General features: G+C 60.5%; 54 protein-coding genes (2 of these 54 only partly in view). 38 read left to right on the top strand and 16 right to left on the bottom strand.

All coding sequences use genetic code 11. The features are described 5' to 3' along the window. The 4 genes from HY36_RS01375 to HY36_RS01360 all read left to right on the top strand — a co-directional run. Nucleotides 1-348, top strand: partial view of a DUF1285 domain-containing protein gene (locus HY36_RS01375; RefSeq protein ID WP_081805970.1) — the 3' portion only. It extends 255 nt beyond the left edge of the window; only the last 348 of its 603 coding nucleotides appear in the window; its start codon lies beyond the left edge, outside the window; it ends in the stop codon at nt 346-348. 6 nt (nt 349-354) lie between these two features. After that, a complete protein-coding gene (locus HY36_RS01370) occupies nt 355-975 on the top strand; it encodes a CoA pyrophosphatase (protein WP_035547261.1) in 621 nt (206 codons plus the stop codon). Between the two features lie 75 nt (nt 976-1,050). Further along, on the top strand, nt 1,051-1,536 hold the full coding sequence (locus tag HY36_RS01365) for a DUF6111 family protein (protein ID WP_035547259.1): 486 nt from the start codon (nt 1,051-1,053) through the stop codon (nt 1,534-1,536). Beyond that, complete coding sequence (locus tag HY36_RS01360) at nt 1,520-2,743, top strand: CCA tRNA nucleotidyltransferase (protein ID WP_241764113.1); 1,224 nt, start codon at nt 1,520-1,522, stop codon at nt 2,741-2,743. Before HY36_RS01365 ends, HY36_RS01360 begins: the two co-directional genes overlap by 17 nt. Here the strand turns inward: HY36_RS01360 and HY36_RS01355 are convergent. From HY36_RS01355 to HY36_RS01345, 3 genes are all read right to left on the bottom strand, one after another. Further along, entirely contained in the window at nt 2,724-3,128 is a 405-nt protein-coding gene (locus HY36_RS01355) for a TspO/MBR family protein (protein ID WP_162175927.1), read from the bottom strand. The genes HY36_RS01360 and HY36_RS01355 overlap by 20 nt on opposite strands. Nucleotides 3,129-3,335: 207 nt before the next feature. Further along, complete coding sequence (locus HY36_RS01350; RefSeq protein ID WP_035547254.1) at nt 3,336-3,542, bottom strand: helix-turn-helix domain-containing protein; 207 nt, start codon at nt 3,540-3,542, stop codon at nt 3,336-3,338. Further along, a complete protein-coding gene (locus HY36_RS01345; RefSeq protein WP_035547252.1) occupies nt 3,542-4,090 on the bottom strand; it encodes a DUF2975 domain-containing protein in 549 nt (182 codons plus the stop codon). Before HY36_RS01345 ends, HY36_RS01350 begins: the two co-directional genes overlap by 1 nt. A gap of 65 nt (nt 4,091-4,155) precedes the next feature. On the opposite strand from HY36_RS01345, the gene HY36_RS17530 reads away from it, so the two are divergent. Then, a complete protein-coding gene (locus HY36_RS17530; RefSeq protein WP_051602379.1) occupies nt 4,156-4,740 on the top strand; it encodes a hypothetical protein in 585 nt (194 codons plus the stop codon). Between the two features lie 4 nt (nt 4,741-4,744). On the opposite strand, the gene hemF is transcribed toward HY36_RS17530, so the two are convergent. Then, the gene (gene hemF, locus HY36_RS01335; protein WP_035547249.1) at nt 4,745-5,629 is read right to left on the bottom strand and encodes an oxygen-dependent coproporphyrinogen oxidase; all 885 of its coding nucleotides are present in this window, start codon (nt 5,627-5,629) and stop codon (nt 4,745-4,747) included. Between the two features lie 188 nt (nt 5,630-5,817). On the opposite strand from hemF, the gene petA reads away from it, so the two are divergent. The 5 genes from petA to HY36_RS01310 all read left to right on the top strand — a co-directional run bounded on the left by petA (nt 5,818) and on the right by HY36_RS01310 (nt 10,789). After that, nucleotides 5,818-6,390 carry a ubiquinol-cytochrome c reductase iron-sulfur subunit gene (gene petA, locus HY36_RS01330; protein WP_051602378.1) on the top strand — a complete coding sequence of 191 codons (573 nt, stop codon included), beginning with the start codon at nt 5,818-5,820 and terminating at the stop codon, nt 6,388-6,390. 16 nt (nt 6,391-6,406) lie between these two features. Then, nucleotides 6,407-7,864 (top strand): cytochrome b, encoded by a 1,458-nt coding sequence (locus tag HY36_RS01325; RefSeq protein WP_035547246.1) that lies wholly within the window; start codon nt 6,407-6,409, stop codon nt 7,862-7,864. Between the two features lie 18 nt (nt 7,865-7,882). Then, entirely contained in the window at nt 7,883-8,851 is a 969-nt protein-coding gene (locus HY36_RS01320) for a cytochrome c1 (RefSeq protein ID WP_035547243.1), read from the top strand. Nucleotides 8,852-8,929: 78 nt separating this feature from the next. Next, nucleotides 8,930-9,808 (top strand): S-methyl-5'-thioadenosine phosphorylase, encoded by an 879-nt coding sequence (locus tag HY36_RS01315; protein ID WP_035547240.1) that lies wholly within the window; start codon nt 8,930-8,932, stop codon nt 9,806-9,808. Nucleotides 9,809-9,880: 72 nt separating this feature from the next. After that, nucleotides 9,881-10,789 (top strand): hypothetical protein, encoded by a 909-nt coding sequence (locus HY36_RS01310; protein WP_035547238.1) that lies wholly within the window; start codon nt 9,881-9,883, stop codon nt 10,787-10,789. 36 nt (nt 10,790-10,825) lie between these two features. On the opposite strand, the gene HY36_RS01305 is transcribed toward HY36_RS01310, so the two are convergent. Continuing rightward, complete coding sequence (locus tag HY36_RS01305; protein WP_035547236.1) at nt 10,826-12,343, bottom strand: helicase HerA-like domain-containing protein; 1,518 nt, start codon at nt 12,341-12,343, stop codon at nt 10,826-10,828. A gap of 78 nt (nt 12,344-12,421) precedes the next feature. Between HY36_RS01305 and HY36_RS01300 the strand changes: the two genes are divergently transcribed. Together HY36_RS01300 and HY36_RS01295 are read left to right on the top strand one after the other, a co-directional pair. Further along, nucleotides 12,422-13,573 (top strand): AI-2E family transporter, encoded by a 1,152-nt coding sequence (locus HY36_RS01300; RefSeq protein ID WP_241764112.1) that lies wholly within the window; start codon nt 12,422-12,424, stop codon nt 13,571-13,573. A 383-nt stretch (nt 13,574-13,956) separates the two neighbouring features. Beyond that, a complete protein-coding gene (locus tag HY36_RS01295) occupies nt 13,957-18,684 on the top strand; it encodes an NAD-glutamate dehydrogenase (RefSeq protein ID WP_035547233.1) in 4,728 nt (1,575 codons plus the stop codon). Nucleotides 18,685-18,977: 293 nt separating this feature from the next. Here the strand turns inward: HY36_RS01295 and HY36_RS01290 are convergent, their stop codons facing one another. Continuing rightward, nucleotides 18,978-21,698: a M1 family metallopeptidase gene (locus HY36_RS01290; RefSeq protein ID WP_051602377.1), complete on the bottom strand. Its 2,721-nt coding sequence runs from the start codon at nt 21,696-21,698 to the stop codon at nt 18,978-18,980. A 125-nt stretch (nt 21,699-21,823) separates the two neighbouring features. Between HY36_RS01290 and HY36_RS01285 the strand changes: the two genes are divergently transcribed. The 3 genes from HY36_RS01285 to mtgA are packed head-to-tail and all read left to right on the top strand — an operon-like array spanning nt 21,824 to nt 24,648. Next, entirely contained in the window at nt 21,824-22,498 is a 675-nt protein-coding gene (locus tag HY36_RS01285) for a glutathione S-transferase family protein (RefSeq protein ID WP_035547230.1), read from the top strand. A 3-nt stretch (nt 22,499-22,501) separates the two neighbouring features. Further along, nucleotides 22,502-23,614, top strand: coding sequence for a tRNA epoxyqueuosine(34) reductase QueG (gene queG / locus HY36_RS01280; protein ID WP_035547227.1), 1,113 nt, complete (start codon nt 22,502-22,504; stop codon nt 23,612-23,614). Beyond that, the gene (gene mtgA, locus HY36_RS18045) at nt 23,614-24,648 is read left to right on the top strand and encodes a monofunctional biosynthetic peptidoglycan transglycosylase (protein WP_155841606.1); all 1,035 of its coding nucleotides are present in this window, start codon (nt 23,614-23,616) and stop codon (nt 24,646-24,648) included. Before queG ends, mtgA begins: the two co-directional genes overlap by 1 nt. On the opposite strand, the gene HY36_RS01270 is transcribed toward mtgA, so the two are convergent. Together HY36_RS01270 and HY36_RS01265 are read right to left on the bottom strand one after the other, a co-directional pair. Next, nucleotides 24,645-26,198: a mechanosensitive ion channel family protein gene (locus HY36_RS01270; protein ID WP_051602376.1), complete on the bottom strand. Its 1,554-nt coding sequence runs from the start codon at nt 26,196-26,198 to the stop codon at nt 24,645-24,647. The two genes, mtgA and HY36_RS01270, sit on opposite strands and share 4 nt — an antisense overlap. Before the next feature lie 12 nt (nt 26,199-26,210). After that, complete coding sequence (locus tag HY36_RS01265) at nt 26,211-27,128, bottom strand: SDR family NAD(P)-dependent oxidoreductase (protein WP_035547224.1); 918 nt, start codon at nt 27,126-27,128, stop codon at nt 26,211-26,213. 102 nt (nt 27,129-27,230) lie between these two features. On the opposite strand from HY36_RS01265, the gene HY36_RS01260 reads away from it, so the two are divergent. The 6 genes from HY36_RS01260 to HY36_RS01235 all read left to right on the top strand — a co-directional run bounded on the left by HY36_RS01260 (nt 27,231) and on the right by HY36_RS01235 (nt 30,848). After that, nucleotides 27,231-27,881 (top strand): HAD-IA family hydrolase, encoded by a 651-nt coding sequence (locus HY36_RS01260; protein WP_035547221.1) that lies wholly within the window; start codon nt 27,231-27,233, stop codon nt 27,879-27,881. Further along, a complete protein-coding gene (locus tag HY36_RS01255; RefSeq protein ID WP_035547219.1) occupies nt 27,868-28,452 on the top strand; it encodes a hypothetical protein in 585 nt (194 codons plus the stop codon). The genes HY36_RS01260 and HY36_RS01255 overlap by 14 nt, the downstream gene beginning before the upstream one ends. A 3-nt stretch (nt 28,453-28,455) precedes the next feature. Continuing rightward, a complete protein-coding gene (locus HY36_RS01250; protein ID WP_035547215.1) occupies nt 28,456-28,749 on the top strand; it encodes a 4a-hydroxytetrahydrobiopterin dehydratase in 294 nt (97 codons plus the stop codon). Between the two features lie 99 nt (nt 28,750-28,848). Continuing rightward, complete coding sequence (locus HY36_RS01245) at nt 28,849-29,625, top strand: SDR family oxidoreductase (RefSeq protein ID WP_035547212.1); 777 nt, start codon at nt 28,849-28,851, stop codon at nt 29,623-29,625. Between the two features lie 31 nt (nt 29,626-29,656). Beyond that, complete coding sequence (locus HY36_RS01240; RefSeq protein WP_035547210.1) at nt 29,657-30,403, top strand: hypothetical protein; 747 nt, start codon at nt 29,657-29,659, stop codon at nt 30,401-30,403. Nucleotides 30,404-30,476: 73 nt separating this feature from the next. Further along, nucleotides 30,477-30,848: a VOC family protein gene (locus tag HY36_RS01235; protein WP_035547207.1), complete on the top strand. Its 372-nt coding sequence runs from the start codon at nt 30,477-30,479 to the stop codon at nt 30,846-30,848. Here the strand turns inward: HY36_RS01235 and HY36_RS01230 are convergent. Next, the gene (locus tag HY36_RS01230) at nt 30,835-32,079 is read right to left on the bottom strand and encodes an MFS transporter (RefSeq protein WP_241764111.1); all 1,245 of its coding nucleotides are present in this window, start codon (nt 32,077-32,079) and stop codon (nt 30,835-30,837) included. The two genes, HY36_RS01235 and HY36_RS01230, sit on opposite strands and share 14 nt — an antisense overlap. Before the next feature lie 160 nt (nt 32,080-32,239). Here HY36_RS01230 and HY36_RS01225 point away from each other — a divergent pair, with 160 nt between their 5' ends. From HY36_RS01225 to HY36_RS18850, 4 genes are all read left to right on the top strand, one after another. Further along, nucleotides 32,240-32,533, top strand: coding sequence for a YggT family protein (locus tag HY36_RS01225; protein ID WP_035547204.1), 294 nt, complete (start codon nt 32,240-32,242; stop codon nt 32,531-32,533). A 4-nt stretch (nt 32,534-32,537) separates the two neighbouring features. Beyond that, complete coding sequence (locus tag HY36_RS01220) at nt 32,538-32,834, top strand: DUF167 family protein (RefSeq protein WP_241764110.1); 297 nt, start codon at nt 32,538-32,540, stop codon at nt 32,832-32,834. Then, on the top strand, nt 32,815-33,702 hold the full coding sequence (gene folD, locus HY36_RS01215) for a bifunctional methylenetetrahydrofolate dehydrogenase/methenyltetrahydrofolate cyclohydrolase FolD (protein WP_035547199.1): 888 nt from the start codon (nt 32,815-32,817) through the stop codon (nt 33,700-33,702). The genes HY36_RS01220 and folD overlap by 20 nt, the downstream gene beginning before the upstream one ends. Nucleotides 33,703-33,788: 86 nt before the next feature. Next, the gene (locus tag HY36_RS18850; RefSeq protein WP_241764135.1) at nt 33,789-33,953 is read left to right on the top strand and encodes an HNH endonuclease; all 165 of its coding nucleotides are present in this window, start codon (nt 33,789-33,791) and stop codon (nt 33,951-33,953) included. 16 nt (nt 33,954-33,969) lie between these two features. Here the strand turns inward: HY36_RS18850 and HY36_RS17525 are convergent, their stop codons facing one another. After that, nucleotides 33,970-34,710: a LytTR family DNA-binding domain-containing protein gene (locus tag HY36_RS17525; protein WP_162175925.1), complete on the bottom strand. Its 741-nt coding sequence runs from the start codon at nt 34,708-34,710 to the stop codon at nt 33,970-33,972. 167 nt (nt 34,711-34,877) lie between these two features. Here HY36_RS17525 and HY36_RS01200 point away from each other — a divergent pair, with 167 nt between their 5' ends. The 8 genes from HY36_RS01200 (at nt 34,878) to odhB (ending at nt 45,357) form a co-directional block, all read left to right on the top strand. After that, on the top strand, nt 34,878-35,300 hold the full coding sequence (locus tag HY36_RS01200) for a DUF2141 domain-containing protein (protein ID WP_035547192.1): 423 nt from the start codon (nt 34,878-34,880) through the stop codon (nt 35,298-35,300). Between the two features lie 24 nt (nt 35,301-35,324). Next, nucleotides 35,325-35,876 (top strand): DUF2306 domain-containing protein, encoded by a 552-nt coding sequence (locus HY36_RS01195; protein ID WP_241764109.1) that lies wholly within the window; start codon nt 35,325-35,327, stop codon nt 35,874-35,876. A 75-nt stretch (nt 35,877-35,951) separates the two neighbouring features. Next, nucleotides 35,952-37,124, top strand: coding sequence for an alkaline phosphatase D family protein (locus HY36_RS01190; protein WP_035547189.1), 1,173 nt, complete (start codon nt 35,952-35,954; stop codon nt 37,122-37,124). A 36-nt stretch (nt 37,125-37,160) separates the two neighbouring features. Further along, the gene (locus tag HY36_RS01185; protein WP_035547186.1) at nt 37,161-38,411 is read left to right on the top strand and encodes an MFS transporter; all 1,251 of its coding nucleotides are present in this window, start codon (nt 37,161-37,163) and stop codon (nt 38,409-38,411) included. A 124-nt stretch (nt 38,412-38,535) separates the two neighbouring features. Continuing rightward, the gene (gene sucC / locus HY36_RS01180; protein WP_035547185.1) at nt 38,536-39,732 is read left to right on the top strand and encodes an ADP-forming succinate--CoA ligase subunit beta; all 1,197 of its coding nucleotides are present in this window, start codon (nt 38,536-38,538) and stop codon (nt 39,730-39,732) included. A gap of 6 nt (nt 39,733-39,738) precedes the next feature. After that, on the top strand, nt 39,739-40,641 hold the full coding sequence (gene sucD, locus HY36_RS01175; protein WP_035547183.1) for a succinate--CoA ligase subunit alpha: 903 nt from the start codon (nt 39,739-39,741) through the stop codon (nt 40,639-40,641). Between the two features lie 164 nt (nt 40,642-40,805). Continuing rightward, the gene (locus HY36_RS01170) at nt 40,806-43,814 is read left to right on the top strand and encodes a 2-oxoglutarate dehydrogenase E1 component (RefSeq protein WP_035547181.1); all 3,009 of its coding nucleotides are present in this window, start codon (nt 40,806-40,808) and stop codon (nt 43,812-43,814) included. 28 nt (nt 43,815-43,842) lie between these two features. Continuing rightward, nucleotides 43,843-45,357, top strand: a complete 1,515-nt coding sequence (odhB, locus tag HY36_RS01165; protein ID WP_035548168.1) for a 2-oxoglutarate dehydrogenase complex dihydrolipoyllysine-residue succinyltransferase — start codon at nt 43,843-43,845, stop codon at nt 45,355-45,357. Here the strand turns inward: odhB and HY36_RS01160 are convergent. Then, complete coding sequence (locus HY36_RS01160) at nt 45,354-46,052, bottom strand: class I SAM-dependent methyltransferase (protein ID WP_051602374.1); 699 nt, start codon at nt 46,050-46,052, stop codon at nt 45,354-45,356. The genes odhB and HY36_RS01160 overlap by 4 nt on opposite strands. Before the next feature lie 500 nt (nt 46,053-46,552). Here HY36_RS01160 and HY36_RS01155 point away from each other — a divergent pair, with 500 nt between their 5' ends. Together HY36_RS01155 and HY36_RS01150 are read left to right on the top strand one after the other, a co-directional pair. After that, nucleotides 46,553-47,740 carry a mechanosensitive ion channel gene (locus HY36_RS01155; RefSeq protein ID WP_035547178.1) on the top strand — a complete coding sequence of 396 codons (1,188 nt, stop codon included), beginning with the start codon at nt 46,553-46,555 and terminating at the stop codon, nt 47,738-47,740. A gap of 155 nt (nt 47,741-47,895) precedes the next feature. After that, entirely contained in the window at nt 47,896-48,231 is a 336-nt protein-coding gene (locus HY36_RS01150; RefSeq protein ID WP_051602373.1) for a chorismate mutase, read from the top strand. On the opposite strand, the gene HY36_RS01145 is transcribed toward HY36_RS01150, so the two are convergent. Then, nucleotides 48,201-48,578, bottom strand: a complete 378-nt coding sequence (locus tag HY36_RS01145) for an Hpt domain-containing protein (protein ID WP_035547172.1) — start codon at nt 48,576-48,578, stop codon at nt 48,201-48,203. The genes HY36_RS01150 and HY36_RS01145 overlap by 31 nt on opposite strands. A 181-nt stretch (nt 48,579-48,759) precedes the next feature. Between HY36_RS01145 and HY36_RS18300 the strand changes: the two genes are divergently transcribed. Both HY36_RS18300 and HY36_RS01140 read left to right on the top strand, forming a co-directional pair. Then, entirely contained in the window at nt 48,760-48,903 is a 144-nt protein-coding gene (locus HY36_RS18300; protein WP_155841604.1) for a hypothetical protein, read from the top strand. A 55-nt stretch (nt 48,904-48,958) separates the two neighbouring features. After that, a complete protein-coding gene (locus tag HY36_RS01140; RefSeq protein WP_162175924.1) occupies nt 48,959-51,118 on the top strand; it encodes a hypothetical protein in 2,160 nt (719 codons plus the stop codon). On the opposite strand, the gene HY36_RS01135 is transcribed toward HY36_RS01140, so the two are convergent. The 3 genes from HY36_RS01135 to HY36_RS01125 all read right to left on the bottom strand — a co-directional run bounded on the left by HY36_RS01135 (nt 51,119) and on the right by HY36_RS01125 (nt 54,487). After that, on the bottom strand, nt 51,119-52,012 hold the full coding sequence (locus HY36_RS01135; RefSeq protein ID WP_035547167.1) for a DMT family transporter: 894 nt from the start codon (nt 52,010-52,012) through the stop codon (nt 51,119-51,121). 34 nt (nt 52,013-52,046) lie between these two features. Continuing rightward, nucleotides 52,047-53,588, bottom strand: coding sequence for a 2-isopropylmalate synthase (locus HY36_RS01130; RefSeq protein WP_035547164.1), 1,542 nt, complete (start codon nt 53,586-53,588; stop codon nt 52,047-52,049). 155 nt (nt 53,589-53,743) lie between these two features. Next, on the bottom strand, nt 53,744-54,487 hold the full coding sequence (locus HY36_RS01125) for a TVP38/TMEM64 family protein (protein ID WP_051602372.1): 744 nt from the start codon (nt 54,485-54,487) through the stop codon (nt 53,744-53,746). A gap of 138 nt (nt 54,488-54,625) precedes the next feature. On the opposite strand from HY36_RS01125, the gene bioB reads away from it, so the two are divergent. Further along, a complete protein-coding gene (gene bioB, locus HY36_RS01120; RefSeq protein WP_035547163.1) occupies nt 54,626-55,627 on the top strand; it encodes a biotin synthase BioB in 1,002 nt (333 codons plus the stop codon). Between the two features lie 4 nt (nt 55,628-55,631). Here bioB and HY36_RS01115 read toward each other — a convergent pair whose 3' ends face one another. After that, on the bottom strand, nt 55,632-55,713 hold the final stretch of the coding sequence (locus HY36_RS01115; protein ID WP_035547161.1) for an SDR family NAD(P)-dependent oxidoreductase. It continues 692 nt past the right edge of the window; 82 of the gene's 774 nt are visible here — the last part of the coding sequence; its start codon lies off the right edge, out of view — the gene reads right to left on this strand; its stop codon occupies nt 55,632-55,634.

The following is a 55,713-nucleotide window of genomic DNA, read 5'->3' as shown; positions in this document are numbered from 1 at the left end:
TGGCTCGTCACGCCCTACGAAAAAGTGATCGTCCATGTCGAAGACGCGCCGTTCACCGCTGTGCGGGTCGAACGGGCAGGGGAGCCCGGACCGCAACAGACGCTGGCCTTCGTGACCAATCTGGGCGATGTCACCCTGGCAGGGCCGGATGCGCCGCTGCGGATTGAAACCGACCCGGAAACCGGAGAGCCTTCGCCCTATGTCCTCGTGCGCGGACAGCTTGAAGCCAAACTCACGCGACCGGTCTTCTACGAACTCGCCGAACTGGCAGAGCCCGCGCCGGATGGCAGCGATACCTTCGGCGTGTGGAGTCAGGGCAGCTTCTTTCCACTTGGATCAGCAGGCTGACGCGGCATGAGCTGGAACGGGCTCGACGATTTCCTGACGCGCGTCAGTGACCGGCTGGACCCGCCGCGCGGGGAAGCGCAGCTCACCGAATATGGCGATATGGAGTTCCTGACGCCTGAGGATCTGGGCCTCATCCGGCCTGCGGCTGTGCTGATCGGGGTTATCCCGCGCAAATCCGGCCCGACCGCCTTGCTGACCCTGCGCCCGGATACGATGGCTACGCATGCCGGTCAGGTGGCCTTTCCGGGCGGCAAGATCGATCCGGTCGATGTGGATGAGGTCGCTGCGGCGCTGCGCGAAGCCGAGGAAGAGGTGGGTGTGCGCCCGTCAGATGTGGACGTGCTCGGCCGCGGCGCGCCCTATGTCACCGGGACGCGCTTTCGTATCACGCCGGTCGTGGGCCTGCTGCCATCCGACTTCGAGCCGACACCAGACCCGACAGAAGTGGCAGACGTGTTTGAAACTCCGCTCGATTTCCTGATGAACATTGCCAATCATCAGGTCGGCAGAGCGGTTTATCGGGGCAAGGAACGCCAGTTCTACGAGATGCCGCATGGCGGGTTTCGCATCTGGGGCGTGACGGCAGGAATCATCCGCAAGCTCTACCATACCGTCTATGATGATTGATCGGTGCGGCATTTAGGGTTTTGCTCGGTCCGGCAACGCCTTATCTAGAATAAACAAACCGGAGGGCAGTCTACATTGGCCGGACGCATCGTCTTTGAGCTTTTCATCTTTTCGATCCCGTTCATCGTGTTCGGGCTGTATCTGCTGGCAACGTCCAATGCCCAGCAGGAGGGCAAGCGGAAATGGCCGATTAATATCCTGTTCCTGTGCGGTATCGGTTTGGCGACGGTTGCGTGGTTCGTGCTGATCCTGCTGGAGCCCAAGGAGCGCGACATCTGCCATGAGCCTGCACGGCTGGAGAATGGCAAACTGATTCCTGCGCGCGATTACCCTTGCGAACACGACGTGCGGAATGTCGGCATTCCGCTGGAGCGCGATGGCGTGAGATCTGCGCGCGGGGCAACCGGCCCCGGAACCGAGATCCATGATGCCGGGGAAATCCGCGCGACGGCCCCGAACACCGAAGATGCGACGCGCCCCGACGAGGAGCCTACCATTATCGCGCCGGATCCGGACGCCGAGACGCCGGATATTGTGCGGCCGGATGATGACGCAAACTGAGCGCCTGTCTGCGGAATGGCTGGACTGGCCGGGCACGCGCGCGGTCATGGCGGCGCTGGAAGCGGCGAAACCGGGCGGATCTCGCTTTGTGGGTGGATGCGTCCGCAATCAGCTGCGCGGCGCGAAAGTTGACGACATCGACATCGCCACACAGTTGGAACCGGGCGCGACAAAGGCTGCACTGGAAGCGGCAGGGATTCGCGCCATCCCGACGGGGATCGAGCACGGCACCATTACCGCGATACATGACGGCCGCCCCTTCGAGATCACCAGTCTGCGTCGGGATGTCGAGACCGATGGCCGCCGTGCGGTGGTCGCCTTCACACAGGACTGGGCCGAGGATGCCGAGCGCCGCGACTTCCGGCTGAATGCGATCTATGCCAGCCCCGATGGCCAGCTTCATGAAGTTGTGCCGGGCTCGATTGCCGACGCTATAAAGGGCCGCGTGATCTTCATTGGTGATGCCGACCAGCGCCTGCGTGAAGACTATCTGCGCATCTTGCGCTTCTTCCGCTTCAATGCCTGGTATGGGGCCGGGATGGATGCAGACGGCCTCGCGGCCTGTGAGCGCCAGAAAGAGGGCCTCACGAGAATTGCGGCCGAACGGATCTGGAAAGAGCTGAAGCGCTTGATGGAAGCGCCGGGCCCGTCAGAGGCCCTGCTCGCAATGGATGAGACCGGCATTCTGGATATTGTATTGCCGGGCGCGACAGCGTCTGAAACGCCATCACTCGTCGCGGTAGAGCAGGGGGCCAGGCTGGAGCCTGATCCGTTGCAGCGGCTGATGGCGATGACGCCCCGCCGCGTGCGCGATGTGCGACAGATGACGACCCATCTCAGACTGTCAAATGCAGAGGCCGACCGCCTCACCGCCTGGGCGGACCCGGCACTGGCTCATGTCCTCGGCGCAGATGCGCAGGCGCTGCGGCAGATGTTTTACCGGCATGGGCCAGAGGCGGTGGAAGATCGCGCCTTGATCGAAGCTGCGCAGCTGTCGCAGGGCGAGGCGTTTCAGGCGGTGCGCCGGGCTGCTGCTGACTGGGCCCGGCCGGAGTTTCCACTCGGCGGTAATGATGCGCTGGCGGCAGGCCTGAAAGGGCCCGAGATTGGTGCGTGCTTGCGGTCGCTGGAGGCGGACTGGGTCGCCTCTGACTTCACCCTGACGCGGGGCGAATTGCTGGCGCGCCTCAGTTCGCGAACAGGATGAAGCCGTTCAGATAGCCCGCAAAGCTGATCCAGATGAGATACGGGATCTGCAGCAGCGCGGCGAGCGGCGCAAATCTCCAGAAATCCTGCATCATGGCGACAATCAACAGCCAGAGCGCCACGAGTATTCCGAGCGCCAGCAGCAGATCATTCAAGCCGAAGAATGCAAAGCTCCAGGCGGCATTGAACACAAGCATCGCATAGTACAGCCCAAGTGGGCTGATAGCGCGTTCAAACGAGCCCGCCCGATCCAGCACGATCAAGGCGCCGGCTGCCATCAGGATGAACAGGACCGGCCAAACCAGTCCGAAAACGATATCAGGTGGCGTCAGGAAGGGCTTGTTGAGCGCGTTGTACCAGGGGTCTGAACTTCCCCCCGAAATCACTGCTCCTGCTGCGGCGGTTGTTGCCGTCGCTAGCAGGAGCAGTATCCCTGCCCCCCAGGGAAAGGCTTTCGCGTTCGGGACCATTGACCATGATCATACTCCGAAACGAAGCGTCCGTCATTTCCGAGACGTTAATCGGCGCGGCAATGCCTTGATCCTGATCAGGTTTTCACACCGCTGCCCAAAAAGCGGACGCGCTGGCCGGATTTAGTCGTCTTCCCGATCCAGTATGTCGCCCGGTTTGCAGTCCAGAACGGCGCAGATCTTGTCCAGGGTTTCAAACCGGACTCCCTTCACATGGCCCTGTCGCAGTTGCGACAGGTTCTGCTCTGAAATGCCAATCTCTGCAGCAAGCTCCTTGGACTTCATCTTGCGCAGGGCGAGCATCACATCGAGGCGGACAATGATGGCCATCAGATGAATTGCTCGTTTTCCTGGGCGATGTCTGTCGCCTGAGTGAGAACCTGTCCGATCACCATGATAATGGCCCCAATCATGAGCAGGATCAGCTCCTTGGAATTGATGGCAATGGTCAGGGCGCGTTTGTCCTCGCCATTGTCATAAGTGATGGCCAGAACCATCAGTGTCGGCAGGACGAGCTGGATGGCAGCGAACACGAACACCATGATCCCCAGGAACCGCACAGCGCGTACTGCAGCGGGTGCGAAAACGACGCCTTTCTGGAACACGCCGAACACGCGCGCGGCGCCCAGCGCGATCAGCGCCAGGCTGAAATAGCCGACTGCGGACAAGGACTGCAGCATCAGCTTCTTGCCGGAGGTGTAGGTCACATCATCGCGCACCTGCGGCTGAAGTCCGGCCCAGATCGCATCCGTCATGGCGGCAGTAATGTCTGCGGCGAAATAGGTGACCACGATCATCGCGACGACAGCGAGAGACAGCCATTTCAGGATCCTGCAGGTCATGCGTGTGCGATCAGGCAACAAGTTGCGAGGGCTCATATTTCATCCTTGCCAATCAATAATTCATGTTTTACGTGAATTTCTTCTTGAGGAAAGGTATCTCGATGTTTGTTTCCGCTGCAAGGGTTTTGCTCACAACGGGCCTTATTGGTCTGATCCCGGCCTGTGTGAGCGTGCCCGTTACCAGCCTGCCCAGACTGGCGGCGATGGACCCTGTCTCGATGGATGCGAACCAGATCGAGGTTGCCGTTCGCGCGCCGGATGATTTCGACCTGCCAGAAGATGGCGCCACGCTGGTGCTGACGGTTTGGCAGGAAGAAGGGGATGAGACGCGCGAGGAATTGTTTCACCTGCAGCCTGTCCCCGGCAGCCCGACAAAATTCCTGACACAGCGCACCAAGGCAGGGTTCTCTATTCACCGGATGCGCGTCGACCCCAAGGATGCCCCGCGCATGGATGAGTTTCGTGCCCACATGCTCAGCCTGAAGGAAACGCCCGGACAGAAAAGCCTGTCGGTCAGCGTCACCACGCGCCCCTGCCTGAGGCCGGGCGCAAACCCGTTCAAGGATCCCCGCATCGCCATCTATCTGCGACCGACGCAGGAAGAAGACTATTTTACGCTTGTGAAGGAACGCAGCGTCCCCATCGAATTGCCGGGCGGTGACGCCCGCTATTGCGAAACGGGCTGACGCGCTAAGGCCATTTTACGACAGGTGGCATGGAGGAGAGGATGCTCGTCACATTGCCGCCAGTCTTGAGGCCGAACGTCGTGCCGCGATCATAGAGCAGATTGAACTCCACATAGCGGCCGCGCTGGATCAGCTGTTCTTCGCGCTGTGCCTCGCTCCACGTCTCGTTCATGCGGCGCGCCACCAGTCGCGGGTAGATGTCCGCGAATTGTGAGCCGACCTGTTGTGTGAAGGCGAAATCAGCGTCCCAGTCGCCCGAATTGAAGCGGTCGTAGAAAATACCACCCGTGCCGCGCGGTTCATCGCGATGCGGCAGGTGGAAATAGGTGTCGCAGGTTTCTTTCATCTGCGCGTAATCGGCGGCCTCGTGCGTGTCGCAGGCTGCCTTCATGGCGGCGTGGAAGTCGACACTGTCCTCAAAGGCCTGATCGCGCTGGTAGTCGAGCAGGGGATTGAGGTCTCCGCCGCCTCCGAACCAGGACTGGCTGGTCACCAGCATGCGCGTATTCATGTGTGCAGCGGGCACTTTCGGATTGCGCGGATGGGCGATGAGAGAAATGCCCGACGCCCAGAAGCGACCCTCAGACTGATCCGCACCGGGGATCTGCGCTGCAAACGCTTCGGAGAAGGTGCCATAGACTTCAGAAAAGTGGACGCCGACCTTCTCGAACACTTTCCCGCGCATCAGACCCATACGGCCCCCGCCAAGATCTTCGCTGCCATCGCCGCGTTTCCACTCGGTCAGCTCAAACCGGCCGGGTGCGCCGGAATAGAGCGGGCGGTCTGCGGCGTCTTCGAGCGCTTCGAATCGGGCGCAAATGTCGGCCTGCAGGGATCTGAACCACTCGCGGGCGCGGGATTTCTGGGTGTCGAGATTGCCGTCTGTCATGGTGCGACACATGGCGCGAGGCGTGCGACTCTTGCAAGCGCCCTGTTGTCACAGGCTTAAAGTCAGGATAACGCGCAGACATTAGAAGTTTATGGGGAGGCAACCGCGCCCACTTGCCGCAATGTGCAATGGGGCAGGCTCCTGTATTACGGGCCCAAATTTCTGCCTTCGCAAGGGACGGGATAAGCGTGACTGATACACCCTCACACGACCACGGCGAGACGATCGATGATGATCGCCGCAATTTCATTCATATCGCCACGGGTGCAGCTGCCTTTGGTGGTGCTGCCATGTTTGCCTGGGCCGCTGTAGACCAGTGGAACCCGGCTGCGGACACCAAGGCGGCTTCGGCACTGGATGTCGACGTCTCCAAGATCCCGCTGGGCGGCGAGATTCGCGTTCTGATCGGCGGCAAGCCGTTCTTCGTGCGTCACCGTACGGCGGCTGAGATCGCAGCTGCGGACTCCGTGAATGTCGCAACGCTGCGTGACCCGCAGACGGATGACGAGCGCCTGCGCCCCAAGGGCGATGGATCGCTGAACCCGGCCATTCTGGTCACGTCCGGCTCCTGTACGCACCTCGGCTGTGTCCCGGTCGGTCCTGCGCAGGGCAACACAGGTGATTTCGGTGGCTGGTACTGCCCATGCCACGGCTCGCACTACGATACGTCTGGCCGCATCCGCAAAGGCCCGGCCCCTACAAACCTCCCGGTTCCGGACTACAAATATGTGTCCGATTCCGTGATCAATATTTCGCTTTAAGGGAAGGATACCGCAGATGAGTGGACACGAATCCTCCTACACGCCGACCAACGCCTTCACGAAATGGCTTGATACGCGTCTGCCGATTGTCCGGTTTGCCCAGGACACGGCCATCAATTTCCCGACGCCGAAGAATTTGAACTACTGGTACACGTTTGGCGGCATCCTCGCCGTCTGTCTCGTCGTCCAGATCGTTACCGGCATCATTCTGGCCATGCACTACGAAGCCAGCGTCGATGGCGCGTTCGCCTCGGTCGAGCGCATCATGCGCGACGTGCCTTATGGCTGGCTGCTGCGTTACATCCACGCAAACGGCGCCTCCATGTTCTTCTTGGCGGTCTACCTGCACATGTTCCGCGGGCTCTATTACGGCTCCTACAAGGCGCCGCGCGAGGTCCTGTGGATTCTCGGCTGTGTGATCTACCTGCTGATGATGGCGACCGCGTTCCTTGGCTACATGCTGCCTTGGGGGCAGATGTCCTATCACGGTGCCAACGTGATCACCTCGCTGTTCGGCGCGATCCCGCTGGTAGGTGAAAGCCTCCAGACATGGATCCTTGGCGGACCGTCCATCGGTAACCAGACGCTGCAGCGCTTCTTCTCGCTGCACTATCTGCTGCCCTTCATGATCGCCGGCGCAGTCATCCTGCACGTCTGGGCGCTTCACGTGCCGGGCAACAACAACCCGACTGGCGTTGAAGTACAGGATGTTGCGAAAGACACTGTGCCGTTCCACCCGTACTATACGGTGAAGGACGCCTTCGCGATCGTGATCTTCCTGATCATGTTTGCTGTCTTCGTGTTCTACGCCCCGAACGTTCTGGGCCATGCTGACAACTATATCGAAGCCAACCCGCTGGTGACGCCTGCGCACATCGTGCCGGAATGGTACCTGCTGCCATTCTACGCCATCCTGCGCGCCATCACCTTCGACCTCGGCCCGATCCCGGCCAAGCTGCTCGGCGTGATCTTCATGTTTGCGGCCATCGCGGTCCTGTTCATCCTGCCTTGGCTCGACACGTCGAAAGTGAAGTCCATGCGCTACCGTCCGGTAGCCAAGCAGTTCTTCTTCGGCTTTGTCGCCGTCTGCCTGCTGCTCGGCTGGTGTGGCGCGGCCAACCCGGATGATCCGGTGATCCCGGCGCTGCAGGGCGATCCGAAACTGGTGGTCAGCTACACGGCTGATGGCCAGGAAGCGACCAGCGAATACAAGGGCGGCGGCGAAGCCTATGTCGACGCGAAACGGTTCATGGAAAGCCTTCCGGCCGACTCGAACCCGTCATTGGCAGCTGTGCCGGCACCGACATTCATGTTCCGCCACTTCTCGCTGATCCTGACCTTCTGCTATTTCGGCTTCTTCTTCCTTCTGTTCTTCCTCGGCCTGACCGAGAAGCCGAAGGAACTGCCGGAATCCATCCATAAATCCGTGCTGAAACGCGAAAAAGCGTCGGCGTCGGCCGTACCGGCTGAATAGGGAGCTTTGGGGATAATCATGAAAGCGTTCCGCATTCTCACCGCCGGTCTTGCCGGCCTCATGATCGCCGCATCAGCTCACGCTGCCGGTGGTGCCGCTCACCCGCACGCTCCGGAAGAGGGCTGGCCCTTTGAAGGCGTAACCGGTCAGTTCGACCAGGCTTCGCTGCAGCGCGGGTATCAGGTCTATCAGGAAGTCTGCTCGTCCTGTCACTCGATGAAGCTGCTCAGCTATCGCAATCTCGGCGATCCGGGTGGCCCGTTCTACGACCCGGACTATCCGAACCCGAACGACAACCCGTTTGTGAAGGCGCTTGCCGCGCAGAACGAAATCCTCAGCCCGACCCCGAACGAGGCCGGTGACTATGATTTCCGCCCGGCAACGCCAGCTGACCGGTTCCGCAGCCCGTATCCGAACGACAATGCGGCCCGCGCGGCCAATGGCGGCGCCGTTCCGCCGGATCTGTCAGTCATCACGAAAGCCCGCCACGGCGGCGCGTCCTATGTTTACAGCCTGCTGGCTGGATATCCGGACGACGAAGTCTTCAAGGAGCGCGTGGTCACCGAGGCGACCGACGACGCCCCGGCTGAAGTCCAGACCGTGATCGATACGTCCAAGCTGCACATTGGCCACGGCGATGATCATCACTATGAAGGCTACCTGATCCAGAATGTCGGCCAGTACTACAACCCGTACATGCCGGGCGACACGGTGCCACAATTCGAAGGCGACCCACGCCACGCGCCTCCGGGCGGCTTCCTGGCCATGCCACCACAGCTGGTTCCGGGCCGCGTCGAGTATAGCGACGGCACCGAAGCCACGATCGAACAGATGTCCTATGACGTTGCGCAATTCCTGGCTTGGGCCGGTGAGCCAAAGCAAGGCAACCGCCGGTCGCTGGGCCTGGCCGTGATGGTTTATCTCGGCATTCTCGCGATCCTGCTCTGGTTCTCCTACAAGCGTATCTGGCGCAACGTAGAGCACTAGGCTGCTGACGCTTCTTTGAATTGACGACCCCGCCCCTGGCTGATCCAAGGGCGGGGTTTTCGATTCTGGGAGTGATAGATGAGCAAATGGACCCTCGGCATTATCGGCGGCTCCGGCCTGTATGAGATTGATGGTCTGGAAGACCGCCGCGAGGAACAGGTCGAGACGGCCTGGGGCAAGCCGTCTGACGCGCTGGTACGTGGCCGGATAGGGAAGGTGGAGCTGGTCTTCCTGCCGCGTCATGGCAAGGGCCACCGGATCACGCCAACAGACGTGCCATACCGCGCCAACATCGCTGCGCTGAAGGCGGCAGGCGTGACTGACATCCTGTCCATATCCGCCTGCGGCAGCCTGCAGGAAGTCTACGCCCCCGGCGAGTTCGTGGCCGCTGACCAGTTCATTGACCGCACCTTTGCGCGCGACAAGACCTTTTTCGGGGCCGGTATGGTGGCCCATGTCTCGATGGCAGAGCCGGTTTGTCCGCGCCTCTCGGGTCTCGCAGCCGACGCGGCTGAGGCGGTGGGCGCAAAGATGCATCGTGGCGGCACCTATCTGGCGATGGAAGGCCCGCAATTCTCCTCACTGGCCGAATCGAAGCTCTATCGCCAATGGGGCTGCGATGTGATCGGCATGACCGCCATGCCGGAGGCAAAGCTCGCCCGCGAGGCGGAGCTGCCCTATGCCATCCTGTGCATGGTGACTGATTATGATTGCTGGCGCGCAGAGACCGAGGCGGTCTCAGTAACCAACGTGCTGGAAATCATGGGCCAGAACAGCGCATTGGCGCGCAAGGCCGTGGTCGAACTGGCTGAGCGCCTGTCCGGCACAGAGCGTACACCTGATCCGAACGGAACGGACACCTGCCTGGACTATGCGCTCATCACCGCGCCATCGGCGCGCGATCCGGAAATGCTGGACAGGCTTCAGGTGATTGCCGGGCGCGCTCTCAACGGCTAAGGTTTACCAACACTTAACCGAATGCCATGCGGGGAGGCATGGTAAACGGCGAACGCGTTAGGGGACCTCAGAATGAGCGAAGCGCAATTCTACACTTTCTTCACCGGCGGGCTCTGCCTGCTGATCGCGGCGGCCTTGCTGATCGCCTGGCAGCTCTGGCGGATCCGGGATGAGGAGCGCGACGGCGCGATCTCTGCGCTCGATGGCGTCAGCCACGAAATGCGCATCAACCTTCAGCGCATGGTCAATGAGGTTGCCCAGATCGTCGACACGCAGGAAGCCGGGCCGGATGTGCTGCTTCCGGTTCAGCACCCACAGCTGGACGGTGTGAACGCATCCCTGATCAAGACCAACCGCAATGCCATCGCCGTGATCGGCGCGACATATCAGGAGCTTGAAGCGCGCAAGATGGCCCTGCGCGCAGCGCTTGCGCAGAAACGCGACCTCGGGGCGACATTGGACGACGCGATGGACGCAACCATCAACGGCATTGCGACACTCTACATGTGGGAAGAACATGCCGGCGTCCGTCCGTCCGAGGCCGGCACCGTGCGCAGCTGGCACGTGCGGGACTGGATGAAAAAGCATGGCTTTGCCGCATCCTCTTTCCCCGGCATGCATCTGCGCGATGAAGTGGTCGAGCGCCTGCGCCAGTATGGCCTGCACCTGACACCACGTCCGCTGACCCATACAGCCCACGAATATTACAGCATGCGATATGACCGCAAGGCAGACCCGCGGGCACCGTTCTGGAAGCGCAAGCCGAAGACTGAGGAAGTCATGGCTATCGAGACCACCGACGAGGCAGCAGACTTTGCCAACGGAGCGTATGATGACGGCTTTGAAGATGACGTCGTGTACACATCAGATACTGAAGACATGAACGTGCCAGACGAGCTCGATGCGATGGATGGCGACACGACGGCGGATGAAGACGATTATTCGGACGACGAAACCGACACCGGTCGCCTGCCGAATTGATCGCCATCAGCGCTTGCCCATTCAGCGTTTGCCTATTCAGCGTTTGAACGTGCCCATGATGCCGCGCAACACGTAGCGGACAATCTCGCGGCTTGCTGTACGGGCGGCCTGATTGCCAGCCTTTTCCAGAGAGCTCATGCGGCGCGAGCTGCGGCGCGTGGTCTTCTTTTTCTTCTTCTCCAGCGCTGCTTGGGCCTTGGCTTCCTTTTTCGCCAATTCCTCGGCTTCCTTGGCGGCTTTGGCTTCACGGGCTTCCAGCACTTCATAGGCGGACTCGCGATCGATCACCTTTTCGTACTTGCCAGCAACGGGGCTCGCATTCTGAACGTTCTTGCGTTCGGATTCCGTTGCCGGGCCCAAACGTGAAGCGGGGGGACGAATGACCGTCCACTGCACAATGCTTGGCGCGCCCTTGGCGTCCAGCGTTGAGACGAGCGCCTCGCCGACGCCCAGCTGTGTGATCACTTCCTCCGTGTCGAAATTCTCATTCTCGCGGAAGGATTGCGCCGCGGCGCGTACGCCTTTGCGCTCGGCCGGTGTGTAGGCACGCAGGGCGTGCTGCAGGCGGTTACCCAGCTGCGCCAGAACGCTTTCGGGCAGGTCGCGCGGGTTCTGCGTCACGAAGTAGACCCCGACGCCTTTGGACCGGATCAGGCGCACGACTTGCTCGATCTTCTGCATCAGCGCCGCCGGGGCATCATCGAACAGGAGATGGGCCTCATCGAAAAAGAAGACGAGGCGTGGCTTGTCCGGGTCGCCCACTTCGGGAAGCTGCTCGAAGAGTTCAGACAACAACCACAGCAGGAAGGTGGAATAGAGCTTGGGGCTGTTGATCAGGCGCGTCGCGTCCAGCACGTTCACGATGCCGCGTCCGTCTGTGTTCGTCCGCATCATGTCGGACAGCTCTAGCGCAGGCTCGCCAAAGAAGAAGTCTGCGCCTTCACGTTCCATCACCAGCAAATTTCGCTGGACCGCGCCTAGCGAGGCGGAGGCGACATTGCCGTATTCCTTGCTGAGGTCGTCGCGTACTTCCTTGTCGCTCATATGGATCAGCAATTTGCGCAGATCCTTCAGATCCAGCAGCAGCAGGCCGTTGTCGTCGGCATACTCAAAGGCGATGTTCAGCACGCCTTCCTGCGCTTCGGTCAAATCCATCAGGCGTGACAGGAGCAGGGGCCCCATTTCGGAAATCGTGGTGCGGATCGGATGGCCGTTTTCGCCGAACACATCCCAGAACACGGTCGGGGCTGCGGAATAATCATAGGCGCCCAAGCCGATCTTGTTGGCGCGCTCCACGAATTTCTCGTGCAGCTTGTGATCTTTGCTACCGGGCATGCAGATGCCGGAAAGATCGCCTTTCACATCAGCGCAGAAGACCGGCACGCCGGCATCGGAAAAGCCCTGGGCGAGGTTTTGCAGAGTGACGGTTTTACCGGTGCCGGTCGCGCCCGCGATTAATCCGTGGCGGTTTGCAATCTTCAGGAGCAGGTTCTGCGCGACACCTGGCTGGCCTGTGCCGTCTGCGTCAGCGCCGCCGATAAAGATGGAGTTCATGATCCCGTCCCCTTCAATCCAAACCGTGTGCGACGCTAGAGATTTCAACAGATTCGGCAAGGGTTGAGGCGCAGACCCTTGACGGATGGGCAGGCTCTCATCACCGTGCCGGGAAGCTGGCCGGGGGAGAGCATGGATCGGGCAACCAAGACAGGCATCTGGATCATCGCGACGGGCGTGATCATCACCTTCCTGCATCTGGGGCGCAGCATTCTTGCGCCGTTTGCCCTGGCCGTATTCCTGTTTCTGATCATCGAAGGCTTTGCGACGATGATCGACAATTTTTCACGAACGCTGAAGATCGGGCATGCGCGTTTCTTCGCAATCCTGTTCGTGCTGGGCGGGTTTTTCGGGTTCATGGCCTTGCTGGCCAATGGCATTGCGGAGTTCGGCCGTGAGGCGGGCGACTATGAAACACGGATCAATGATCTGATCGCAGACGCCTATGAAGTGGTGCACATGTCGGGCGCGCCAACATTGCAGGAATTGCTGTTCAACGAGACGGGGCAACGCTTCTTCGCCATTATCGCGAATGAGACCGGGGATCTGTCAGGCGATCTCGTGCTGATCCTGATTTATGTGGCTTTCCTGTTTCTGGCGCAGTCGAGCTGGACCCGGAAACTCGATAATATCTTCCCTGGCTTTGAGCAGCGTGCGCAGGTGCGCCAGATCGGCGACGATGCGAGGCGCAGCATTGAAACCTATCTCTGGACCCAGACCGTGATTTCCGCGCTCATTACGGCGCTGACCTATTTCTCGTTGCTGGCGCTGGGTGTGAAGAATGCACTTTTCCTGTCGGCGCTGATCTTCGTGCTCAACTACATCCCGACCGTGGGCTCGATTGTCGCTGCGCTGGTGCCGCCCCTGTTTGCCATCGTGCAGCCGGAAATTCCGCCCTGGGTGCCCGGTGCGACGCCGCAGGACACCTATATCTACGCTGCGATCGTGTTTGCGATCGTCAGCTTCTGGCAGTTCTCGATCGGCAATTTCGTTCAGCCTCGCATGATGGGTGAATCGCTGAATCTGTCAGCGCTCATCGTGTTGCTATCCCTGGCAATCTGGGGCGCCATATGGGGCATACCGGGTATGTTCCTGTCGGCACCGCTAACGGTTCTGATGATGATTTTCTTCGCTCAGTCCAGCAATACGCGATGGATCGCGATCCTGCTGTCAGCCGATGGCGACCCTCAGGGAAAAGGGGGTACCCCAAACACTAACCAAGATGCATAGGGAGCTGTTCACACCTATGGTGAAAAACGATAATCTATGCCAAATGGGGGCAACTTTGTAATTGTTATGTCAGCGCAAAACCAATACTCAATAATTGGTAATGTCGATCGCTGCTGACCGCATCTTGTAAATGGCATTGCCCTTGCAAAATTAACGAGATCAGGCCCTCCGCGTGCGTCCCCCCACCCAGCCTGCGGAATCGGCCTGTAGGACCCGCCGGACACGTCCCCGTTCGGCGGGTCCGATTTATTCTGGACCCAGTAAAATCAACCGCCACCTTCAACCTGTGACGCAGGGGAAATTCATTTGCGGCAATGAGTTGTGCCGGGATGCGGCGCGGTCTAGATGGGAAGCTCGGTTAAGCTATTTCGCGAGCAATCCACATGACAGAAATTCCTGCCTCATCTGAGCCAATCGAGCAGGTATTTGACCAAATTCACCGTGAATCGGGGCATGAAGATTTAACGGGCCTGACGCAGGAGGATTTAAAATCCCTCGCGCGTCGGCACTGGGATTGGGCCGTGGAGGTTGCCGCTGGCGATCAGGATGTGCGGGTCCTGCTGGAAGCTGAGGGCGCTGAGGGCAATTCGCTGTCTCGCACCATTCTGGAGACGGTCAGCCCTGACATGCCCTTCCTGGTGGACTCCGTCCTCGGCGAATGCGGCGCGCAGGGCTTTGAGGTTGCTGCGCTGTTTCACCCGATTGTGAAGCTGCAGGACGGTCGCAGCATATCGATCATTCAGGTCCACCTGCCGATCCTGACGCATTTGGAGGCAGAGCGCCTCAAGCAGGGGGTGCGGGAAGCGCTGGCCCATAACGCGGTCGCTGTAGCCGATTTCGAGCCAATGCGCGCACGTATGCAGCAGGAGATCGCCCGGCTGGAAGGTGTGAGCCACCTGAAGGACATGGACCGCGATGAGGCGGTGGCCTTCCTGAAATGGTTGTCGCGGGAGCATTTCGTTTTTCTCGGCTGTCGCGAGTACGATTTCGAGACTGATGCCGAGGGGCACGTGCTGCCGGAAGAGCCCATCATGGTCGAAGGGTCGAATCTCGGCGTCCTGCGCGATGGGGAGCTGAACGTCCTGTCGCGTGAGGCCGAGCCTCTGATCCTGACGCCAGAGATTGGTGCGCACCTGTCGGAGCCCTATCCGATCCTTGTCGCGAAATCGACGCTGGTCAGCCTCGTCCACCGTCGGGTTGCGTGCGACTATGTGGGCGTCAAGAAATATGACGCTGAAGGTCGCGTGAACGGTGAAGTGCGCTTCCTGGGCCTGTTCACGGCGGAAGCCTATGACGAGACCGCGCGGTCCATTCCGTTGATCCGTCGTCGTATTGCCGCCATTCTGGAAGCTGCCGGGGCGACGCCGGGCGGGCATACGGAGAAGGCGCTTACCAATCTACTGGAAACCTGGCCGCGGGATGAGTTGTTCCAGACTTCCTCGAAGATCCTGCATCCGATCATTGTCGGCGCGCTGCACCTGATTGGTCGTCCGCGCACGCGGCTGTTCGTGCGGCAGGACCAGTTCGACCGCTTTGTCACGGCCATCGTCTACGTGCCACGTGAAGCCTATGACACCACAATGCGCCAGCGTATCACCCAAGAATTGGTGACGGCGTACAAGGGACGGGTCACGCGTTTCCGACCTTACTTCGATTCCGAGACGCTTGTGCGGGTTCATTTTGAAATCTGGTTGGATCAGGGCCATCCGTTGCCGGATCTTGCGGCATTGGAAAAACGCATCGTTGAGATCGCGCGGACATGGGAGCAGGGGTTCCGTTCGGCGCTTGTGCAATCTGACCTCGAACGTGCCCATCAGGAGAACGCGCGGGCGTTCATTGGGGCGTTCAACGCAGCCTATCGCGAGGCATTCGGCCCGGATGAGGCCATGCGCGATGTCGCCGCAATGGCAAATCTATCGGCCGCGCACCCGATCCTCGCGCGAGCCTATCGAATGGAGCGCGATGGCGCAGACAAGATCCGCGTAAAGATTTATTCTCGCAATGGATCCATTCCGCTATCAGCCTGTGTGCCGATCTTCGAGAAAATGGGATTCTTCGTCGATTTCGAAACAGGCTTCCCGGTGCGCCCGACGGAGCGCCCTGCGGAGGATGCGCCGGAAACCTACTGGGTGCACGACGTGGTCATGTGCACGTCGAATGGTGCCTATATCGATCTGAACGATATCCGGACCACACTGGAAGATACATTTGTGGCGGTTTGGAGCGGGCGCGCCGAAAATGATGGATTCAACAAGCTGGTCCTCTGCGCCGGGGCGAGTTGGCGTGACGCGGCCCTGATCCGTGCGCTTGCCGGCTATCGCCGCCAGAGTGGTATGGAACAGCCTCAATATGTTCAGGAGACGGCGCTTTCCACATATCCGGGCATTGCGCGGCAATTGCTGGATTTGTTCGCGACACGGTTCGATCCTGCGCGGGAGATGTCACTGGCAGAACGTTCTCACGCTGCGGAGAAAGTGCGCGAGGAAATCGAAATGTCGCTGCGCGACGTTTCCGCGCTGGCAGACGATCAGGTGCTACGCCGTCTGGCCGATCTGATCCTCGCGGTGCAACGCACGAATTTCTATCAGACAAACAGTGAGGGTGAGCCGTATAGCTTTGTCAGCCTGAAGATCGCCAGCCGCGAGCTGGAGGATTTGCCGGAACCGAAGCCGTTCCGGGAAATCTACATGTCCAGCCCGCAGGTCGAAGGCGTGCATTTGCGCTTCGGCGCTGTAGCGCGGGGCGGCTTGCGCTGGTCGGATCGTGCGTCGGACTATCGCACGGAAGTGCTTGGCCTTGTGAAGGCCCAACAGGTGAAGAACGCGGTGATCGTACCGGTTGGGTCCAAGGGTGGTTTCCTGCCGAAGCAATTGCCGGATCGTTCAGACCGAAATGCCTGGTTCGAAGCCGGCCGTGATGCCTATAAGGAGTTCATCCGCGCGCTTCTGGGGATCACGGATAATCTGGTGGAAGGGGAGGTGTCACACCCCGCTGATACGATCGTCTGGGACGGGGAGGATCCGTATCTCGTTGTCGCGGCCGACAAGGGCACGGCAACCTTCTCGGATACGGCAAATGCCATCAGTGAAGAAATGGGGCATTGGCTGGGCGACGCTTTTGCGTCCGGCGGCTCTGCGGGCTACGACCACAAGAAAATGGGAATTACCGCGCGGGGCGGCTGGGAAGCCGTCAAGCGCCATTTCCGCGAGCTGGGTACGGACATTCAAGCCGAACCTTTCACCGTGATCGGCGTGGGCGATATGAGCGGGGATGTATTCGGGAATGGCATGCTGCTGTCTCCGGAAATCCGTCTCGTCGCCGCATTCAACCACATGCACATCTTTATCGATCCGGACCCGGTCGATGCCGGCAAGAATTTGGCCGAACGCCAGCGCTTGTTCGACAAGCCCCAGTCCAGCTGGGCAGACTATAACAAGGGCATCCTGTCCGAAGGCGGCGGCATATTTGACCGGTCCGCAAAGTCCATCACGCTGAATGACCAGATCAAGGCGCTGACTGGCCTGTCCAAGGATGCGGTCACGCCCGATGAACTGATCCACGCCTTGCTGAAGGCCCCGGCTGACCTGCTCTGGTTCGGCGGCATCGGCACCTATGTGAAGGCCGCGCATGAGAGCCACGCAATGGCGGGCGACCGGGCGAATGATGCAATCCGTGTGAATGCGGATGAGCTGAAAGTGAAAGTTATCGGGGAAGGGGCCAATCTCGGCGTCACCCAGGCTGGCAGGATCGAGTTCGCCCTGCGCGGCGGGCATATCAACACCGATGCGATCGACAATTCTGCGGGCGTCGATTCGTCAGACCATGAGGTCAACATCAAGATCCTGGCGGCCGAAGCCATTCGCGAAGGCGATCTGCAGGCCGACAAGCGCAACGAGTTGCTCGCCGACATGACCGATGAGGTTGCGGCACTTGTCCTGCGCCACAACTACACCCAGACCTTCGCCCTGACACTGGCGGAAGCCACCGCGAAGGAAGACCATGACGCGCTGGAGCGCCTGATGGAGTATCTGGAGAATCGAGGCGTGCTGAACCGGGCGCTGGAAACCCTGCCGGAAACCGGCGAGATGAAGGTGCGCGCTGAACGCGGCCAGCCACTTACTCGGCCAGAGCTGGCCGTTCTGCTGGCCTGGTCGAAGATCACGCTGTTCGATGATATTGTGGCCTCTGATATCCCGGACGATCCATATTTCAATGATCTTCTGACGAACTATTTCCCGAGCCCGATCAACACCTACACGAAGGCGATGACCAATCACCGGCTGAAGCGGGAGATCATCGCCACCATCATCGCCAATCGCATGCTGGACATGGCAGGGCCGGTGGCGCTGCTGCGCTTGCGGGAAGTGACGGGCAGTGACAATGCGCAAGTTGCGCGCGGGCTGGAAGCGGCGCGGGCCGTGCTGAATTTTGACGGTTTCCAGCGCGAGGTCGACCAGCTCGACAATATCGTGCCGGCCGAAGTGCAGACCGATCTGCGCCTGCATGCAGCGAGTGCGATGGTCGATGCAGCACTCTGGTTTATCGAGACCCATCCGGACCTTCGCGTGGGCGAAGCGGTGCAGCGCACCGAGGCACCGCTGAACGAGTTCAAGGCGGCGCTCAGCCATATCCATTCGCCATTCCCGGCGGCGCGGATCGAACGCGAAGCGCGGGGCCTGATGAAGCGGGGCGTGTCAGAGGAATTGTCGCGCTGGGCGTCAGCGATGGGGCAGTTTGCGCAGGGCCTGCTCGTGGTAGACCTTGCCGGAAAAATGCAGGTCGAAGTGCCAGAGGCCGGCAAGGCATTTTACATGGTTGGCGACCAGCTTCGCATCGATCGCCTGCGGGCGATGGCACGGGACAATCTGTTGCATGCGGATTATTGGGACCGTGTCGCCGGGCGTCGCCTGCTGAACGAACTGGTTCGCATGCAGGCGGATGCCACCGAGAAGGCGCTGTCTGAAAACGGCGCGCAGGCCTGGCTGGATGAGCGGGACGGGGCGCGCCGCGCCCTGCTGGAGGAGTTGCATACGCTGGGCAAGGATCGCAACTGGGCGTTCGCGCGGTTCGTGCTAGCGGTCGATGCGCTGCGCCAGTTCATGCGCCACTAGGTCTCGCACGGAAATCCGGATAGGGAGAGTTCCCTTCCGGTTCTTCTGGGTGAGTGGTCCTTGCGGATGGGAGGCGACGCCTCAGGCAGGGACAAAACAGGAGGGTGGATAGGAGAGTAGACCCCTGCGCAGTGGGCCGCCTTCCATCCGCTGGCCAAAACGACGTCACCGTCCCGGCCGGACCGCCACGCCCCTATGGCTAGGGCGCGACAAGACCAAGACTACATGACAGCCCGCTCAGATGAATTCGATCATGAAAAAGGCCCGCATTGGCGGGCCTTTCTGCAAGTTTCCTATTGGAAAGCGTTCTTTACATCCAACGCCTTCTGGGTTTTGAGCGCGCTGCACAATTGGGCCCGCTCTACACCCTGAGCCAGCGAGCGTTCATAGCCGGGGATCAGGGCGCCTTTCGTTTCAAAGAAGGCCGCAATGTCACTCGATTTCTGAACGCTGCACACATAGCCCGTCATGCCAGCAAGCTGGGGTTTGCGAATCTCGGGCATCCGCGCCACGATGGCGCCGAACTCCGCCATGAAGATCTCCCACGCACGGTCCTTGGCTGTGTCATTCGAGAGCGCACTGCTGACGACCGCAAAGACTTCATCGGCCGAATACGAACCTTTCAGGCTTTCGGCGAACAGGTCTTCGACCATTGATTCATCACCGCGATTGGCCAGCGCCGCCAATAGTGTGCGCCGTTCAGTCTGGTTGGTGACGGAGGGCAGATATGCGGTCGCGGCATCATAGAAGGCCGGTCCACCATCTTCCGCGCCGATCTTCATGGCAATGCCCAGATCCTCCGGGGGCAGGGCAGACTGGTCCGGTATGCCATTGGCGCCGATATAACGCTGTGCGCGGTCCAGCAATGCGCTGCGATCTTCGGGGCGGTCACCATATTCCAGAAGCAGGCTATAGATCTTGTCGCGCAGAAGCACTTCCTGTTGCGACAGCGCTGTCGCCGGGTAGGATTCCAGATATTCCGCCAGCGGTCCATAGGTCGCCTGAACCCACGTTCTCAAATTCTCCTGTCCGGTTTCATCAAGCAGCCGGTCCAGAGTTGGGATGACGCCGGTAGCCTCAGATACGGCGCGGGGATGACCGCTCGTCGTGGCCTCAATGCCGCGCTTGAGGTCTTCTATACTGATCCGTCCGGCGCGGAAGCCGGACTCCAGGGCATCTGCAAACAGGATCTGCTCGCCATCGGACAGGCCGTCATAGGCGTCGATCAGCGCATTGAGGTTGTCGCTGCCCGTGTCGAAACGCCAGTATCCAGTGCCGTCCGCATTCGGCATGACCCAGTCGGCGCATCCGCCATCCAGTGGAATTTCCGTCACGCGGTCCTTCAGCATCTGGCGTATGGTGCGATCGCCGGTCGGGCCGTTGATGCGCGCGGCAAACGGGATTTCCCAGACCTGTGCATCCGGATCAATGTCAGAGCCGAGCGGTGCACATCGTTTCTGCGTGATCGTGATCAGACCCGCATCCGGCGCAGGGCACGATACGGCGACATCCAGCGACGGAATGCCTGGCTGGCTGATATAGCTGGTAAAGGAGGAGACAATCTCCGGCTGGCCGGATCCGTCGGCAATGCTCTGCATGAAGTCATCCGCGTCAGCGACGCCATCTTCGAACCGCTTCATGTGCAGCCGGATGCCAGCGCGGAAGTCTTCCTCGCCAAGATAGGTCTCGAACATGTTCAGCACACTGCCACCCTTGCGATAGGTGATGGCATCAAATGCATCCAGAATATCACCATTGGCGTTGATCGGATTGCGGATCTGGCGGGCGGCGACCAGGCTGTCGGAGCCCATTGCGGAAAGGCCGGCGAGGATTGGGCTGAGGTTCCATTCGCCATCCGGGTCGACGGCATGCATGGTCTTGTAGCTGATCCAGGTCGCAAAGGCTTCGTTCAGCCAGATGTCGTTCCACCATTTCGGCGTGACGAGATTGCCAAACCATTGATGGCCCAGCTCATGCGCATGTGTTGTCAGTACGCCGCGACGCCGCGCAAGGCTGGTCTGCTCGTCCATCAGCAGCGCAGCTTCGCGATAGATGATTGCCCCGGCATTCTCCATGGCCCCATAGGCGAATTCGGGTGCAGCGATCAGGTCCAGTTTTCCATAGGGGTACGGATAGTCGAAATAGGATTCCTGCCACAGCAGCATTTCATCCGTAATGTCGAGCGACTCGGCCAGCTTGTCGCGCTTGCCGATGGCGGCAAATCCGCGGAGCGGGATCGGCTCTGCGCGCAGGGCTGTGGCGGGAATATCTGCCGCAATGCGCTCTTCATATGGTCCGACGGCAAGCGCTACCAGATAGGACTGGATCGGACGGGTCTTGGCAAATTCATGGCGCACCCAGCCATCCTCAGCTGGCTTTGCATTGATCTCCTCGCCATTCGCAATCACCTGCATTCCCGCTGGCGCGGTTACGGTGACCGTCCAAGGCGTCTTGAAGCGGGGTTCATCGAATGAGGGCACCATGCGGCGCGCATCAATCGCCTCCATCTGAGTGGCCAGATAATCCGTGTCGGACTGGACGGCCTTGTAGAGACCGGCAAGGCCGAAATTGTAAGGGGCGATATAGCTGAGTTCGAGCGTCGCCGGTCCGGCGGGCAGGGGCGTATCGAAATCCAGCCGCGAAACCCCGCCCGGTGCCTGGTCGCCGGTGAAGGTGGCCGGAACACTGGTACCGTCCGGCAAGACGGCGCGCGCGTCCAGAATGTCCTGATCCACCGAATGAAGCCAGATCCGACCATGTGGAGCAGACAGATCGACATCGATTTCCACCAGGCCGCCAAAACTGTCGGCGTCCGGATCGGTCTTGAGATCAAGGCGATAGGCGAGCGGGGTTACACCCGTTGGCAGCTGGCCCGCCGGGGGCACTTCGGTCACGATGGGTGCGTCTTGCCCAGCGGGCGCGTTGCCGGGTTCAGAGGCCGCGTTGCCGCACGCCTGGAGTGCAAGAATGGAAACAGCGCCAGCAAGTGCTGCGCGGAATCGAAGAGAATTCATCGATAGGATCCTGTAGTGGATGAAACAGTTGGAAGATAAAAACCATAGCTGGCGCAAAGGCAAAAGCGGTTCAAAGCAGCTGGAATTTAACACCCTTTTCAGTGATCCCATGAGAAGTTGAATGCATGAAACGGCTCTACCACTGGCCCCTTGATCCTGCCGGAAGGCTTGTGCGCCTCGCTTTGGGCGAGAAGGGGGAGGGATTCGAGACGTTGGAATCGCCCAGCTGGGCGCCGCATCCGGATGTGCCGCGTCTCGCGCATGGGGCTGTTGCCCCCGCACTGGTAGAGATTGATAGCGAACCGCGCATGTTTGCCTGCGGCACGCGGGCGATCTGTGAGCATCTGGAGGAGACCTCACAAGGCCGGGCCTTGTTGCCGCAGGACCCGGCGGCGCGCGCCGAAGCCCGCAGGCTGTGGGCCTGGGTCGAGGCGGCCTGCGAAGAGGTGACAGACACGCTGCTGACAGAGCGCGTGATGCAATGGGTAAAGCGGGACCGCCAGCCCGATTCTGCACGATTGCGTCGAGGCGCCCATGCACTTCGCGGGCGGCTGACTTTCCTGAATGGTCTGCTTGAATTGAACGGCTATCTTGCCTGTCGTGAATTGTCGCTGGCAGATCTGGCTGCAGCGGCCCACTTGTCGGCCTATGACTATTTTGGCGATGTCGAGTGGAATGCCGTGCCGGAGTTGAAGGACTGGTATGCCCGCATGAAATCGCGGCCCAGTTTCCGGCCCCTGCTGGCCGACCGGTTGCAGGCCGTCAGGCCGGTGTCCCATTATACCAATTTGGATTTCTAGACCTTGCCCGATCCCCTCCACATCCGCGTCAAGCACCTCGCCCGGTCGCTTGGGTTCGATGGCGTGGCGATCGCGCGCGCGGACGAACCTTGGCAGGCAGGGGAGAGGCTCGAAGCCTTCGTGGACGCTGGCCATCATGGCAGCATGGAATGGATGGAGACGACGCTTGCCCGGCGCAAGGCACCCACTGCCATGTGGCCAGATGCAAAATCTGCTGTCGTCGTCGCCCTGAACTATGGGCCGGATCATGATCCGCTCGACACGCTACAGAACACGACACTCGGCAACATCTCCGTCTATGCGCGGGGACGAGATTATCACGACACGCTGAAGAAACGCCTGAAACAGCTGGCGCGGGACTTCGTGGCGGAAACCGGCGCCGAGGTGAAGGTGTTCGTGGATACCGCGCCGTTGATGGAAAAGCCGCTGGCACACAAGGCCGGGCTTGGCTGGCAGGGCAAGCACACCAATCTTGTCAGCCGCGAGCTGGGCTCATGGTTCTTTCTGGGCGTGATGTTGACTGCCGCAGAGCTGGAGCCGGATACACCCGAGCCGGATCATTGCGGCTCCTGCCGATTGTGCCAGGAAATCTGCCCGACCAATGCCTTTCCGGCACCGTACAAACTCGATGCGCGGCGGTGCATATCCTACCTGACGATTGAGCATGCGGGACCGATCCCGGAAGAATTTCGCGCCGCAATGGGCAACCGCATCTATGGCTGTGACGACTGCCTGGCGATCTGCCCGTGGAACAAGTTTGCTGAGACCGCGAAGGAGAGCGCTTTCCATGCGCGGGCCGAGCTGAAGGCGCCGGGCCTGGATGAATTGGCGGCGCTGGACGATGCCGGGTTTCGCGAAGTGTTTTCCGGTTCTCCCATCAAGCGGATCGGGCGGGACCGGTTTGTAAGGAATGTCTGTATCGCGATCGGAAATTCCGGAGACCCTGGCCTGATCGCCAGCCTCCTGCCTTTGCTGGACGATCCCGCGCCAGTTGTGCGCGGCATGGCAGTGTGGGCGCTCGCCCGCCTTGATGGTGCCCGATTTGCCAAGGAAAAAGCCGCCCGGATGGAGCCGGAAACCGATCCGAGCGTTCTGGCGGAATGGATGACAGGGTAATGAGCGGTTTCTGGACGTTCCTGACATGGGCGGTGCGCATTCTGGCGGGCCTGTTTGTGGCGTTTCACCTTTATGCACTTGCGCTGATCTGGCTGCCGATTCCCGGCACGGTGCTGATGATGCAGCGTGCGGTGGAGGGGGAGGATGTACGCCGTGACGCCGTGCCGCTGGCAGAGATTTCGCCCCATCTGGTGCGGGCTGTAATCGCCGCGGAGGATACGCGCTTCTGCGAGCACAATGGCATTGACAGGCAAGCCATCGAGAAGGCGCTGGAAGAGCGTCGTCAGGGCAAGGGCACACGCGGCGCTTCAACCATCACGCAGCAGACAGCCAAGAACGTGTTTCTCTGGAATGGCGGCGGTGTGCCCCGCAAACTGGGCGATATGTGGATGGGGATTTTCATCGACCAGTTCTGGGGCAAGGAACGGGTGATGGAAGCCTATCTGAACGTTGCCGAATGGGGCGATGGCCTGTTCGGCGCCGAAGCCGCTGCGCAGGCGCGCTTCGGAAAGTCTGCCGCGGACCTGACCGAACGCGAAGCGGCCTTGCTGGCAGCTGTCCTTCCGAGCCCGAACAGATGGCGTGTTGATCCGCCGGGGCCCTATGTCAGCAAGCGCGCTGGTACGCTGCAGGCCAGAATGCGTGTTGTGCAAAGCCAAGGGCTGGCAGCCTGCGTGCTTGGCGGCGCGCGTCCACCGGCGCGACCACAGCCGCAACCGGGACAGACCGTGCCTAAGCCGGAACCCTTGCCGGATCTGCCGGCAGAGCCAGAGAGCGGACCTGAAGCGACAGAACTGGAACAGCCCGAAACGGCGCCTGCAGAGGATGAGTTCGATGCCTTCCTTGAGGGCGCACAGGAGCGCTTTGGCGAAGCAGCCGGTCAGCCGCAGGTCGTGGAGGAAGAACCTGAGCCGCTGGAGCCTGAAGCCGAGGCCAGCCAGTCAGAGGCGCAGGATGGCGGGCCGACCGACCTGCGGCCACGACCGCTGGAGCCTGTTGAGGACATGCCTGTCGAGAATACGCCGCAGGACTAGTCAGTCTCTGGCGCGTCTGTCGCGTCCGTGTCGCCATCTGTCGCCAACTGTTGCGGCGTGTCGGTTTTTGTCGCGGCCTGTGCGCGTTTGGGTCTCGATATCTCGACCTTTAGTGCCGACTCCGGTTCGATGAAGAGTTCCTTGCGGCGGAGCGGCACCGACATGCCGTTTTCGGTGAATCGTTTCCAGACTTCGCGCAATATGTTCGAGCCGACATTCGCGGTGCCGTTTTCCGGATCGATGATCCAGAAGCGCACTTCCAGTACGATGCATTCGTCCGTGAAGTCCTTCACGAGACATACTGGCTGTGGCCAGCTGATGACGCGTTCTGTCGCCTTGGCGGCGTCGATCACGATGTTGATCGCTTCTTCCAGATCGGACGTGTAGTCGATGCGCAATTCCTTGTGCACGCGCACGCGCTTGTTGGAAAAGCTCCAATTGATCACCGTGTCGGTCATCAGCTTTTCGTTCGGGATCAGGAATTCCTTGCCTTCCTGCGTCGTGATCGAGGTGTAGCGCAGGCCAAGTGACTCGACCACGCCGAACGTCTCGCCGACCTCGATCACGTCCTGGGGCTTGATGGAGCGTTCGGACAGGAGAACGATGCCGGACACGAAGTTCGAGATCACCTTCTGCATACCAAAGGCAAAACCGAGGCCGATGGCACCGGAGATAACGGTCAGCGCGCCGAGCGGGATGCCCAGCCCGGCCAGGGTGAGCAGGGCGGCGGCGACGATGAACACGATCTGGATCGCATTCCCGATCAGGATGCGGATCGACGGCTCGACCTTGGGCAGGTGGTTGACCCGGCGCTTCATGGATTTTGCCGCGCGGTTGGCGATGAATAACAACACCGCGGCGGTCAGGATAGCCTGGAAGATGAAGACCGGGCTGATCCGGCGGTTCCCGAAGGATGGGCCGATGCTGGACAGCCAGTCCATCACGTCCGGCAGCACGCCGAGCGCGAAGAAGATGGCGAACGCCCAGGTCAGGACTGAGGCGAGCCCGCGCAATTCTTCCGGAAGGAAACTGAGACTGACCCGAATAACCAGCCAGGCGATGGCGAGAGACAGGGCTGTCCGGACAAGGATGACGGCATGGTCTACCGAACCCAGTAGCGAGACGGCGAGCGCCAGCAGGAGCGACCAGAGCGCAGGCCGCACAGCCTTGTGCAATATGTCGAGCCCTTCGCGGCGGGGTGGCTCGACGAAGCGGCGCAGCGTAACCGTGATCAGTCGTTTGAAGGGTGGGGTCAACAGGGCGCCGAGCGCCAGCGCCACGATGATACAGGCGATCTGTATGAGGATCGGATAGAGGAATTCGGGCTGTTGGGCTTTTGACGAGAGCCAGCCCGCCGGATCGTCAATAAACGGGCGGGCTGGCTCCAGCCATTTGATGAGCGGATTGACGAGGTCTTCTACCGGGGGAAGGATTTCATCCGCCTGCTGAGCGGGCTGGCCTGTGGCCTCGGTCGCATCAACCGGGCGGCAATAGGTTTCCCCATCACTGCCCGTGATGCATTTCTGGTAGGTGACGCCGTTTTCCGCCAAGCGTGTATCTGCCTAGACCGGATCGTATGGGAAGACGCTGGCAGACGCGCCCATGTCGAAGAAGTTGGCCTTCATGGCTGGCAGGGCCTGGTCGAGCAGGCTTTCCGGTGTCCAGCCTTCCAGACGGGCCAGAGACTTGACCGGACGGGGCTGGTCGAACAGCACGACCTCATTGCCGCGCACGGCAAAGATCTGGCCGGATGTGTCCTTGGCCTTGTCGGCGCACAGGGCCACGGCCAGCTGGGCAACCTGGTCAGCGCGCATGCCATTCTTCATGCGCTCGACGCGCTCTGCGCCTGCTTCATCCTTGACCGGGATGGAGGCAATCATGCGGGTCCATGCGAAGGGTGCGATGACGTTGGAGCGGACATTCTTGCGTGCGCCTTCCATCGCGATGATGCGCGACAGGCCGACAATGCCCATCTTGGCGGCGGCATAGTTTGCCTGGCCGATATTGCCGATCAGGCCGGATGTGGAGGTGAACAGGACAAAGTTGCCATCCTCGCGTTCGCGAAACATTTCGATGGCCGCGCGGGTGACGTTGAACGTGCCGCGCAGGTGCACGTCGATCACGCTGTCCCAGTCATCTTCGCTCATCTTGTGGAACATGCCGTCCCGCAGGATACCGGCCGGGTTGATGATGGAATGCAGATCGCCGAACTCGTCCTTGGCTTGTTCGATCATGCCTTCCACGGCTTTCATGTCGGTGACACTTTCGGAGTTTGAGACGGCCTCACCACCGGCTGCGCGGATTTCCTGTGCCACGGTTTCAGCCGGGCCGGCACTGCCTTCATCGGCGCCGGTCAGGCTGCCGCCCAGATCGTTCACGACCACTTTTGCGCCTTCGCGCGCCGCCAGTAGGGCGGTCTCCTTGCCGATCCCGTTGCCGCCTCCGGTCACCAGGACCACTTTGCCTTCCAGTACGCCCATCAGACGAAACTCCCTTTATGTGTTGCAATCGCCGCCACCCTAGAACCCGGCCCGCAATGTTCAAGGTTTGAAATCGTCGCCGGGGCGGTTACAGGTGCTGGCATGACAAAGACATTCAAAGCCGTGATCTGGGATTTCGGGGGCGTGTTCACGACCTCTCCCTTCGATGCCTTTACCCGCTACGAGGCCGAGCGTGGCCTGCCAAAGGATTTCATCCGCACCGTCAACGCGACCAACCCGCTGGACAATGCCTGGGCCAAGCTGGAGCAGAGCCTGGTCAGCGCCGAGGAATTCGACGGCATGTTCCGCGAGGAATCGAAGGCGATGGGGCATGAAGTGCCCGGCGGCGAAGTGCTGGCCCTGCTGTCCGGCTCGCTGCGCCCGCGTGTCGTCAATGCGCTGACCGTGTGCAAGACGAAAGGCAAGGTTGGCTGCATTACCAATAATGCGCCCGTCGGGAAGGGGGCCTCGATGACCAATGACGAGGCCAAGGCCCGCGAAGTTTCCAAAGTGTTCGACATGTTCGATCATGTGATCGAGAGTTCCAAGCTCGGCATCCGCAAGCCGGACCCGCGCATCTATTCCCTGATGTGCGAGGCCTTGGATGTTGACCCGGCGGATTGTGTCTATCTTGATGATCTGGGGCATAATCTGAAACCCGCCCGCGACATGGGCATGACAACGATCAAGGTGCTCAATGAAGACCAATTGCTGTCAGACCTTCAGGCCGTTACGGGATATGAACTGGCCTAGCGCACTTCTTGCGGCGGTGGGGGCGGCCTTGCTTGTCGCCTGCTCACCTGCGGCCGAACCTGAGCGCCCGCCAGTGCCGGACCAGTCGCTGACCCAGGCCCCGCAGGCGCCGAAACCTGTTGTGCTGACAGAAGAAGCCGAAAAGACGCGCGATGAATTGCTGTCGCACGCCAGGGCCGGGTCACTGTCGCGTCTGTCGCGTGTGGCGAACGCAAATGACGGGTTCGTCTCCAATCTGGGAGGCACCCCGCACCGCCAATACTGGGATCTGATGCGCCGCATCGGGGCCGATCCGAATCGCAGCCTGAGAGAGCTGTTCGACCTGCCGCCCGGCATGCGCGAGATTGATGGCGAGGTCTGGTTCGTCTGGCCGGATCTTGCCGCGCGGGATGCCAGCGACCTGATTCCGGAAAAGCTGTCCTTCCAGGATCGCCGCCGGCTGATGGAACTGATCGGCGAAGAGGGGATTGAACGGATACGCCAGGGCGAAGGCTATCCCGGCATGCGCACGGCGATCGCCGGCAATGGGCGCTGGGTCTATTTCGTCATGGGCGAAACCGAGGAGGACTAGGACATGTCAGGCAAGATTGGCGCAGAGGCCGCGCTCGCGAAACTGAGTGGATGGACCAAGGGCGACGAAGACCGCGACACGATCCAGAAAACCTACAAGCTGGGCGACTTCAAGACGGCGTGGGGCTTCATGTCCGCCGTGGCGCTGAAGGCCGAGCAGATGGACCACCATCCCGAATGGTTCAACGTCTACAACAAGATCGAGGTCACGCTGACGACGCATGATGTGGACGGTGTGTCTGAAAAGGACGTCGAACTGGCCCGGTTCATGGATGAACTGGTCGCGAAACTTGTCTGACCGAATGGCGGGATGATCGCTTCCCGCAAGGTCAAGCTGGTCCGGTTTCGAGTGCGCTGATACGGATATGCCAAATCAGACACTGCGGAGGAGATCAGCATGGGCCGGGTAGACGGAAAGAAAGCATTCATCACGGGCGGCGCGCAGGGGCTTGGCGAGGCCACGGCCCGCATGTTCGCGCGAGAGGGCGCCAAGGTCACCGTGACCGATATCAATGGCGCTGGCGCCGAAGCCGTCGCGGCCTCCATCAATGAAGAACATGGCGCAGGCACGGCCTTCGCCTACCAGCATGACGTCACCGATGGCGACCGCTGGCAGGAAGTCCTGAAAGGCGCCTATGACGCGATGGGCGGCCTCAACGTGCTGGTCAACAATGCCGGTATCGGTTCGCTCGGCTCGGTTGAGGATGAGGACTATGAGACCTTCAAACACGTCCAGACCGTTGACGTGGATTCGATCTTTCTCGGCTGCAAATACGCAATCCCGATGATGCGCGATCACGGCCTCGGCTCGATCATCAATATCTCGTCGATTGCCGGAATCATCGCCAGCGGGAACTATGTTTCCTACAACACGGCGAAGGCGGCGGTGCGCCACATCTCCAAATCCATCGCGCTGCATTGCGCCAAGTCGACTGGCGGCCAGATCCGGTGTAATTCCGTGCATCCGGTCTTCATCAACACGCCAATCCTGGACCGCACCAAGGAAATGTTCGGTGAGGAAGAAGCCCTCGCCAAGCTCGGCCGCCAGATCCCGCTCGGCAAGGTGGGGGAGCCGGACGATATCGCCTATGCCGTGCTCTATCTCGCATCGGATGAGTCCAAACTCGTCACAGGGATTGAATTGAAGGTGGATGGCGGCATTTCGGCAATGTAGGCTGGTCTCCGGAAATGAGGGGTAATTCCGGATGAAGCTGAAATTGTTGTGCGCGGGCATGATGGTTGCCTTGGCTGGGTGTCAGAGTGACGACGGCGTCGCCATTACAGAGATGGATCCGGCACAGGCCACACTGAGCGGGGAGGCCTGTCCGGATGCGGGCGAGGCAGCCTATTTCTTCTGGATGTCGCCGGTGTCTGCCGAGCCGGGCCAGAAAATTGGCCTGTCACCTTACTGGACGGATATGCCGGGCGGCTTCAATCCCTTGCCAGCGGGCTGTGTGGATGATGTCAGCGCCCATCCAGACGGCGCGGTCATCCTCACGCGGACGGATAACGGCCTGGCGCTCGCTGAAATCGCGGAAGGCGCAGAGGCGGGCACGCGGATACATCTGACCGCGACATATAACGGGCATGGCCTGATTGGCCTGGTTGATGTGTACCGCGCGGCGGACAATCCCCTTGTCGGGCGGTGGCGACAGGACGGCGGTTCCTGCGCACCGGGCAGCGCGGTGCAGGAACTGGTCTTTACCGGTAGCGGAGACTTCTCCGTCACCTGGACGCCCTTTGAGGCGTACAAAGATTACTGGGGCAGCTACACCTACGATGCCGACACGGGCGCGGTTTCCTTCGAGATCGAATCTGGCAACCAGACGCCGGAGGATGTCGTGCTGGAGGGGGCGGCGCAGGTATCTGGCGATGAATTGTCATTTGACGGGGTCTCCTTCGGCACGCCGCGCAATGCCGAGTCCGCCTGTCGCGGAAAATTCTTGAGGTAAACACGGAAACACCATTGCTGTCCCTAAAAGTTCACGTTATGTTCTTTTCCTGTTCTTGAGATGGGAGAGGCAGATGATTGGTTATGTAACTCTTGGGGTCGCGGACCTCACACGCGCCGCGAAATTCTACGACCCGATTGCAGCTGAGCTGGGCGTGGGGCGGATGATGGAATTCGATACGTTTATCGCCTGGGGCGAGCAGGGCGGCGCACCGGGCGTGGCGGCAACATTGCCGTTTGATGGCCAGCCCGCCACGATTGGCAATGGCTCGATGGTGGCCCTGCAGGCGAAAGATGCAGACCAGGTTCGCAGGCTTTACGAGATCGCGCTCGCCAATGGCGGTGTGGATGAAGGTGCGCCCGGCCCGCGCGGGGATGATGGTTTCTATGCGGCCTATTTCCGGGATCCGGATGGCAACAAGCTGAATGCCTTCACGATGGTGTGACGGGACGTTTCGACGTCACCAACAGCGCGTAGACGGCCAATGACCCGATCAGCGCCGCTGACACGTATAGCGGGAGTTCCGGCATGAATGAGTACAGTATTGCCCCGATCAGGGGGCCGAAGATGAACCCCGCTGGCGGCGCCGCGGCCAGGAGTGCAGCGGCAGAGCCCTGTTCTTCGCGCGTGACCGACAAGCTGCCCAAGGCGTTGGCGGCAGGCACTGCCAGTGCTGCGCCGCCACCAACTGCCAAGAAGCTGGCCGCAACGGCCCAGAATGGAAACACCAGGTCCGCGCAGACATAGCCGAGCGCCACAATGGCCAATCCGATGGGCAGGATTTTGCGCGGATCGGGCTTGCGCGGCTGAACATAGCCGAACTGGACCGTGATCATACCTGCCGCGAAACAGGCAAAGGCAATCCCGGTATGCAGGACGATGGCTTCGTCAGCGCTGCGGGTTGCTGTGTCCACGAATTTATAGCGGTCCTCAATGAACCAGCTGAGGGTCTGCTGCACGATGCCGATGGCGACGAAATAGCTGAACAGGAAGACGAGGTGCGGGAAGACGCGTGGGTCTCGCATCGCAAGCGGTGTCGGGCGTTTGGCGGATTTGGGCCGCTTGCGAGTTGGCGGCAGGGCCACTGCCAGCATGGCTGCCACCGCAAGGTTCAGCGCAATTGTTCCCCAGATCGGCATCAGGGCCCCAAACGGCGCGAGCGCCGTGGCGCCAGCTGGTCCGAGAATGGAGCCGATGCTGATGCAGGCGCCCAGCATGCCCAGCCCGCCTGCGCGATCAATCGACGTGGTTGCATCTGTCATGGCGGCCATCGCGGCAGGCTGCAGGCCGGGAGACAGCAGCCCGAACCAGAGGCGCACAAAGACGAGGGTCAGGAAAGCTGTCAGGCCGGTGATGATTCCCGCCAGGGCGGCGTTCAGCGCGAAGACGAACAACATGTTTGTCATGCCCATTGCCGCCAATGAGAAAATCATCACGCGTTTGCGGCCAAACCGGTCCGCCCAGCGCCCCCAGGTCGGGATCATCAGGGCGTAAATGGCGGCCGACAGGGTGAGAATGCCAGCCACTTCGATTTCCGTCAGGCCTGCCTTGCGCGCGAGCGGGGCGACGACAACAAAATTGATGCTCATGCCGGCGCCCATGGCGATCATGGCAATGCCGATCATCGCCTTTTGCAATCCGCTGAGAGGTAACAGCGGCGTTTCCGATTGCGTCATCTAGGCGGGCTCCCCTGACAATTGATATATCTATTTGTATTTGCCCGCCTTGCCAAACGGAAAACGGCTTTGACTGGCAAAGCCAGACACAGCACCTTGCGCACAGTAGGGGCATCACCCTAAGTGATGGCAACAACTGAAATTATCGGAGCGTCGCCTCATGGCCGCCATTCTTGACCTTGTCATGATCATCCTGCGGATCGCCACTTTCATCATCGTCATTCAGGCGGTGATGTCCTGGCTCGTCAGTTTCAATGTGCTGAGCATTCAGAACCCAACCGTGCGCAGCATCTGGGTCGGACTTCAGAACATCACCGAGCCAGTCTACCGCCCGATCCGCAACATCTTGCCGCCGATGGGCGGACTGGACCTGACGCCAATGGTCGTGTTGCTCATCATCTTCTTCCTCGAACGCGTCATCGCCCGCTATGGCTATGGCGTGGTGCCGTTCTGACTTGATGCATCACCTGACGGTTCGCGTGCAGCCGAATGCATCGGCGGACCGGGTGGAGAATTGGGAGACGGACGCTGCGGGGCGGTCCTATCTGAAAGTGCGTGTGCGCGCGGTGCCGGAAGGCGGCAAGGCCAATGCGGCGGTTGAGAAACTGGTCGCGAAATGGCTTGGCCTGCCAAAGTCTGCGGTCAGGGTGGTGACGGGCGCGAAGAACCGGCTAAAAGGCCTCGACATTGATGGGCCGCCGGAACTGGCGGCGAAACTGGCCGGGGATCAGGGCAATGAGCGCGCAGAAAATTGACGGTAAAGCGGTTGCGGCGGATGTCCGCGCGAGTGTGACACAGGCAGTGAGCCAGTTGCCGGGCCAGCCTTCGCTGGCAGTTGTGCTGGTGGGCGAAGACCCGGCCAGCCAAGTCTATGTACGCAACAAGATTCGCCAGACGGAAGAGGTGGGCATGGTGTCGGTGCATCACCGCCTGCCGGACACGGCCAGCCAGTCTGATGTCGAAAACCTGATCGCTGAGCTGAATGCAGATGACACCGTCGATGGTATCCTGCTGCAGTTGCCCTTGCCGAAGGGGCTCGATGCTGATGCCGCGATTGAAAAGATTGCGCCGGACAAGGATGTGGATGGTCTGACAGAAGTGTCAGCCGGGCGGCTCGTTCTGGGCAAGCCGGGCCTGCGCCCGTGTACGCCGACGGGATGTGTGATCCTGGCCAAGCGCGCGCTGGGTGAGGATCTGTCCGGCAAGCATGTTGTCGTGATTGGTCGCTCGATCCTGGTAGGCAAGCCTGCGGCGCTATTGTTCCTGGCAGAGAATTGTACGGTCACCATTGCGCACAGCCGCACGAGGGATCTGCCGGCGATGTGCCGTGAGGCGGACATTCTGGTGCCCGCTGTGGGCCGTCCGGAAATGGTGAAGGCCGATTGGGTCAAGCCCGGCGCCACCATTATCGATGTGGGTATCAACCGCGTCGATGCCCCAGAGAAGGGCGAAGGCAAGACCAAACTGGTCGGCGATGCCGATTATGCCGGCAGTGCGGAAGTTGCGGGATACATTACGCCAGTGCCGGGCGGAGTCGGGCCGATGACGATTGCCTGCCTGCTGCGCAATACGGTGCTTGCCGCCTGCGCGCGCCGCGGCTGGGACGTTCCAGCAGGGCTGTGAGCCAGTCCTTCTCCCCACCGGATACGCCGCAATTCCGGCGCTTGTGGGAGAGGCAGAATGGACTATGCGCCTTGTGCGGCAAGCCCATGCCGCGCAGCCGGGCAGAACTGGATCATTCGACGTTGTGGAAGAAGTGGCGACCGACGTTCGATCACGTCATTCCGCGCGCACATCATGGGTCGGACGAGATCGACAATCTCCAGCTTGCGCATGCGAGCTGTAACAAAAGACGTGGTACCGCGCCGCTTTAGGCCGTCCCAGCCAGAGCTAAGCGAGCCCGGCGGCGCGGACGTCTGGCTGATAAGTGCGCGACACGGGAACTTCGCGGCCCGATTTCAGGACAAGGACCAGCTTGCCATTGGCGCGGCGCGCATCGCTGACGCCCTGATGCGACACCCACCAGGAGCGGTGCGTCTGTAGCCCATTGTCTTCGCCGAGTTCGCGGATCGCGTCGGCCAGGCGCATCAGGATCATCTCTTCGCCCCGGTCCGTATGGACGCGAAGATAGTGATCTTCTGAAGAGATCGCCCAGAGATCAGCGCCGCGATATTTCACCGGCAGGCGCTGGAGAAAGCCGGCAACGCGGTCTTCCGGCTCAGCGTCTTCCAGCTCTGCCAGACGACGGGCGCGATCCATGAGAAAGCCACCGATCGTCATGACGAGGCAGACCGCCCAGACATAGGCAAACTGAATCGGCAGGTAGGGCAGGGCCGCGTTCGCGCCGATCAGGAAGAGGAATACTTCAAGCGTCAGGGTCACCGGAACGGCCAGCAGAATGGACGCGGCCAGGATGCGGATGGCTGGATGGGCGGTTTTCAGGTGCCTGTGGAACACGAATGGCACAATCCAGAAAGACGAGATCGCGCCAACCATCATGGTGACGAACCACATGGCAAATCTCAGCCAGACCGGGCCGCCGGTGCCATAGACGCCGAACCATGTGAACCCGGCGGCGAGCAGGGTGACGATGCCAAGTGTCCGTGTGATGTCCTTGAGGGCTGATGCCATCCCGTATGACCCCGTGCATTTCGCGCTTCGTGAAAGGATGTGCCGGTATTTGGCGAAGGATTCCAGTCCGTCCGCGTAATCTGCGTGGCGTGCCCCGGCCGGGCTTTCCATCCTGTTTTCATCACCCGCAACGGGGCGAGACGCCCCAGACCCTAAGGAGAGATGAAATGAAACTCAACCACACCCTTGTCGCATTGCTTTCTGTTGCTGCCCTGCTTCCGGCGAGCGCCTCGGCTGCCGAGCTGACCGTGAAGGTCGAAGGCGTCACGGCCCCGACGGGCACGATGTTTGTCGCCCTGTTCACGGAAGACGGCTGGGCTGGCCATGAGGCGTACCAGGGCGCGAAGCAGGCCGTTGAGGATGCCGCCCCGACGATTGTGTTCGGTGATCTGGAGCCGGGCCGCTATGGCGTGAAACTGTTCCACGATGTGGATGGCGATGGCGAACTGGCGCTCGGCGAGTATGGCATTCCGGTCGAGCCCTATGGCTTTTCCAATGACGCGCCGGTCAGCTTCGGACCGCCCAGCTTCGATAGCGCTGCCTTCGACGTGACGGCGGATGGCGCGATCCAGACCATCACGCTGCGCTAGGCCGGACGAGAGGAGCGACACGCCATGAAAAGCCCTTCCATAGCCCTGCCTTCCGAACTGATCCGTCTTTCGCCGGGGCGGATCAGCAACCGCACGATCATATTGGTCGCGCTCGGGATCTATGCGCTTGTCAGCTGGATGATCCTGAACGGTGCGGACAATCCACCGATCCGTTTCCGCTTCGATGCGACGCGGCTGGTCGAGGCTTCTCTTGTGCTGAAGCTTCATGTTGGCGGGGCGCTCGCAGCCTTTGGCATCGGGACGGCCCTGATGATGGGCGTGAAGGGCAGGCGGCTGCACAAGCGCCTCGGTTACACATGGGTGGTGGCCATGGCGGTCACGGCGATCAGCTCTTTCTTCCTGACAGGCCTGAACGGGAACCAGTTCAGCTGGATCCACGGTCTGTCAGCCTGGGCATTGATCGGCCTGCCGATGGGCATCGCGGCGGCGCGCCGGAAAGACATCGCCCGCCACCGCAAGCATATGACGGGCATGTTTACCGGCGGCATGTTGGTGGCGGGCCTCTTCACCTTCCTGCCGGGCCGGATGATGTGGTCCATATTCTTCGCTGCCTGAGCCGGATAACCCCTTACAGCCCCCTCCAAAGCCCGCTACACAAGAAACAGGTAGAGGTGCCTTGGAGGGGTTTTCATGAAACGTATTGTCAGTGCTGTACTTGTTGCAGGTCTCGCCGCATGTCAGGCACCGGGGCCGATCACGATACCCGGCATTACGCGCGCGCCGGACAGTGCGGAAGATGCACTGGAGGCTTATTACCGAACCTTGCCGGATGAGTTCTATCCACGCGCGCCGCAAGGAATGCCCCTTCCAGCACAGGACACGGCCTTGTCGCGAATTCTTGTTGGCTCCTGCCATGATGAGGAAGAGGCCGGGCCGACCGCCACGCTTGAACAGATCGCCTCGGAAGAAGCCGACCTGTTCCTGATGATCGGCGACAATGTGTATGGCGACAAGGATGGCATGGCCTATGCCAACAATCAGGCCGATCTGGACGAGCTGCGCGAGAGCTTTGCCGAACTGGCCGCGCGGGAAGATTTCCAGGCGGTACGCGCCTCCCACCCGATGATGGTGGCATGGGACGATCATGATTATGGCGCAAACGATGCCGGGCGGGAGTTCCCGTTCCGCCGTCTCGCAGAGCGCATTCATGAACGCTTCTGGGGACTTGAGAACAAGGATGTCGGCGCATGGCCGGGCACCTATTACGCGCGCAGTTTCGGGCAGGAGGGTCAGCGCACGCAAATCATCATGCTGGATACGCGTTTCTTTCGCTCGGCGTTGACGCCAACAGATGCCTATGGCGCCAAAGGCAAGGAGCGTTACCTGCCATCCACTGACCCCAAACAGGACATGCTGGGCAATGACCAGTGGACCTGGCTGGAAAACCAGCTTCAGAAGCCCGCCGATTTGCGCCTGATCGTATCGTCCATTCAGGTGCTGCCGACCGAGGCACATGGCTGGGAGGCCTGGTCACGCTTGCCGGCTGAGCAGCAGCGCCTTTACGATCTGATCGGCGAGACAGAGGCCAATGGCGTCGTGTTTGTGTCCGGCGACCGCCACACATCTTTCCTTTATCGCAGCGAAACGGCACTGCCTTATCCGGCATATGAGCTGACCGCGTCCTCGATGAACGTGTCGTTTGCGGAAACGAGTGACGAGATGGACCCGACGCAGATTGGTGAAGGGTTCCCGCCAGAGAATTACGGTGCCATCGGCATCGACTGGGCTCAGGGCGAAGTCGCGCTGGAGATAAAAAATGCGGCCGGCGAGACGGTTCGCCAAACAAAGGCCAAATTCCGGTAGCTATGCCACGCGGCATCAGAAAGGCCGCCTTGTAACATGTCCGAAACCCGCAGTGTCTTTACGCTCATCCTTGCAGTGATGATCCTGCAGATTGCTGGCGGGCTCATGAGCATGCTCACCCCGCTCGGGCTGGAGGCGCTCGGCACGGCGCCGCAATACATCGGTGCCATTGCCGGGCTTTACGCGGCGGGCTTCATGCTGGGGGCGTGGACCTCTCCGGCGGCGCTCGCCTCATTCGGAAACATCCGCCTGTTTGCGGCGGCCGCCGCGGTGACGTCTGCGGGGTCGATCGCGCTGTCGCTTTGGTACGAGCCGGGTTTCTGGGCCATCGTACGCATCGTACAGGGCGTCGGGTTTGCTTACATGTTTACCAGCGTCGAAAGCTGGCTGGGCCAGACCGTGCCGGAAAAGTCGCGCGGAAATGTGATGGGCATCTACCATACGGGCGCAAAGCTCTCTCTCATGATCGGCCCGTTCTTCGTGGCCGGGCTCTCGCCTCTGGACAGCCGCGCCTATAGCTGGGCAGCGCTGTTCCTGACGCTGGCGTTGGTCCCCGTATGCCTGACGCGCCAGGTGCAGCCCGAAACGCGAGACCGCACGGCCATGCCGCTTGGGCGGCTCTATCGCCTTGCGCCCGCTGCTGTGATCGGTGTGGCGCTGGCCGGCGTGGTGAACACGGGAACGCTGGCCCTGTTGCCGATCTATTTCGAAGGCTTCGCTATTGGTGGGGGAGGGACGGCGGCAGCCGCGATCGCCCTGGCAGCGGTCTGGTTCGGCGGCTTGGTCGTGCAATGGCCCGCTGGGCGGCTGTCGGACCGAATCGAACGGCGTCTTGTAATCGCGCTCCTGTGTGGAATTTCGGGCCTTGCTGCAATGGTGATCGCGATATTCGGCCGCAGTTTCGGAGAGCCCGGCGTGATGATGGTACTGGTCGTTTGGGGCGGCGGCGCCATGACCTTCTACGGCTTGTGCGTCGCGCATGCGATCGACCGAACCCCGAAGCACAAGATCCCGCAAGTCATGTCCAGCCTACTGTTCATCTGGGCCGGCGGATCCATCATGGGGCCGCTTTTGTCTGGTGTTGCCATGCGAACTGCAGGCGCGACGGGCCTCTTTGGATGGTCCGGACTGCTGCTGATCCTGCTGGCGTTTGTCATGGTCTGGCGCGTTTCCGCACGGGCCGCGCCGGAGGAGCACGAACAGGAAGACTGGAGCCCCATCCTGCCGACACCTCTGGCCAGCGTGGAGCTCGACCCCCGGAATGCGGAGCGCGAGCCAGAAGCCTGAGTCCAGACTTGAGTACTCAGCTGGTTTACGGGCCTGCCAAGCCTGTTATATAGCCCGGACAAATTAAACGGGCTGGCAGAGGCTGGCCCCTTACCGCAAGCCAGGGCAGACAAGGCAAGTTTCCATGAACATACACGAATACCAGGCCAAGGCCGTGCTGAAATCTTTCGGCGCTCCAGTGGCAGAAGGCGTACCCGTTCTTTCTCTTGATGACGTGCAGAAGGCGGTTGATACGCTGCCGGGGCCGCTCTGGGTTGTGAAGTCCCAAATCCACGCAGGTGGTCGCGGCAAGGGCAAGTTCATCGAAGACGCTGCTGGCGAAAAGGGCGGTGTTCGCCTCGCCTTCTCGAAAGAGGAAGTTCTGGAGCACGCCAAGGCGATGCTCGGCCATCACCTTGTCACCGCGCAGACCAGCGCTGAAGGCAAGCAGGTCAACCGCCTCTACATCGAAGACGGCGCCGACATTGACCGCGAACTCTACCTGTCCCTTCTCGTTGATCGCGCCACGGGCCGTCCGGCCTTTGTTGCCTCTACTGAAGGCGGCATGGACATCGAGGAAGTTGCACACGAAACGCCAGAGAAAATCCTGACGCTTCCGATCGACCCGACCACGGGCGTGACCGATGCGGATGCGGCGCAGCTGTGCGACGCGCTGAAGCTGGACGGCGCAGCCCGCGAAGACGGCATGAAACTGTTCCCGATCCTCTACAAGGCCTTCACCGAGAAGGACATGGCCATGCTGGAGATCAATCCGCTGATCGTGATGGAAAATGGCCACCTTCGCGTTCTCGACGCCAAGGTCAGCTTTGACGGCAACGCACTGTTCCGCCACCCGGACATCGTTGAACTGCGCGACACGACCGAGGAAGACGAGAAAGAGATCGAAGCTTCAGAGTGGGATCTCGCATACATCGCGCTCGACGGCACCATCGGCTGCATGGTCAACGGCGCTGGCCTCGCCATGGCGACGATGGACATCATCAAGCTGTACGGTGAAGAGCCTGCAAACTTCTGTGACGTCGGCGGCGGCGCCAATGCCGAGAAAGTTGCTGCGGCCTTCAAGATCATCATGAAGGACCCGAACGTGAAGGGCATCCTCGTGAACATCTTCGGCGGCATCATGAAATGTGACGTCATCGCCGAGGGCGTGATCGCCGCGGTGAAGGAAACCAACCTCGCTGTGCCGCTGGTTGTTCGCCTTGAAGGTACGAACGTCGAGATGGGCAAGGAAATCATCAAGAATTCCGGCCTGAACGTCATCCCTGCCGATGACCTCGACGACGCCGCCCAGAAAATTGTTGCCGCTGTTAAAGAGGCCTAAGGAAACATGTCCATTCTCATCGACAAGAATACCAAAGTCATCGTCCAGGGCCTGACCGGCAATACGGGCTCTTTCCACACCAATCAGGCGCTGGAATATTTCGGCACCCAGATGGTGGCCGGTACGCACCCGAAGAAGGCTGGCCAGAAATGGGCTGCCGACAATGGCGCCGAGCTGCCGATCTTCGCGAATGCGGGTGAAGCCAAGGAAGCCACAGGCGCAACGGCCTCCGTGATCTACGTGCCGCCAGCTGGCGCTGCTGCGGCCATTGAAGAGGCCATCGATGCGGAAATTCCGCTGATCGTCTGCATCACCGAAGGCGTGCCAGTTCTCGATATGGTTCGCGTGAAGGCAAAACTGGACAAGTCCAGCTCCCGCCTGATCGGGCCGAACTGCCCCGGCCTGCTGACGCCGGAACAGTGCAAGATCGGCATCATGCCGGGCAAGATCTTCCAGAAGGGCTCAGTCGGCGTTGTTTCCCGCTCCGGAACGCTGACCTATGAAGCCGTGTACCAGACCTCTCAGGCGGGCCTCGGCCAGACCTCTGCTGTCGGTATCGGCGGCGACCCGGTCAAGGGCACCGAATTCATCGACGTGCTGGACATGTTCCTGTCCGACGACGAGACCCAGTCGATCATCATGATCGGCGAGATTGGTGGCACAGCCGAAGAAGAAGCTGCGCAATTCCTGATCGATGAGGCCAAGAAAGGCCGGAAAAAACCGATGGTTGGCTTTATTGCGGGTCGGACTGCACCGAAAGGGCGCACAATGGGCCATGCCGGTGCTATCGTGTCAGGCGGTCAGGGCGATGCCGAGAGCAAGATCGCGGCGATGGAAGAGGCAGGTATTCGTGTCTCCCCGTCACCGGCGCGTCTCGGGACGACCATGGTCGAAGTGTTGAAGGGCTAGCCCGAAAGCACACATACAGCCAGGACGGCCCGTCCGGGCCAGTCTGGCGAGGCCAGCATCTGTCCCCGCACAGGCCGTCCTAGAGAACCTCAGTCCCGGTAGGAACCGGGCAAGTATTTTGTTCCTTAATGTCAGGGGACAGGTCCCAAAGGACGGATTGAAAAATGGCAGATGACGGCAGCCCGGTAGACGGCTCACGCAGCGCAGGTAACAGCGCAATGCTGGAAACAGCATTCCTGTATGGTGGTTCAGCCATGTGGCTGGAACAGATGCAGGCAGCCTATGCAAAGAACCCCGCGTCAGTTCCCGAGAGCTGGCGCGCCTTCTTTGCGGAGCTCAACGATGATTCGGCAGACGCCGCGAAGAATGCGGATGGTGCGAGCTGGAAGCGCGGCGACTGGCCCCGTCCGGTCAGTGACGAACAGGTGGCCGCCTTTGACGGCAACTGGGCGCTGGTCGAGCCGAAGCTCGAGAAAAAGCTGAAATCCGCCAAACCGGCCGCCTCTGCCGAGGAAATCGCGCAGAACGTCAAGGATTCTATCCGCGCCATCATGATGATCCGCGCCTATCGGATGAGGGGTCATTTGGCGGCGCAGCTTGATCCGCTGTCGCTGGATATTCCGGAAAAACAGCCGGAACTGGACCCGGCCAGCTATGGCTTTGGCCCGGCTGATATGGATCGCAAGATCTTCATCGACGGCTATCTCGGGCTCGACCATGCGTCCGTCAGCGAGATGCTCGACATTCTGAAGCGGACCTATTGCTCGACCATCGGCATCGAGTTCATGCACATTTCCGATCCGGAAGAAAAAGCCTGGCTGCAGGAGCGTATCGAAGGGCCGGACAAGGGCGTCGCCTTCACCGAGCAAGGCAAGAAGGCGATCCTCGCAAAGCTTATCGAAGCGGAAACGTTCGAACGCTTCCTGCACAAACGGTATCCTGGCACGAAACGCTTCGGCCTGGACGGTGGTGAGGCAGCGGTTCCGGCGCTGGAACAGATCATCAAGCGCGGTGGTGCACTGGGCGTGCGCGAGATTGTTGTGGGCATGCCGCACCGTGGCCGCCTGAACATGCTCGCAGCCGTGATGGGCAAGCCTTACGAGCAGATCTTCCACGAATTCCAAGGCGGTAACACGCAAGGTGCCGGCGAGTTCGGCTCCGGCGACGTGAAGTACCATCTCGGCGCCTCGTCTGACCGCGAATTTGACGGCAATGAAGTTCACCTGTCGATGAACGCCAACCCGTCCCACCTTGAAGCGGTGGATCCGGTGGTGCTCGGCAAGTCGCGCTCCAAGCAGGAAATGTTGCACCGGGAAAGCGGCACGCTGGACCGGTCGACTGTTCTGCCGTTGTTGCTGCATGGGGATGCGGCGTTTGCGGGGCAGGGCGTGGTGTCTGAGTGTTTCGCGCTGTCCGGTCTGCAAGGCTATCGCACAGGCGGTACGATCCACTTCATCGTGAACAACCAGATCGGCTTCACAACCAGCCCGATCTATTCGCGGTCCTCACCATATCCGACCGATGTTGCGCTGATGGTGCAGACGCCGATCTTCCATGTGAATGGTGATGACCCGGAAGCGGTCACCTATGCTGCCAAAGTGGCCACTGAGTATCGCCAGAAATTCGGCAAGGACGTCGTTATCGACATGTTCTGCTATCGTCGCTTCGGGCACAATGAGGGCGATGAGCCCATGTTCACCCAGCCGGTCATGTACACCAAGATCAAGGGCCATGCCTCGACGCGCGAAATCTACGCCGAGCGCCTTGTGAAGGAAGGTGTTCTGACGGCGGAGCAGATAGAGCAGCAGGTCGCTGATTTCGAAGCCTATCTCGACCGCGAGTTTGAAGCGGGCAAAACGTTCGAAGCCAAGAAAGCCGACTGGCTGGACGGCGAATGGAAGGGCCTTGGCCTGCCGGACGATGACGAGCGTCGCGGCAAGACCGGCGTTTCCAAGAAACGCATGCAGACGATTGGCCAGACCATCACGACCATTCCGGAAGGCGTCGACATTCACAGGACGCTGGCGCGGGTCATTGATGCACGGGCCAGTGCCATCTCGAAAGGGAAGGGCCTCGATTGGGCGACGGCAGAGCATCTGGCGTTCGCAACCCTGCTTGACGAAGGTTTCCCGGTTCGCCTCTCCGGGCAGGATTGCGGCCGCGGCACGTTCTCTCAGCGCCACAGTCACATTATCGACCAGACTAATGGCGACCGCTACACGCCGCTGAACAATATCAGCGACACGCAGGCCAATTACGAAGTGATCGACTCGCTTCTGTCGGAGGAGGCTGTGCTTGGGTACGAGTACGGATATTCTCTGGCAGACCCGAACACGCTGACCATGTGGGAAGCCCAGTTCGGTGACTTCTCCAATGGTGCGCAGGTCTTCTTCGACCAGTTCATTTCCTCTGCAGAGCGTAAATGGCTGCGTATGTCCGGCCTCGTTGTTCTGTTGCCGCATGGCTATGAAGGTCAGGGGCCGGAGCACTCCTCCGCGCGCCTCGAACGCTTCCTGCAGATGTGCGCTGAGGACAATTGGCAAGTCTGTAACCTGACGACCCCGGCGAACTACTTCCACGCCCTGCGTCGCCAGATCCATCGTGATTTCCGCAAGCCGCTGATCATCATGACGCCGAAATCTCTTCTGCGTCACAAGCTGGCCACGTCCAGCCTGGATGACATGAGCACTAAATCCTCATTCCACCGCATTCTTTGGGATGACGCCGAAACGCCGGGCCGCGAAGGCAAGGTGAAGCTTGTGAAGGACAACAAGGTCCGCCGCGTCGTTCTGTGTTCGGGCAAGGTCTATTACGACCTGTTCGAAGCGCGCGAAGAGAGCGGTGAGGATGATGTCTACCTGCTGCGGGTGGAGCAGTTCTATCCGGTTCCGCGCAAGTCGCTGATCCAAGAGCTGAAACGCTTCCCGCAGGCCGAGATTGTCTGGTGCCAGGAAGAGCCGCGCAATATGGGTGGCTGGACCTTCATCCGCGACGAGCTGGAATGGTGCGCCAATCAGGCAGGCATGCAGCACACACGGCCATCCTATGCGGGTCGTCCGCCATCGGCGGCCACGGCAACCGGTCTTTTGTCCAAGCACAAGGCTGAGCAGGACGCGCTGATTTCGACCGCACTTGGAAAAGACCCCGTCGACGACAATATCGTCGCCAGCTGAATTTGATGACTACGAACGGACTGATTTCATGACCGATATCACAGTGCCTACCCTCGGCGAGAGCATCACCGAAGCCACCGTCGGCCAATGGCTGAAGGCCGCTGGCGACGCGGTGAAGAAAGATGAAGTGCTCGTCGAACTCGAAACAGACAAAGTGTCTGTTGAAGTGTCCGCCACCGAAGATGGCGTTTTGTCCGAAATCGTCGCCAAGGAAGGTGACACGGTCGAGATCGGCGCGCTTCTCGGCAAGCTCTCCGGTGGGAATGGCGCAGCTGCCAGCACTGCCGCTGAAGCCTTGCCGGAGCATGGCGGTCCGAAAGAGCCCGGCGGCGTTCCGGGCAAGGACGACAAGGGCGAACTGGTCGATGTTGAAGTGCCGACAATGGGCGAAAGCGTCGCCGAAGGTACGCTGTCGACCTTCCTGAAGGCCCCTGGCGATGCTGTGAAGAAAGACGAGACCATCGCTGAGATCGAAACCGACAAGGTTGCACTCGAAGTGCCAGCACCAGCTGATGGTGTTCTGGCCGAACTGCTGGTGGGCGAAGGCGACTCTGTCACGCCGGGCTCCGTCATTGCCCGTATCAGCGCTGGCGGCTCTGCACCGGCTGCTGCGCCAGCCGCATCTGCACCCGCCGCGTCGACCTCTGCGCCAGCCGCAACGGGCGAACGTCCTGTCGCGCCGTCCGTACGCCGTATTTCCGCTGAAGCTGGTGTGAACCCGGCTGATATTCCAGGCACTGGCCGCGACGGTCGTGCAACCAAGGCCGATGCCATGAATTATGTGAACAGCGCGCCGAAGACGGCTGCGGCACCTGCCGAAGCGAAGGCTCCTCGGGATATTGGTCCGCGTGAAGAGCGTGTTCGCATGACGCGTCTGCGCCAGACCATCGCCCGCCGTCTGAAAGAGGCGCAGGACACTGCCGCCATGCTGACGACGTTCAATGATGTCGACATGGGCGCCATCATGGATTTGCGGAAGAAGCACCAGGAAGCCTTCGTGGCCAAGCACGGCATCAAGCTGGGCTTCATGAGCTTCTTCGTGAAGGCGTGTGTCAACGCGCTGAAGGAAGTTCCGGCCGTGAATGCCGAGATTGATGGCACGGACATCATCTACAAGAACTATTACGATATCGGCGTAGCCGTTGGTACGGATAAAGGCCTCGTGGTTCCGGTTGTTCGGGACTCTGACGATTTGTCGCTCGCTGGTATCGAGAAGTATATCGCCGATCTTGGCAAGCGCGCCCGCGACGGCTCACTGACCATTGGCGACATGCAGGGTGGCACATTCACCATTTCGAATGGCGGCATCTATGGCTCGCTCATGTCCACGCCAATCCTGAACCCCCCACAATCCGGTGTGCTCGGCATGCACCGGATCGAACAGCGCCCTGTGGCCATCAATGGCGAAGTCAAAATCCGCCCGATGATGTATCTGGCGCTGTCCTATGACCACCGGATCGTCGACGGCAAGGAGGCTGTGACCTTCCTCGTCCGCGTCAAGGAAGCCCTGGAAGATCCAGAGCGCATGCTTCTCGAAGTCTAGGCCTTCGCGGTCAGCCAACCCTTGATCAGTCCCGCCTGTACGCATTGTACGGGCGGGATGAATCCTGCCGTCTCGATCATGGCTTCAACGTCTGATGGGCCGTGGCACGCAAAGATGGTTCCGAAACTCTTTGCGTACTGTTCCTGGCCTTCTGGCGCCATGCCGGCCTTGGCCATCATTCCCTGCCAGAATTTCATCAGGGTCTCGAACTCCGCGCCTGATTGATCCGCGCAGAGATCGGCATTGAGCATCGGGGCGCCCGGTTTCAGCCGATCTGCGATGGAGCGGAAATAGTCAGTTCGCGCGTCGGCCTGCTGCACGAAATGCGACACCAGCAGGCTGGTGGCAGCATCGAAGTTACCGGCATCGACCTCCGACACATAGGTCGCGTGAAACGTGCATCGGTCGGCGAAGCCCTCTGCTTCGGCATGGCGCTTTGCAATCTCCAGCATGGCAGAGGCCGGATCCACGAGCGTGAAGCGCCAGTTCGGGAAGAGGGGGGCCAAGTGGCGCACTTCCGCGCCCGTGCCCGCCCCGGCGATGAGAAGATGTGCAGTCTCTGGAAGGTTTGCGAATGTGGATTCCAGCGCCAGATGGATCATGTCCTTGATGCCATGCAGCGCCTTGAACCGGTCATCATAGGTTGCGGCATGGTCTGGTCCAAAAGTGACCAGCGGATCGAAATCAGTAGACATGGCGGATGCTCCAATTGTTACATTGTAACTGTTAGTGTAGGGCGGAACATGTCGCAATCGGAAAATTGGGAGTCCGGGCGGAATTCGTGTTTCGAATACAAAAGAGGGCAGATGCATTTCTGCACCTGCCCCTTCGCGTCAGTCCCCTGATCGCAGACCTGCCTGAAGGCATATCCCCACCGCCTGCGACGTGTTGCATTTGTTACGCGTCGCAACACATGTTGGGGTATAAGGCGGTTTGATTGAACGCTCTCCCAACGCCTTGTTATTTCACGTTCATTTGCCGCTACGTATCAAAAAGGCTACGCTGAGGCGTGCTCTCGGGGCGAAATGGGACGTACTTCTTGCCCTTATATGAGCGCGCAGAATGGAGGCGATGGGCATGTGTGGGGCTCACTTGTTTGACCTGAACGGATAAGGACGCACGCAACCAGAAGCTCCCCGACGCGTATTTGCTTGAGCCGTAACAGGCACAACACAAACAAAAGGGGACTAATCACATGGAAGAATTCTGGCGAAATACAGTCGACCAGGCGCAGACCTACGGGCCTCAGCTCCTGAAGGCTGCACTGGTGATGATTGCTTTCATCATCGGCGCATTCATCGTCCGCTGGTTGATTGCAGCCGCGATTGACCGCACTGGCCTTGCCAAAAAGGCAAACGAATCCACAGCGACCAGTGACAGCAAATCGCTTGGCACCAGCCTGGCCCAGGCGGCCTTCTGGGTGACGATCCTGATCGGCCTGATGCAGGCGCTTGCCATCGCCGGTGCAACACAGATTTCCAGCGCCTTGCATGGGGTGATTGATCCCATCCTGTCCTACCTGCCGAACGTGATCGGCGCGGCGCTTATCTTCGGTATTTTCCTGATCATCGCCAACGTTGTGCGTGAAACGTTGAAGGCCGTGCTGGTTTTCGGTGACGGTATGCCGGAACGGTTTGGCCTCGCGACAGGACGAGTGAACATTTCCGGCATTGTCGCCTCTGTCGCCTTCGCGGTGTTGATCATCATCGGTGCGATCATGGCCTTTGATGTCCTCGCCATCGAGGCGATCTCCGCGCCAGCCAATGCGCTGCTGACGGACATCATCGGCATCATTCCGAATGTGCTTGCAGCAGGCGTCATTCTCGCAATCTTCGTGCTGATCGGGCGGTTTGTTTCCAATCTCGTGCTGAAGACCTTGCCGGGCACCGGTGTCGATTCCGCCGTCTCGGAACTTGGCCTGTTGAAAGGCGCTGACAGTGGCCTGACCGCCAGCACCGTTATCGCGCGTGTCAGCATGTTCCTGATTGTTCTGCTCGGCCTTGTGGCAGCGCTCAATGTACTCGGTATTGAATCGCTGACCTATGCGATGAATGTCGTGCTCGACATGGGCGTGCAGATCATTTTTGGCGCTCTGATCATCTTTGCGGGTGTGTTCATCGCCCGTCTGGTCAGCTCTGCCATGGATTCCACCGGGGCAGGGGCAACGGACGTCACCGCTCGTGTGATGAAATGGATCATCATTGTCCTGTCGGTCATTCTCGGCATTTCGCGCATGGGGCTCGATCCGACCGGCGGCGTGTTCATTCTGGATGTGGCCAAATGGATGGTGATCGGCGGAGCCGGTGCATTCGCCATTGCCTTTGGTTGGGGTGGTCGTGAATGGGCCGCGCGTATCCTGGAATCGTGGCGCAGCACACGCTAGCAAGGCGATATCGCCAGATCAGGGGGCCATCCTTCCCGGTGGCCCCTTTTTCGTGAGCGCATCAAAGCCGGGGGCGCTTCGTCGCAGCTGCTTTGTTGCGGCAGGGCGTGGGGTCATATATGCGCGAAGCCACTTCTCATTGGGGCAGACACCGCATGACCACTTATACATCCGATCAGCGCCGTCACACGTCCGAGACGGCCGAGACCATGGCCGATGTGCGCTATGAAATTGACCGGATTGATCGCCTGCTCGTGGAGATCCTCGCCGAACGCCAGTCTTTCATGGACGCGGCCGCGCGTATCAAGCCAGACCGTTCGAAAGTCTATGACGCCGACCGCATTGAGGATGTTGTTGCAAAGGTGAAAGCGGCTTGCCAAGGCGCTGGCCTGTCGCCGGCGATTGCCGAGCCGGTCTGGCGAAAGCTGATTGAGCGCTGCATCGCCTATGAATTCGGAAGCTACGACACGCGGCGCGGCGGCGACGTATAATCGTAGAGAAGCTGCGCGACTTCTTCCAGCGTATCACCGAGCACATCCTTGATTTCTCCCAGCATGACAGCTGCTGCCGTAACGCTTGGCGGGGTGTCTGACCGGCCGGCCTTTTCTGCCGTTTCGCATTTGGCAGCCAGGCGGATTGCTCCAATCCCGAGGCTGGCCCCTTTGAGCGTATGCGCTGCGTCCGCCCATTGAGTGGTTTCGGCTTGAGGATCGAGCATGCGGGACCAGATTTCCGCTTGTTCCCGGAATATCTCGATGACTTCCTTGGCGAGGGCGGTGTCACCGCCTGTCATGGCATCAAGGTGCGCGCGGTCGAGCAGGGCGAAAGTCTGGGTCATGGCATTTTGCTCCGGAAGGTTCACTGTCGCAGTGACGGGCTGACCAATCGTTAACGAAATCACAAATTCCGAATTCTCTGCGCGACGTGAATTTATCGATTGTCGAAAAGCCCTTTTTGAACTATTATTCATCTGCGCCCACTTCCGTGGCGCGTTTCTGTTTTGGCTCTGGGGAAGAACGATGCTGGCGTTCGTTGTGTTTGTGCGTAATCTGGTTTTGGCGGCCGTTCTGGCTTGGCTTGGTCTGGAATTCACGCCTGAGCATGATGAAGCTCAGGATACCTCCCGGCAGAATGTGGCCGTAAGCGCGCTGCTCGCGCGCTAAGGCGTTTACGAACCCCGCCCATAAATGCACACATTGTGGTCTCGCGCCGGGCGAAATGTCGCGGTATACTCCCACTATGGACGATATGCCCGCCGCTCGCCCGTCTGGCCGCGATTTGCTTGTCAGGCAAGAGGCGTCTGAGAACTTCGAGCTCGCCCGTCATGGCGGCAGCTGGATGGTTGTCACTGGATTTGTCGTAGCTGTTTTCTGGATCGTCGGTGCAATCTCCATGGCCGTGGGCCTCTGGGGTGTGGACGAGCTGAAACTCATGCCCCCACTGGTTTTGGCAGGGGGTGGCATGGCGCTGGTCGTGCCCGCTCTCCTGATGATCATGGCCGGATATATGGGCCGAACCAATCGTCGCGCCGCGGCGTCCAACGCATTGGTTATGGAGGCTGCCGTTCGCCTGATGGCGCCGGCCCGCGAGGCAGGGACTGAGGGCATTACCTTTGCAGAGCAGATGAAGCAGGCCGCCGCTGAAGTGGATCGGGCGATGGCGCATGCCCTGTCTGCAATGAAGGCGATGGCCGGGGAAATTGGCGACGAGCGGTTGCGGTTGGAATCGGTCGCCTATGCCAGCGCGGACAATGCCCGCGAGCTTACGGAGCGGCTGGGCCAGGAGCGGCACGCCCTGGAAGGGCTCGCCCGGGATTTGCGCACACACATGCAATCGCTGAACGAGGCAATCCCGCGTCAGGCACAGATGATGGTGAAAGCCGCCCGCGATGCCAGCGAAGAAGTTTCTCGCGCCGACGGGGCGCTGGAACAACGCCTTGAGAGCATGCAACTCGCTGGCCGGACACTCTCTGAAAAGCTGGTTGAACTTGATGCGCTTGCCCGCGACGCCGCCACGCGTACCGAAACGCTGACATTCGCGGTTTCTCGCGTTGAGGAGAAGCTCGACCAGTCCCGCCGGACGGTGGACGCCGCGGTGCGGGCAGGGGAGATTGCCGCTGCGGCGGCGATGACCACGGGTGACGCCCTGAAGGATGCAGTCTCTTCAGCGCTGGACGGGGCCCGACGCGCCAATCATGAAATCAACAATTCCACACGTGAAGCCGCAGAAAACGCGGCGCGGGCTCTGGCGCGTCTGCGCGAAGCGGGAGATGAGGCCGCTGCAGCGATCAGGTCTGCCGAATACGCCGCCAAGGCTGATACGGTCCGCATGGAACACAAGCTGCGCCAGGCGACTGTCGAAGAGGATGCTTCACGGGGCGAGATTGAGCCGGAGCAGGGCCCGCCAGCCATCGTGCCGCCTCAGGCTGAGCCCGAGTTCGAGGCAGACACGGAGTTCGAGCCTGAACCCTTCGATGCCGAATCTTTCGATGATGAATTTGAAGAGGATGACACGTTCGAGCCTGCGCCTGTCCGCAATGGGAACGGCCATGCCAATGGTTATCATCCAATTGTCCGCAACGGTCATGTGCCTGAGCCCGCGCCCGAGCAGGCGGACGATGAACCCGTAGAGCGGCCCGCCGCACCAAAGCCCGCTCCCGCGGCCCGGCCGAGCATGGAAGACGAATTGTTCGACGCCGCTGCAGATGCCCTGGCCGATGCAAGCCTGAGCGATGAACCTGATGTGCCGGAAGACACATGGGACTTTGGCCGAGAGCTGGAGAAGCGCCAGCCAGAGCCTGCGCCACACCTGTTGCGTCGTCGCCATGATGACGTGCCGCTCGACGCGCCGACGCCTGACGAGACCCCACGACGCCGGGCGACAGATTTCCTGCCGGCTGCGCCAGAATTGCCTGAACCGGCAGTCGAGGCTGAGCCAGCGCCAATGGTGCCAGCCCAGCCGTCCTCACCGCCAGCTTCCGGCGCGGAAATGGGATGGCGGGATATTATCTCCGACATGAGCCGCGAAGACCGTCCGGTGCGGGAGCGCGAAGAAGTGGCCGAAGAACTGATCGACCGGCTGCAGACATCCGGCATTATCCTGCCGGAAGCGATCCGCCCGAAAGCCAAGCGCAAAATTGCCGAGGCCGCGCGCCGCGGTGTGAAAGAGCGCAAATCCGCGATCATCTCCCAAGCGGGACGTCAGGTGGAACGGGTCACCCAGCGCCTGCGCAATGACCGCGAATTGATGGATCTCGCGCGAGATTTCCTCGACATGGAATCCGAAGACGCCCTTCACGCGCTGGAGCAGACGCAGAAGACCGGGCGCAATGCCAGTGCGCGTCTTGCGGCCTATCTGTTGCTGGATGCTGCGCTGTAGTCAGCGGCTCAGCATGACGATTGCGACGACACCCGAGGCAAGCAGGAGAATTCCTGCGACTTCCAGCAACGATACGCGCTCCCGGAACATGAGACGTGAAGCGACAAGGGTGAACAGGATTTCGACCTGACCAACAGCCTTCACGCTCGCAGCATCTTTCAACGTGAACGCGGCCACCCAGGCCATCGACCCCAGAAAGCCGATCAGCCCCACCCACCCGGCATGACGCCATGCCCCGAAGAGTCGGGCGGTCTGACCGGGCTCTCTCAGGCGAAGCCAGACAAGCAGCAGGGCTGACTGGACGACCGTTACAAAGGCCAGCGTCGTGGATGTACTGAGCACCACATTGGCGTCGCCAAGCGACAGGGATGCACCGCGAAGCGACACTGAAGACACGGCAAAGCACGCCCCTGACAGCAGCCCGATCCATAAGGCACCATCGGGGCGCCATTTCCCGTCCTTGCCCTTGGGAAGCGAGATCAGGATGATGCCAACGATGCTGGTAAGGATTGCCAGCAAGGCAGGCAGCGTGAGCGCGTCCCCCAGAAGCAGAATTCCCACCAGCGCCGCCTGAATCGGCTCAGTCTTGGTGAAGGCGGTGGCCGCCGCAAAATTGGCGCGTGAGAACAGGTGGATCAGCAATCCCGTCGCCAGCACTTGCGCGACCGCGCCGACAAGGGCGAACGCAAAGAACTGGCCCGACAGGTTGGGCAGGGGCGCACCGCGTCCCAAAGTCAGGGCGAGCAGCACGGCGATTGCTAGCGGCGCCGCATAAACGAAGCGGGTTGCTGTCGATCCCCATGTGCTGAGCCGGTCTTTCAGCTGTTTCTGAAACGCAGAGCGGAGGTTCTGGCAGAACGCAGCCGCCAGCGTCATGGAAATCCAGAGATCCATTTCGGGTAATCTTTATATTGCGAGTGCTGCTGGATCAGGCGGCTTGCGACCGTTTGGCCTTGCGGGCCTCCAGCTTGTTCACAGCATGGAGATATGCCTTGGCACTTGCGACCAGCGTATCCGGATCGGATGAGCGTCCCGTGGACATGATGCCATCGCTGTTGAGCCGGACAGACACAGTGGCTTGCGCATCCGTGCCTCCGGTGACGGCGTGGACCTGGTACAGCTCCAGCTTGCCCTCATGTGGGACGATCTCGCGAATGGCGTTGAACACGGCGTCTACCGGCCCGTTTCCACGCGCGATCGCGAACTTGTCTTCACCTTCGACAACCAGATCGATTTCGGCAGTCTGAGGTCCATCCGTGCCAGCAACCACACGCAGGCGCTTGAATGCGATCCGCTCACCTTCAGTCGCCAATTGATCATCGACCAGCGCGATGATGTCATCATCGAAGACGTGTTTCTTGCGGTCGGCCAGCGCCTTGAAGCGCTTGAACGCATCGTTCAGGGCCTCACCTTCCATGCTGTAGCCAAGCGCTTCCAGCTTGTCGCGGAAGGCGTGACGTCCGGAGTGCTTGCCCATGACCAGGGATGTCTTGGCGACGCCAACATCTTCTGGCCGCATGATTTCATAGGTTTCGGCATTCTTCAGCATGCCATCCTGGTGGATGCCGCTTTCGTGTGCGAAGGCATTCTTGCCCACGATGGCCTTGTTGTACTGCACAGGGAAGCCGGTGATGCGGCTGACCATTGCCGAGGCGCGGGAAAGATAGGCCGGCTTGATGTCTGTCTCGAAGGGCAGCGTGTCGCTGCGCACCTTCATTGCCATCACGATTTCTTCCAGAGCGGCGTTGCCCGCGCGCTCACCCAGGCCATTGATGGCGCATTCCACCTGACGCGCGCCATTGGCGACGGCATTGATGGAGTTGGCGACTGCCAGACCCAAATCGTTGTGGCAATGCGCAGACCAGATCACCTTGTCGGAATTTGGCACCGTCTCGATCACCCGCCGGAACAGGGCGCCATATTCATCTGGATGCGAATAGCCGACCGTATCTGGCAGGTTGATCGTGGTTGCGCCGCTGGCGATGGCTGTGTCGATACATTTGCACAGGAAGTCGAATTCCGTACGTGTCGCGTCTTCGGCGGACCATTCGACGTCGTCGGTGTGATTGCGGGCCTGCGCAACTGAGCGGCCGACGGCTTCCAGAACAGCGTTCGGGCCCATCTTCAGCTTGTGCTTCATGTGGACCGGGCTGGTCGAAATGAAGGTATGAATGCGTGGGCGGGCCGACTTCTTCACCGCTTCGGCGCAGCGCTCGATGTCGTTCGGCGTCGAGCGGGCGAGGCCACAAATGATGGCCGACCTGGATTGCTCTGCAATGGCGCTGACCGCGGCGAAGTCGCCTTCGGACGCGGCGGGGAAACCGGCTTCGATGACATCGACGCCCATGGTTTCCATCAACTCGGCCAGTTCGAGCTTTTCATTATGGGTCATGGAGGCGCCAGGCGATTGTTCGCCGTCACGCAAGGTTGTGTCGAAGATACGGATGTGAGGATTGGATGAAGTGGACATTGTCTAGCTACCGGGTCTGGGAATGGAGTGTGAGGTTGATTGTACCCCCTGACCGCGTGCTTGCCCTGGCTGAACCCTAGGCAGACATCACCGGCCAGGGGCCGGTAAGCAGTAGCTGAAGAGGCAATTTATTCCACATATGGAGCTTCATCGGCCTATGGCGCGGCGCTGTCAACCTCGTTTTGCGGAATGAGGGCAACAGATTGCCCCGCCTTGCGCATGCGGGCGCGCGCATAGGCGGCGATGGCGATATAGACCGCAATGGCGGCGCCCGCAGCGGCGATGGCGACGAGCGGATTGCCTTTGAAGGCAGCAAATAGGCTCTGACCTGCAAATGCGATCAGGGCGATCTTCGGAATGATACCGACGCCCATGCCGGCCCAGTAGTGCAGGAACTTTGCATGGCTGACCCCGAATGCCATGTTCACGAGCAGGGCAGGGCCAGCCGGTACGTTCCGGACGATTGCGCTGGTCATCAAGGCATTGCGACCGACAAAGCCAGACAGCTTGTTGGCCGTCTCGCCAGCATAGCGACGGAAGGTTTTCTCGCCCGCTAGCCGTCCGGCATAAAACGTCGCGGCCCCTGCCACCATGTTTGCAATCCACCCCATGAAGGCACCGAGCCAAGGCCCGAACATGGCAATAGAGATCGCCAACAGGGCAAATTGCGGAATGCCGACAAAGGCGCCGACAACGAATAGCACGATCAATGCCGGAAGCGCCCACGGGCTGGCAGCGATGCTTTCCATCGTGGTCTGCAGCGCTTCAAGGTCGGTCAGGTTTGTGGTCTTTCCGATCAGGAACAGGACCAGAATTACCAACAGTGCAACCCCGCCGATGATGGCACCTCGGCGGGCATTGGCGTCGAGAACTTTTTTCGGAGCTGGCTGGGTGTCCATGAGCGTACTTTCAGACTTGCCGCGATTTACGGCATTCCGCCGGGTGCCGCAAAGTTAATTTATGCAGCAGTTGATCGATCCGTAGCACACCGATACGTAGTCTGCCGAACGATTGTAGATTCTGAAGGATTCCCCCGCATGACAGACCTTTCCCCTCGCCATGACTGGACCCGGGATGAAATCGCCGCATTGTATACGCAACCGCTTGATACGCTGATGGCGCAGGCCCTGTCCGTGAAGCAGGCGAACTGGCCGGATGGGAAAGTTCAGAAGTCCCAATTGCTATCCATCAAGACAGGCGGCTGCGCTGAGAATTGCGGATATTGCAGCCAGTCCGCCCATTTCGACACCGGGCTTGAAGCGTCAAAATTGATGCCACTGGACGAGGTTGTGTCGGCTGCGCGCCGGGCGAAAGAGAATGGTGCGGATCGGTTCTGCATGGGCGCGGCATGGCGCAGTCTGAAGGATCGCGATGTGCCAAAAGTCGCCGCCATGATCGAGGCTGTGAAGGCAGAAGGGCTGGAGACTTGCGTCACGCTGGGCATGCTGGATGATGGTCAGGCCGAGGCGCTGAAATCAGCTGGTCTGGATTACTACAATCACAATCTCGATACATCGCCCGAATACTACGGGAATGTCGTGTCAACGCGCACCTATGACGACCGTCTCGAAACGCTGGGCCGTGCGCGCGAAGCGGGCCTCAAGCTGTGTTGCGGCGGCATTCTGGGGATGGGTGAAAGCCGTGAAGACCGGATCGGCCTGATCCATGAATTGTCAAAACTGTCACCTCATCCCGAAAGCGTGCCGGTGAACATGCTGGTGCCCATCGAAGGAACGCCTCTTGGCGACAGCCCGGCGATTTCGGTTATCGAGATGGCGCGTGCAATCGCCGTTTGTCGCATTGTGTTCCCGAAGAGCTGGGTTCGCCTGTCCGCAGGCCGCGAGGGCATGACCGATGAAGGTCAGGCGCTCTGCCTGTTGGCGGGAGCGAATTCCATCTTTGTGGGCGACCGTTTGCTGACCACCGACAATCCGGAAATGGATGAGGACGCTGCCCTGATGGGCAAGATGGGGATGGAAGCCGCTCCGCGCGAGGACATGGAATCCCCTGCGAAGCGGACCACCCTGATCGGGGCGTGACCCGCTAGCGGGTCTGGCCACCGTCCACAGGAACGATCGCGCCTGTGATGAAGCTGGCGACGGGGCTGAGCAGGAAGGCAGCGGCG

It is taken from the genome of Hyphomonas atlantica corrig., assembly GCF_000682715.1.
Taxonomy (GTDB): domain Bacteria; phylum Pseudomonadota; class Alphaproteobacteria; order Caulobacterales; family Hyphomonadaceae; genus Hyphomonas; species Hyphomonas atlantica.
This window is presented reverse-complemented; position numbering and strand designations above follow the sequence as displayed.

What these genes read in the sequence shown, in the direction of transcription:
- HY36_RS01370 (WP_035547261.1), top strand. Translation starts at nt 355, where the DNA reads ATGAGCTGGAACGGGCTCGACGATTTCCTGACGCGCGTCAGTGACCGG.
- HY36_RS01360 (WP_241764113.1), top strand. Translation starts at nt 1,520, where the DNA reads ATGATGACGCAAACTGAGCGCCTGTCTGCGGAATGGCTGGACTGGCCG.
- HY36_RS01350 (WP_035547254.1), bottom strand. Translation starts at nt 3,542, where the DNA reads ATGGCCATCATTGTCCGCCTCGATGTGATGCTCGCCCTGCGCAAGATG.
- HY36_RS01345 (WP_035547252.1), bottom strand. Translation starts at nt 4,090, where the DNA reads ATGAGCCCTCGCAACTTGTTGCCTGATCGCACACGCATGACCTGCAGG.
- HY36_RS17530 (WP_051602379.1), top strand. Translation starts at nt 4,156, where the DNA reads ATGTTTGTTTCCGCTGCAAGGGTTTTGCTCACAACGGGCCTTATTGGT.
- hemF (WP_035547249.1), bottom strand. Translation starts at nt 5,629, where the DNA reads ATGACAGACGGCAATCTCGACACCCAGAAATCCCGCGCCCGCGAGTGG.
- HY36_RS01325 (WP_035547246.1), top strand. Translation starts at nt 6,407, where the DNA reads ATGAGTGGACACGAATCCTCCTACACGCCGACCAACGCCTTCACGAAA.
- HY36_RS01320 (WP_035547243.1), top strand. Translation starts at nt 7,883, where the DNA reads ATGAAAGCGTTCCGCATTCTCACCGCCGGTCTTGCCGGCCTCATGATC.
- HY36_RS01315 (WP_035547240.1), top strand. Translation starts at nt 8,930, where the DNA reads ATGAGCAAATGGACCCTCGGCATTATCGGCGGCTCCGGCCTGTATGAG.
- HY36_RS01310 (WP_035547238.1), top strand. Translation starts at nt 9,881, where the DNA reads ATGAGCGAAGCGCAATTCTACACTTTCTTCACCGGCGGGCTCTGCCTG.
- HY36_RS01305 (WP_035547236.1), bottom strand. Translation starts at nt 12,343, where the DNA reads ATGAACTCCATCTTTATCGGCGGCGCTGACGCAGACGGCACAGGCCAG.
- HY36_RS01295 (WP_035547233.1), top strand. Translation starts at nt 13,957, where the DNA reads ATGACAGAAATTCCTGCCTCATCTGAGCCAATCGAGCAGGTATTTGAC.
- HY36_RS01290 (WP_051602377.1), bottom strand. Translation starts at nt 21,698, where the DNA reads ATGAATTCTCTTCGATTCCGCGCAGCACTTGCTGGCGCTGTTTCCATT.
- HY36_RS01285 (WP_035547230.1), top strand. Translation starts at nt 21,824, where the DNA reads ATGAAACGGCTCTACCACTGGCCCCTTGATCCTGCCGGAAGGCTTGTG.
- mtgA (WP_155841606.1), top strand. Translation starts at nt 23,614, where the DNA reads ATGAGCGGTTTCTGGACGTTCCTGACATGGGCGGTGCGCATTCTGGCG.
- HY36_RS01265 (WP_035547224.1), bottom strand. Translation starts at nt 27,128, where the DNA reads ATGGGCGTACTGGAAGGCAAAGTGGTCCTGGTGACCGGAGGCGGCAAC.
- HY36_RS01260 (WP_035547221.1), top strand. Translation starts at nt 27,231, where the DNA reads ATGACAAAGACATTCAAAGCCGTGATCTGGGATTTCGGGGGCGTGTTC.
- HY36_RS01255 (WP_035547219.1), top strand. Translation starts at nt 27,868, where the DNA reads ATGAACTGGCCTAGCGCACTTCTTGCGGCGGTGGGGGCGGCCTTGCTT.
- HY36_RS01250 (WP_035547215.1), top strand. Translation starts at nt 28,456, where the DNA reads ATGTCAGGCAAGATTGGCGCAGAGGCCGCGCTCGCGAAACTGAGTGGA.
- HY36_RS01245 (WP_035547212.1), top strand. Translation starts at nt 28,849, where the DNA reads ATGGGCCGGGTAGACGGAAAGAAAGCATTCATCACGGGCGGCGCGCAG.
- HY36_RS01240 (WP_035547210.1), top strand. Translation starts at nt 29,657, where the DNA reads ATGAAGCTGAAATTGTTGTGCGCGGGCATGATGGTTGCCTTGGCTGGG.
- HY36_RS01235 (WP_035547207.1), top strand. Translation starts at nt 30,477, where the DNA reads ATGATTGGTTATGTAACTCTTGGGGTCGCGGACCTCACACGCGCCGCG.
- HY36_RS01230 (WP_241764111.1), bottom strand. Translation starts at nt 32,079, where the DNA reads ATGACGCAATCGGAAACGCCGCTGTTACCTCTCAGCGGATTGCAAAAG.
- HY36_RS01225 (WP_035547204.1), top strand. Translation starts at nt 32,240, where the DNA reads ATGGCCGCCATTCTTGACCTTGTCATGATCATCCTGCGGATCGCCACT.
- HY36_RS01220 (WP_241764110.1), top strand. Translation starts at nt 32,538, where the DNA reads ATGCATCACCTGACGGTTCGCGTGCAGCCGAATGCATCGGCGGACCGG.
- folD (WP_035547199.1), top strand. Translation starts at nt 32,815, where the DNA reads ATGAGCGCGCAGAAAATTGACGGTAAAGCGGTTGCGGCGGATGTCCGC.
- HY36_RS18850 (WP_241764135.1), top strand. Translation starts at nt 33,789, where the DNA reads ATGCCGCGCAGCCGGGCAGAACTGGATCATTCGACGTTGTGGAAGAAG.
- HY36_RS17525 (WP_162175925.1), bottom strand. Translation starts at nt 34,710, where the DNA reads ATGGCATCAGCCCTCAAGGACATCACACGGACACTTGGCATCGTCACC.
- HY36_RS01200 (WP_035547192.1), top strand. Translation starts at nt 34,878, where the DNA reads ATGAAACTCAACCACACCCTTGTCGCATTGCTTTCTGTTGCTGCCCTG.
- HY36_RS01195 (WP_241764109.1), top strand. Translation starts at nt 35,325, where the DNA reads ATGAAAAGCCCTTCCATAGCCCTGCCTTCCGAACTGATCCGTCTTTCG.
- HY36_RS01190 (WP_035547189.1), top strand. Translation starts at nt 35,952, where the DNA reads ATGAAACGTATTGTCAGTGCTGTACTTGTTGCAGGTCTCGCCGCATGT.
- HY36_RS01185 (WP_035547186.1), top strand. Translation starts at nt 37,161, where the DNA reads ATGTCCGAAACCCGCAGTGTCTTTACGCTCATCCTTGCAGTGATGATC.
- sucC (WP_035547185.1), top strand. Translation starts at nt 38,536, where the DNA reads ATGAACATACACGAATACCAGGCCAAGGCCGTGCTGAAATCTTTCGGC.
- sucD (WP_035547183.1), top strand. Translation starts at nt 39,739, where the DNA reads ATGTCCATTCTCATCGACAAGAATACCAAAGTCATCGTCCAGGGCCTG.
- HY36_RS01170 (WP_035547181.1), top strand. Translation starts at nt 40,806, where the DNA reads ATGGCAGATGACGGCAGCCCGGTAGACGGCTCACGCAGCGCAGGTAAC.
- odhB (WP_035548168.1), top strand. Translation starts at nt 43,843, where the DNA reads ATGACCGATATCACAGTGCCTACCCTCGGCGAGAGCATCACCGAAGCC.
- HY36_RS01160 (WP_051602374.1), bottom strand. Translation starts at nt 46,052, where the DNA reads ATGTCTACTGATTTCGATCCGCTGGTCACTTTTGGACCAGACCATGCC.
- HY36_RS01155 (WP_035547178.1), top strand. Translation starts at nt 46,553, where the DNA reads ATGGAAGAATTCTGGCGAAATACAGTCGACCAGGCGCAGACCTACGGG.
- HY36_RS01150 (WP_051602373.1), top strand. Translation starts at nt 47,896, where the DNA reads ATGACCACTTATACATCCGATCAGCGCCGTCACACGTCCGAGACGGCC.
- HY36_RS01145 (WP_035547172.1), bottom strand. Translation starts at nt 48,578, where the DNA reads ATGACCCAGACTTTCGCCCTGCTCGACCGCGCGCACCTTGATGCCATG.
- HY36_RS18300 (WP_155841604.1), top strand. Translation starts at nt 48,760, where the DNA reads ATGCTGGCGTTCGTTGTGTTTGTGCGTAATCTGGTTTTGGCGGCCGTT.
- HY36_RS01140 (WP_162175924.1), top strand. Translation starts at nt 48,959, where the DNA reads ATGTCGCGGTATACTCCCACTATGGACGATATGCCCGCCGCTCGCCCG.
- HY36_RS01135 (WP_035547167.1), bottom strand. Translation starts at nt 52,012, where the DNA reads ATGGATCTCTGGATTTCCATGACGCTGGCGGCTGCGTTCTGCCAGAAC.
- HY36_RS01130 (WP_035547164.1), bottom strand. Translation starts at nt 53,588, where the DNA reads ATGTCCACTTCATCCAATCCTCACATCCGTATCTTCGACACAACCTTG.
- HY36_RS01125 (WP_051602372.1), bottom strand. Translation starts at nt 54,487, where the DNA reads ATGGACACCCAGCCAGCTCCGAAAAAAGTTCTCGACGCCAATGCCCGC.
- bioB (WP_035547163.1), top strand. Translation starts at nt 54,626, where the DNA reads ATGACAGACCTTTCCCCTCGCCATGACTGGACCCGGGATGAAATCGCC.